The following is a 57,671-nucleotide window of genomic DNA, read 5'->3' as shown; positions in this document are numbered from 1 at the left end:
TGTTTCATCATCAGGTTCGATAGACTCAATCCCAAAAAACCAAAACCGATTCCGATTAAAATACCTGCTATGGGCTTTACTTCCTCACCATTAAAAAAGAGGCTTGCGATAATACAGCAGATACCTGTAATCAGCATTACAACATAAAATGATGTTTTTCTTTTCATTACTGTTCCTCCTCATAGATAAATAGTTCTTCAATTGACATATCAAAAAAGCGTGCGATTTTAAACGCTAGGATGATGGATGGATTATATCTCCCATTTTCAAGAGAGCCAATCGTTTGTCTGGATACCTCCAAAGCAGTAGCAAGTTCTTCCTGCTTAATACCATGCTGCTTCCGTATTTCTTCGAGTCGATTCTTCAAAATATCACCTCAGTACACAACACATGATCCGCGTATACTGCTCCTTCGATTATTTTTACCCTGTGTATGCGCTAATTTTTTCAGAATTTCGCTTGCATCTGCTTCTCCAGCACGGCTGGGGGGGAATATTTTCATTTATGCAATGGAAAGTACGCTTTACATAGGTAAAATATCATAAAAAGCACATCATGTCAAGCTGACTTTCCATGTCGGTTGGGCGAAATAGCCCTTACGGTATTTAAAAAGCGCTGCCTTGGTGACTGGTTCGCCAAGGCAGCGCTGATGTAACACTCTGCTCTATAGAAGGTAAGGAATTCTTTATGTTCGGACAAAAGGATGAATGATTTTGAAAAAGTTGAAAATATTTAGTTTATAGTTCATGGCATCTTGGTATGGTCTGTAGCATGGATTTCTCAATTGCATTATATCTTTTGACTTCAATAGCGTAAGCGGTGATTGAAATCGATAAGACTAGACAAGCCGTTATTAATGTGACGATGCACCGTTTTCTCCAAACAGATTTCCTCCTATTAGCTGTCTTTGGGGCAATTTCGTTTTTGTTCAGTTCGTGTTAGGTCGATATCCGATGCTACTTATATTTAAAATACCAATGAAATGTTAAATCGAACAATTTTTTTCATTCAAAAAATACTATTGTTTGATTTCATTTATTGCAAGCGTACACTGAACCACTCAGAGCTGCGTAAGAATTTCCCAGAATAGTCATTTCAAATCTTTTTTAGATTGCAGGAGGAATATTATGGTTGATAAAAAATATCATCATGGAGATTAAAAAAAGCGCTTATAGAAACTGGTATTGATCAGTACAGCACCTGCCAACATTGCAAATATCGTGGTTTTGGCAGCACCTTCGCTGGTCACGATATTATTCATTGTTACATTAAATACGTTAAAAATTGATGAAATGACATAAATGCTTGCATAAGTTACAGCATAAGGCATGATGCTCTCAGTTGCACCTAAAAGCTTCAGAATAGGATTTAGAAAAATGATAGTGCAGACAATAACCACCGGAATCTTCATTCAGGATAGTTATTTGCTAGAATTTGGGATGACCCGTTCCAATCAGGTCATGATTCAAATACTGGGCGTGACGGCGGCATTTGTCTGGAGCTTTGGCGTGTCATTTATTTTAATGACAATTATTAACAAGTTTTTTCCCATGCGGGTATCGCCAAGTCATAATGTCAGCAATACGATAAGAAAAACCGATTATTTTGGCCGCCATGGCGGCGAAGAATTTCTTGTTATTATGCCTAAAACTGATTTGGAGACCGCATATATCTTCGCAAATATGATCAGAGAAAAGATTGAAAAGATGATCTGGGATTTTAGTAAGGGTTATACCATTACGGTTAGCGGGGGCGTTGTTGAAAATGCCGGAGAGGATTTAAATAAAATGATTAGCCGGGCGGATTCTCTTCTCTATTGTGCAAAAGAAAAGGGCCGAAATAAAATTGTGAAGTAAATGATAGGGCTGATCGGCTTGCTGGTTTCAGTTGACTGCTGATAGGTTTCCTGGATAATCGAGTCCAACGGCAAAAGATAGTTAAAAAATGATAAAAAGGGATAGGAGACATGCAATCGTCATAAGTGCCGATTGAAGAAATAACATCTCAGATTGGGAACAAAAAGGAATGCGGCGGATGGTCCTCATACAGGACATATCCGCCATTCAAAAAATAGCGGGTAAACTAATCCCTGATCCACGAAAAGACATATTCCATATGCTTAGGCAAATCAATTTCCGGTTGAGCCGAGGTGATAAAATGCCCGTCAATTTTCTGTTCTTTCATGGCAAAATCGAAATGGGCGGCGGCAATGCCCAGATCGACCCGCTGGATATCATAAGAAAAGGCTTTACTGTAGCCCGGTTCCTTCGCCTCATAAAAATGACAGTTGCCATCGATTAAGATAACGCGCCAGGGTTGTTTATTGGATGCCGATGGTCCCAATCGCACCATTTCCAGGGCAAAGGCCAGGTCGCCAGCCACAGCGGCCGTCAGTGGCGACTGAAAATCATTGCTGAAAAACAATTGCGGCCACTCTTTCCGTTGATCAGCTTTGATCAGTTTGCGCATCGCTTTTTCTTTAAAATGCTTATGGTCGGCCGCATACCCAACGGGGGTGATGATTGGGAAAATTTCACCAGCTTCGATTTGCATCGCATTGGAAAAACTCTGCCGGTCAAAGGTGCCACCCAGCCAACACGTGCCGAGACCCAGATCGGCCAGATAGAGGACCAGGGCTTCAAATTCATAGCCCAACGCTTCCAGGGCCAGCGGTTCCGGGGTGATCGTCGTACCAATATAGTGACTGGCACCTTTGATGACCCCATAGGTACCAAGCTTTTGGGTGTTTGGACCGGTTTTGATATCAAGGGTATGAAACTTGATGTTTGGACCAAAGGGATTTTCCAATGAAGCAATGAAAACTTCAATGGCTTTTAGTTTATCGGATTCAATCGCCTGATCCTTATAGTTTCTGACGCTATATCGCTTTTTTACTGTTTCTTCAACGGGAAAATTTATCTTCATTGTGATTCTCCTTAGGATAACAATCCATGTAAATTTTAGACAATTATATTTTACACAATGCAATCGCAATTGTCAATGAAAAGATATCATTGCCCCCAAATAAACAGAACCAACAGAAATTTTTCTGTTGGTTCTGTTTGTTTGGGGGCCGTAGCGGCCAGGCGGGCTCGCGGATTATTTTGTTTTGCTTTCCAGGTTTTTTACTGCGGAAATAAAAAAGTCGGGATGCTCATAATGGATATCATGACCGGATTTGATGGTCATGGTTTCGCAATCGGAGAGGCAAGCCTGAACCTTGTGGGCATCTTCATCGCTGTTGGCAGCGTACAAAACTCCGTCCTGACCGTAATTCGTTTCGGCTTTGAGATAAATTGTCGGAGCCGAAATCATTTTTAGCATTGCTTCCTGATCGATCCCGTTCATCCATGAACCATCGTAAAAGGTCTCGCCAAAGGCCAAATCATAGTTATCAATGGTATTCATCAGTCGCAGCCAGGAATAGGGGATCCAGTAGATTCTGGGCCCCTGACCGGGATGTTCAGCGCGGAAGGTCGCAACGGCCGCTGCCACCGGCTCTTTTAGGCCACCAAAAAGGGAAACCATATAGCCATGCTTAAAATAGTAGACAACAAAATCTGTTTCATCCGTTTGATTTTGAAAGCTATGAATGGTCGTGAAGGTATCCTGCCAGGCAAAGCAGCCCGATCCTTCCTGCATTTCCTCAGGGGTCACGGAAAAGAGTGGGGGGTCTTCAAGTAGAACGCCGCTGACCAGCTCCGGTGCGTTGGCACCAAGCCAGGCAGCCAGGATCCCGCCGGAAGAATGACCAGAGACAAAGCATTGTTCACCGATAACACGCTCCATAAATGCGATCAGCGCCTGGCCGTTGGCCGCACAGGAATAAAGCGCGGGATCATGACTGGATTGACCGTGGCCAAAGCAGTCCACCGCAAAGACATGATAGTTTTTCGATAATTCGGGCAGAACGGCGGTATAATCCTCCCAGGAAACGCCCTGTCCGTGGATTAACAGCAGAGCGGGGCCGTTATCGGGCCCCTCGCCATAATTAATAACCGAACCATTATCCAGCGTGGCCGTTTGTTCAGTAAAGCCAGCGGCGATAGTCTGTTGGAGATAGCGATCATCAATCGGATGTAAGTTGCTGTAAAAAAAATAACCAAGGACACCGGTAATGCCGATTACCACAAAAACCAAAACAATCAGGACTACTTGCATTTTTTTAATCTTCACTTTCGTTATCCTTAGTGGTATGATCGGCATAGCCCAAACCTTGTTTAACAAATTCAAACTGACTGATAAATCGATTGGCGTCAATCAGCGCCAGCCCGCCCTGATTCTCATCACCGAGAATTATCAGACTGTCGCCGGGATTGATCTGGAAGACTTCCCGGGCTTTTTTGGGAATGACAATTTGCCCCCGCTCGCCAACAATCACCGTACCAAAAACGTGCTTGCCTTTTGGCGGTAGAGGTACTCCGGCTGTTTCGGTGCCATTGACGAGGGTATCAAGGGAAATGTTATAAAGCTGAGCCAGGGCAATGCATTTATTCATATCCGGTAAGCTTTCGCCGTTTTCCCATTTAGCAACGGACTGCCGGGAAACGGCGATCTTTTCGGCCACATCTTCCTGCGTGTACTGATGAGTTTTTCGTAGGGTCTGTAAATTCATACTAATCACATTTTTCATATTTTCACCACCTGTGCCTATTTTAGCAGGTTTTGGCAATGACATCCATCAATTGATGTTAACATAATGGCACAAAAAATGTCAGCATTAGTTGCGTTAAGGGGATTATGAGGTATCGCTTTTGCCGCTTTTAGGTTTTTGCAATCTTTTTCATGGCCTGATTGACTTCTTGAGCAACCGATGCTTGGTAGATGTCCGCGTATGTTTTTGAATCTTTGATTAGATCGTCACAGAAAGCCGCTACGTCACGGCCTGTCACTTCGAGCACGCCTTTCCCCAGAGCCACACCTTCTTCAAAAAGATCGACAATCCCCGAGAGCAACTCCGTTCCCTCGGTTAGCTCAACCGGACCGACCTTAAAGAGATATTTTTGAATCTCTTTATAAACAATCTGATAATCTTGCGGGAGCGCTTTGACCCGGGCCATGTGTGCCCGCCATTCTTTTTTACCTTCAATGATATCTTGAATTTTCATTTTAGCCTCCTACTTAGCTAATTTTTTAGCGATATTATCGTTAAGTTGCTCGCGCCACTTATCGCGATAAGCGTTGGCCCCTTCTTCGCCGACCAGGGCTGAACAGAAGCCTTTGATATCGTCACCTAAAACCTCCTGAACACGCTGACCGTCGGCCGCTGTTTCTTCCAGCAGGCCCAGCACCCCGTCAAGAATTGGCATCAGGTTGCGACCCGTGAAATCGGAGTGGGGCCAGAGATCGGCTTTAATTTTTTCCCAGGCCGCCTGATAATCTTTCGGCAGCTTTTGGGCTCGGGATTCAAAAGTCTGCAATTCTTTAGTCATGTCATTACCGGTAATTTTTTCCCAAAAAGTCATGGTTTGGTCTCCTTTAACTCGTTTATTTTTGATGATACGAACGCCCATTTTTCCCAGAATTGCTGCAGTTCTCTGCGCCCGGCGTCGTTTAGCACATAAAACTTGCGCGGTGGCCCCATATCGGACGGTTTTTTTTCGATATCGACGAGTTTGTTCTTCTCAAGCCGCACCAAAATGGTGTAGACTGTTCCATCGACAACATCGGTGAAGCCCAGCGCATTCAACCGCCGCGTGATTTTATAGCCATAGGTTTCGCCGCCACTAATAATCTCAAGAATACAGCCCTCAAGCAGGCCTTTGAACATCTCCGTTAAGTTTTCCAGGATAATCACCTCCACACTATTTAGTATTACTTACTACAGCTATATAGTAATACTAAATAGCTGGTTTGTAAAGAGCCGTTTTTTGATAATGGGAAAATATTACTGGATGGGTTATCTAATTTAATATTGCAATTTTGATAAATTTTTAAATATATCACGTTTTTATTGCTCACAAAATAGGTAAAATTAATGATTTTTAATACGTAAACTTGCTAATTACTCGATAAAACTCTTTTTGATATAGTTAACCCAAGCGAAACATGAAAAGGATTACACGATTAACAAATAAGATTGTGGTCGTGTGGCAAACGGACACCAACCATCTAAAAAGGATGTGGCGTTCGGACGTGTTTGAAATGTTGGGCTGCGACCCAAATTAAAAGGAGGATTTCATATGTCAACAGAAACAGGAAACAACGAAGTCGAAATCAGTAAAGAAGAAAAAGCCGGTGTTAAAGCGTCCAAGATGAAAAAAGGCCGAAAATCAATCGCCTATCTTCAGGAGAAGAAGGATAATGGCGAGAAGATTGTGCAGATGTGCCCAGCCGACCGCGACAAGTATTTTGTGATGGCCGCTGAAATGGCGGACTGCGACATCTGTCGCCTGACGACTCCCGGTGAGAACACCGAGATGCAGATTGCCAACGCCAGCTGGCGGATTCGCGACGTCCGCAGTGCGGCACAACTGATCCATCTTAACTTCTATATGCAGACCCCGACCTATTGCTCTAAAGAAGAGGCATTAAAAAACGGCTCCCTGTATATGGCCAACGGCGCTGATTCCCTACTCCCGATGGGTGTCAGTAACGAGACCCTGAAGTATATGGCCGATAACCATCTGGTTGTGTTCGGTCACGTCGGGGCGCTGTCGGGCTGGCAGACTAGTCGGCATGGTGGCTACAAGCGTCTGGGCAAAACCGCGGAAGACGCCATGGATGTCTTCCGGATGGCTTATGAGTATCAGGAAAATGGAATGATGGGGATGACCATTGAATTGACGCCCATCGAAGTTACCAACGCCATCGCCAAAAAGCTGAGTGTGCCGGTAGTGGCTATCTGTGCCGGTGGTGATGCTGACGGTTCCGAAATGGTTGACTTTGATACCTTCAATATGATGCCTTCAGCGGCTGCACATGCCAAGGCTTATGGCGACTTCTTTAAATGGGCCGCGACGGCATACGCTGGCTGGGCCAACGACGTTCGCACCGGTGTATATCCCGAAGATAAGCACGGTTTTCACATGGATGCGCAGGAACTTGACAAATTCCTGAACCAGTTGGAACAAAAGTACACGGTCCGATAGTCAGACGGTAATCCTCAGAAAGAGCAAGATGGGCAGATGAACTGAGTTGCGTGTAACCGGTTCATTCGCCGATTAAAACAAAAATGCAAATAATTTCAGGTGATAAGTTAGGGGAGACGATTTTATGAAAATGGATGCCAATACAATCTTAGCAATGGCTGAGAAAAGTACCCAGCAAATTCGTAGTCTACCGGAAGTGTTCGGCAAGGATCTGGCGGGTAAGGTGGCGATCGTAACCGGTGGCGCCACCGGGCTGGGTTATAACGTCGTAAACCGTTTAGCTGAGGCCGGCGTGCGGGTGGTCATTGCATCGCGAAAAGAAATGACCGGTATGAAGGCCGAGGCCGATTTTCGGGCCAGAGATTTTGAAGTAAGGTGGTTCCAGACCGATGTAGCCAAGGTGTCTGACTGTTATGCCGCAGTTGATTATGCAGTGGCACAATACGGCAGCGTTGATATTGTCGTGGCCAATGCGGCGGTATGGTCGATGTATTCGTTTCTGGATATGCCAGAAGCAGCGTTTGATGCGGTGATCAACACCGATTTAAAGGGTGAATATTTCATTGCTCAGGCAGCCGCCCGGGTGATGGTTGCGCAGAAGACCAAGGGCAAAATTGTGTTCATTTCTTCGGTTGCTCATAAAGGTTCTGACGCCGCTAAATTGGGTACGATGACCCACTATAATGCGGCCAAGGGGGCAATTGTCAGTATGACCAAAGGAATTGCCAAAGAACTGCGCCAATATGGCATCAGTGTCAACTGTGTCGCGCCTGGTGGGATGCTGACAGCCGGAGCCCTGACCAATGCTGCCGAAGCAGTTGGTCTGTATGGACCGGAGTTTGCCGAGGAACGCGGTAAATACGGCCGCGAGACGCCGATGGCCATGAATCCTGACGAGGTGGCGCTGGTGGTATTGGCGATGTGTACCGCCATGTCGGACTTCATCGTTGGTGAGACCATTGATGTGGATGGTGGTTCGTTGCTCAGTTATCAGGCGAAGCCATGGAGTTACACGGTTGCCGGCTGTGTCCCGGGACCGAAACAGGACTAACTAAAGGGGTCACTCCATAATTAAATAGATCGTGATTTGATCCCCCTGGCGTAGACGCTCATCCTAAAGGCGACTACGCCAGGGGGCTTTTATTTAGCGATAAATTGTTCTGCTTAAGCCAGCAACCGGACGAGCAGTTCCTGGAGGTTGGAAACATGCATCTTTTCATAGATATGAGCGATATGTTTATTGGTGGTGGACTGGGAGATATAAAGCGATTGACTGATGACCGCCGGTGAAATCCCCTGGCATAGCAGATTGGTGATCTCAATCTCCCGGGCGGTCAGGTTTGTGGTGTCCCAGGAAATCTGATCGACAGCTTGTCGGCTGGTCTGCTGTGTGAAAAAATTCTTATGCAGATTGTTTAATTGCGGAACCGCCAGGGACAGGGTCATAAACTCAGTCTCGGTGAAGTTTTCAGCTTTTGTTTTGTCCAGGGCAAATAAGGTCCGTGGTTTGCCGTTTAGATCAAACAGCGCAAAACCAAGGGAGTATTTAACACCTCGGGGATGAATATAATTAGAAACAAACTCGGTGGGCGGTTCTTTTTCCCAGGCCCGGATATTGATGGTTGGTTTAGCAGGATTTTCCCGTAAGTTTTTCACCAGGCTATAATAGCCTGTCTTACTTTTTGAGTAGTATTCAAGGTACATGGTACTCCATTGTTTGTCGATATTGTGGAGATACTGATTGCACACCTTGCCATTGCCATCCAAAAAATAGACAAGGGACTGATCGAAGTCGCACAGAGCCCCGAGGGCGGCCAGAATTTCAGCGGAAAAGGCTTTCAGGTCATGGACATTTCCGCAGGTCAGGGTAAACTCATAAATTTTTTGCCACGGGATATTTACATTGGTATTCATCTTCATTCCTTCCCTTTTTATTCCAGGTATTAACTTTCGTATAGGATCGCGAGGTCATGTATTCTACGCTTCATTTCGGTGCGGATATGTAACGGCTCTAAACACTCGCATTTATCCCCAAAACTGAAAAGAATAGTGTAATGGTATTCGTTCTCGATGAAAGGAAAACTAACAATGAAATGCTCCTCACCGTCTGGCGAAAAGTGTTCATAAGTGCAATAATCAAGGACCCGGTCCATGACCGATTGATGAATCCGAATTTTTATTTTTGTTTGCATCGTTGCCAAAATATCAGAAAAATCTAACTGCGGTTTTTGATAATCTCGTGGCGTAAAAAATTCCGCTTGTATCTGGAGGTTTGATGTGCGGGATAGTTTAAACAAGCGAAAATCATTTCTTTTATGGCAATAGCCTTGTAAGTACCAATGACTACTTTTTAATACCAGCTGATACGGCTCGGCTGTTCGGGTGGTTTTATTTCCGTAGCGATCGGCATATTCAAACGAAAGCAGCTTGCTTTCTTGTAAAGCTGTTTTGATCATTTCTAAATAGGGTTGGATGTTCCGGTTGCCCATCCACGGACTTAAATCGATAACGATTTGATTTGCTTTTAATTCGATGTCTTTGGCTCTGTCGGCGGGGATAAAACTCTTGACTTTCGCAAGAGCGTTGACCAGTTCATCACCTCTTATCATGTTGGAAAGACTGGAAAGCCCCATCAAGATCGCGGAAAGGTCGGCAGTCGAAAAAACTTTTCGATCAATCTTGTATTCCGGCATGATTTCAAAGCCGCCGCCCACTCCCGATGCCCCGCGAACAGGAATACCCGCCATGTTGATGGTGTCGATGTCGCGGTAGATTGTCCGGGGTGAAACTTCAAACAGATCGGCTAACTCCTGTGCGCCGATACGCTTTTTATCAAGAAGTATCATAATAATGCTAACAAGCCTGTCAACTTTCATCGGATCGCCGCCTTCCCAAATTTCTTGTTATCATTATAGATTGTTGCCATACTGCTGTCAACAATTGCAAGGTATAATAAAAAAGCAACCAAATCAATCGACCGATCAGGAGGAACCACGATGTTGATAAAAAAGAAGAACCGGGCTTTAGGGGATAATAATTCCGGTTGTGATTAGTTCGGGGGGTGCGATATAATATGAATTAATTCATAGATAAACGATGAAATCCAAACGGATAACATGATGAAAAAAGATTTGTTAGGGCAAGACATGAGGTGGGATCGAATGAAAAATAATAGCAAATATGCTGATTTAGAGGCGGCGCTGCGCATTGATTGTGAAAAATGCAGCGGTCTATGTTGCATCGCCTTATATTGTATGAAAACAGATGGGTTTCCCGATAATAAGCAAGCGGGGGTACCCTGCAAACATTTGAGGGCAGATTTTTGCTGTGATATCCATGGGCAGCTGGCAAATAAAAAAATGAGGGGCTGTCTGGCATATGATTGTTTTGGGGCCGGTCAAAAAGTGACTCAAAGCAGTTATGCCAATGAAAACTGGAAAACCAATCCGGAAAAGGCCAATGAAATCTTTCAGGTCTTTATGATTGTTTTTCAACTTCATCAGATGGCCTGGTATTTATTGGAGGCGTCGTCTTTGGTCACGGATAAACGGGTCAGCGCAGAGATTGAGGCTCTGATTGCCGAAAACAATCAAATGACCGCATTGGCTCCGGCTGAAATTCTACAGATTGATCTAACAAACTATCAAACCGGTGTTAATCAGGTGTTAAAAAAGGTAAGTAATCAACTGGCAGCCGATTCTTTTGACAAGTCAGAGCGCAAAGATTATTTTGGTAAAAATTTTAAACGGGTGAATCTTAATGGTCGAAATTTTAGTATGGCATTGATGATTGCGGCAAATCTGGAAGGCTGCAGCCTGACAGGAACTAATTTTCTGGGTGCCGATTTGCGGGACGCAAACATCAAAAACACCGATTTAAGGGGTAGTGTTTTTTTGACACAGATGCAGATCAATGCTGCCCGGGGCAATGCTAAAACCAAACTTCCGTCAAATTTATGCCGACCTGGCAGTTGGGATTGATCTCAGTCAGGCTGGTCTAATCTGTTGAAGGCGGGACAACGGGCGTAAAGGCCATTATCCCGGCATTGTTTGTTTTGGTTCGATGCGTTGCGGCAATTATTTGATGGCACAAAAAAATAATAAAAGAAAATCATGATAAGATGACGAAATTATAAGAGGAGAAAATTAAAATGATTAGAACGATATATCTTTATGTCTGTGATACCATGGCAGATTGGGAAGTTGGATATTTAACGGCGGAACTTAACACCGGCAGATTTTTTAAAAAGGGGATAACGCCATGCAAAATAGTAACCGTAGGCGTTGATGCGACACCAGTTACGACCATGGGCGGTTTGAAAATATTACCGGATATCAGTGTGGCAGAGTGCGATTTAAAAAGTGCAGATGCTCTGATTTTACCCGGCGGAGATACCTGGTTAGAGGCAATCCACGAACCGATCCTCAATAAAGCCGAGCAATGTATTAAAGAAGACAGGATTGTGGCCGCCATCTGTGGTGCGACAATGGGACTTGCCAAGAATGGGTTGCTGGATTCCAGATACCATACAAGCAATGATCTGGGATATCTCAAAATGGTCTGTCCGGATTATCAAGGTGAAACATATTACAAAAATGACCCAGCGGTTACGGATGGAAACTTAATCACAGCGACCGGAGTTGCGCCATTGGAATTTACGGTGGAAGTTCTGAAAGCTTTGGCGGTCTTTTCGCCAGAAACATTAGAGGCCTGGTATCCGCTTTATAAAACCCATGAATCGGAGTATTTTTTTGCGTTGATGAACTCGATACAATAGTGAAGGTCGTTTTGTTGGTAAGACTGGAATAAGGAACAACTGCGTGAAAAAATAAATAATATCATGTGTGTGAATATCGATCAATTATAAAAACGCATGTTGTCGCAAAAACAAAGGAATGAAGAAGCATCAAGATAGAAAAAGTTTGATAATTTCAAGGAGGTTTCATGATGAAAAAGGTAAAATGGGAATTACCCTCAGAACAGCGCGATGAGTTGCTCAGCCTTTTGAGCGCCCGCTTCGAGAAAAATATGAACCGTCATCAAGGTTTAACCTGGGCTGAGATTCAGGCAAAACTGGAAATTAAGCCAGAAAAACTATGGTCACTCAATGAAATGGAAAAAACCGGCGGTGAACCGGATGTAGTTGGCTATGATCAGAATGCGAAGGAATACATTTTTTATGATTGCTCGGCAGAAAGTCCCAAAGGCCGTAGAAATGTTTGTTACGACCGTGAAGGGTTGGATTCACGGAAAGAACATAAACCGGAGAATAGCGCCATTGATATGGCAACCGCCATGGACATTGAGCTATTAACTGAAGAACAATACCGGGAATTACAAAAATTGGGGAGTTTTGATACGAAAACGTCAAGCTGGGTGAAAACACCGGCTGAGATCAGAAAACTCGGCGGGGCGCTCTTTGGTGATCGCCGTTACGACCACGTCTTTATCTATCACAACAGCGCTCCTTCTTACTATGGGGTCAGAGGTTTTCGTGGCGCGTTGAGATTCTAAGTTTAAATGGAAAAGTGAATAGCGAATAAAATTAACGCTAAATTTTAATAACCAGATATGATAGAGGGTAAAATGATAAAACAAAAATTAACAATAGATGGCATTCCGGCGATTATTTGGGGCGAGAATTCCCCTAAAGTATTTATCGCCGTACACGGAAATATGTCAAACAAATCGGATGAGGTTATTGTGATCCTTGCTGAAAAAGCAAGCCAACTAGGGTATCAGGTACTTAGCTTTGATCTGCCTGAGCATGGTGAACGTAAGAATGATCCAACCCCATGCAAGGTCCAAAATTGCGTCAAAGATCTTGCTGCCATTATGGAATGTGCAAAAACAAAATGGGATGAGATCAGTTTGTTTGCCTGTAGCATGGGTGCGTATTTTAGTTTGCTTGCATACAAGGATGATGATTTGAGTCATTGCCTATTCCTTTCACCAGTTGTCGATATGGAGCGAATTATTAACAATATGATGTCGTGGTTTAGCATCAGCGCGGCGCAGTTACAAGCTGAAAAAGAAGTTGCAACGCCGATCGGACAGGTGTTATATTGGGATTATTATTGCTATGTCAAAGAACATCCGATAAATTCCTGGAATAAGCCAACTGCAATTCTTTATGGCTCAGATGATGATTTGTGTGAATTTGATACGGTTTCGAACTTTGCACAGCAATTTAATTGTGAGCTAACCGTAATGGAACATGGTGAACATTACTTTCATACAGAAGAACAATTGGCTTTTTTTAGCCGCTGGATAGAAAATCATATCAATGTTTAAATCAAATTCTGTTTTAAGGCGTAATAGGATGTCGTAGAAAAGGAGGGAGAATTGAAAGAAGAAATAAGAAAAATAGTTTTAGACCTGGGGGCTGATGTATGTGGTTTTGCAAATATTGATAGATTTATTGATGCTCCTGAGGGGTTTCACCCTTGTGATTGTTATCAAGATTGCAAATCTGTCGTAGTGATGGGTTTTGCCTTGCCAAAAGGTTTGTTTGAGGTTAAATCTGATTTGATATATGGGCATTTTAATTATTTGACAACTCCAGAAGTCGATAAGCTTACAATGACCGCAGCAAGAATAATCGAAGATCGCTATGATGGGGTAGCTGTTCCAATGCCGTGTGATGGCCCCTATGACTATTGGGACAGTGAAAAAATGGAAGGGCGTGGTTTAATCTCGATGAAACATGCTGCCGTAAATGCTGGGATTGGAAACTTAGGTAAAAACACCTTACTACTCAATGCAAAATTCGGGAATCGGTTAACCATCGGCGTAATCCTGACAAATCTCGAATTAGAATCAGATGACTATGTCGAATCCATTTGCATTGACGGTTGTAATTTATGTATAAAAAACTGTCCGATTCAAGCAATAAAAGAAGAATCTGTTATTCAAAAATTATGCCGGCACAACGCCTATGGAGAAACAGAACGAGGGTTTGACACCGTTCCATGCAATCAGTGCCGTACGGTATGCCCGATGCGATTTGGAAACTAAGGCGGTGTAAACACTGAAAAATAACCACATTCACGGGGTCAAAAAAGTCCCGGCATAAATTCTTTTGTAAACTTTAGCCCTAAGGTGGTGTCAAAAGCTTTGAAAAGGTGTATAATACAATGGAGAAATAAAACACGGAGGTAGTTATGAATTTGTCACAGTTGGAACGAATGAAAAATGACAATGGTTTTATTGCGGCCCTTGATCAAAGTGGGGGCAGTACACCAAAGGCGCTGGCAATTTATGGAATTCCCAAAGAAGCGTATGCCGATGAAGCTGAGATGTTCCAAAAGGTTCATGAAATGCGATCAAGAATTATGAAAAGTCCAGCTTTTACCAAAGAAAGAATTCTGGCAGCGATCCTGTTTGAAAAAACAATGGACTTAAAAGTTGATGGAAAATACAGTGCCGATTATCTTTGGGAAACGAAAGGTATTGTGCCAATTTTAAAAGTAGACAAAGGTCTATTGGATGTAGATAATGGTGTTCAATTAATGAAACCGATTTCGGATCTTGAGGCGTTACTCATTCGGGCAAAAGATCGACATATCTTCGGGACGAAGATGCGTTCGGTCATAAAAGAAGCTAACCCAACCGGGATTAAGGCGATTGTTGAACAACAATTTGAGCTGGGCAAAGTGATTGTAGCGGCCGGATTTATTCCAATCTTAGAGCCGGAAGTTGATATTCATACACCGAATAAGGCTGAAGCGGAAGCCATCCTCAAGCAAGAAATCCTTGAGTACCTAAAAACTGTGGATGCGAGCTGTCAGGTTATGTTTAAACTGACCATTCCCGAGGTTGATAATTTTTATCAGGAGATTATTGCGCATCCGAATGTTGTCAGAACGGTTGCCTTATCGGGTGGCTATTCCCGCGAAGAATCAAATAAAAAACTGGCTAAAAATCCGAAACTGATTGCCAGTTTCTCAAGAGCACTAACTGAAGGACTCAATGTAAACCAAAGTGATGAAGAATTTAACAAGATGTTAGATGAATCGATCGAATCGATTTACGAAGCCTCGATTAAATAAATTGAAAAGCTGGCAAATAAATCTTAGCATAACTGATTTATTTGCCAGCCTTTATTTTTTGAACGATTGTCAGGGCTCGACGACTCGGGAACAACATGATACAATAAACGAACAATCGGTGAAGTTGTTGATGGTGAGAAACCTCGAACTGAGCGGGGATTGATGTGGAAGAAAAGGCTAAAATGGGGGGATGACGATGAATGATCTGTTGCTGATAAGCGGATCCATGATTATTGTAGCTTATTTGATTATGTTATCAAGAACAACAAAAAATATCGAACGATCAATCAGATTGTCAAACGCCTTTGTCGCTTTGGCTTGTTTTTTGATCTGTTTTTCTCATTCGAGTTATATATATTTTATCACGTTGCCCTGGGAAATGATAAATATCAGTGCCATATTTTTCGATTTCGGGCTGGTCGCTTTCCTGGTCGGACTGTTTATCATGTTTGTCGAGCTGCTTAAAGATCCAATGTTTAAATATTCCCCATATGTTGTTATCATTGGAATGAGCTTATTGACGATGTATGCTAACCTTGCTGTACCAATCGGATGAGGGCTTATTTACGAAAAATTGAAAGAATGGACAAAAAGATGAAAAGGAACGAAGATGATGGATCCCTATTTAATAAAATTTATGGAGAAATATACTGATTTTAGTAAAGCGGAATTACCGGAAATCATTGCAGATATGGTGGTTGTGAGCTATCAAAAAGGAACAATCCTGCTGCGGCAAGGTGAGATTTCGAGTAAGTGTTATCTGGTCTTGAATGGCTGTATCAGACAATACCGCTATGGGGAGGATGGCAAAGAAGTAACCAATAATTTTTTTACCGAGGAACAATCTGTAACGATGTTTAAAAGCTATAAGCTAAGACGGCCTTCGGATTATTCGCTGTCCTGTGTCGAAGATACCACCGTGCTGATTGGCGATATGGCTTCGGAAGAAGAAATGTATAATAAATTTCCGGCGCTCCAAAATATTACAAGATCCATGTTGGAACTGAGTTTTGGCGAAACTCAGGATGCCAGTGCCAGGTTCATAGCGGAAACCCCAGAAGAGCGGTATCGCAGTTTAGCAGAACAAAGACCGGGATTGATCAATCGGGTGCCGCAACATCAACTGGCAAGCTATCTTGGAATAACGCCGGAATCGCTGAGTAGAATTAAGAAGCGGTTATCCCAGGACAGCAATTGCTAGGATTTAATTGCTTTTAGGGGCTGTCTTGCCACCTTTTATCAACAGCCAGAGTCCAAAACCCAATTCACCGGCGGTCATTGGTAGGCTTAAAATCGTTTCGATCAGCTGTGTTGCGGTTTCATATTGGGGCAGAAACAAATACATTGAGTGAATCAGAACATAACTTAAAGCGGCTATTAATAAAAGGATCCCCAGGAATTTGGGGATAAAGTCTGATTTTAAAATCAGATAAGCAATGATTAACAAATGGAGACCAAAAACAATTAATCCCAGCGACCAGACACAATCAAAGGCATTGAGATACAGCGTGACTTGAGCAGTCAATTGATTGGTTTGCGCAAATGCTGAATAAAGAGGGTCACTTAATAAAAGTGATACTAGAAGTAAATTTGATATGGCGACACCTAAAATCACGGAATAGCTTAATCGAAACCAGCCGCCGAGTAAAGCCAGATGTGTGTCAATTTGTTTCATAAAAATGGATATCGCCCAGGCAATAATAATATCGAAAACAAGAATCAGAAACCAACTGAAAATCTCAGCCCGAAAAAGAGGCAAATTTCCCAGAAGCTGACTCACGGTTGTTTCAGCATCCCCTACTATAACCAAGCTGGAGTGAGCAAATCCAAAGGCAAATCCGGCACATATTATAATCATCAGCATTGCCACCCCAACGATGACAGCAGCTTTTCTTGGCGATATTATTTCTGTTTTAAACACTTAACTCATTACCTCCTTGTTTGGATGGAAGCATCTTATCATAGCAGATATCGTATTTCATTGACTTAAGTTAAGAGTGGATAATATTTTCAAGTTAACAATTAAACGTTTCGGAGCTCGCGGTTTTTAACGATTGAGAAATTCTTCAGCTCGTTGCACCCATTCTTCGGGATGATAAGCGCTGATTTCGGAATGACGATAGCCCGGTAATTCAATTAATTGACAGTTCTTAACAGTAGTTTGGAATAGTGCTCCAGACGCTTTAATACACTTCATTTCCTTACTGCCATACCAGTAAATGATATCGCTCTGGCTGTTTTTCAAACTGTCTTTCAGTTCATATTTATAATAGGTTTCAAAAATCTGATTCATTGTTTCAACCTTAACGGCTGGAATATCTCGCAAGTATAATTCGGCAATGTCATCAGGTAAATGCATCTGTTTAGGAAGTATTGTCAGGGCCCACTGATTAAATCTTTTTGAAAACAGCCATTTGCCAAAATATTTATAGACAAAGCGACTGTATTTTAAAAGGGCTGGCTGGGGAATACACAGACCACTTTCGATAATTGCTTTTTTGGCAAGGTCGACTCGTCTTGATAAGAGTTCAATGGCGATCTGTCCACCCAAAGAAACCCCGCTGAGGGCGAAAAGATGGCCATTCGTGTTGTGGTCAATATAATCGAGCAGCTGATCAGCAATGTTTTCAGTAGAGGTATAAGGGACCTCGGCTTCTTCGCCGTGTCCGTCGATTACTGGTAAGATCACACGGTATTTATGCTGCAATAATCGGGCTTCTTGTAAATATAGCCAATAGGACCAACCGGCACCGTGAATAAGCATGATCGAGGGTGAATTTTTATCCCCATATTCATAAAATTTCATATTTGTTATTCCTTTCTTGGGTTGCTAAAATAATTCATCTAACATATTTTCGATCAGCTGAAGGATGATTTTCTCAATCCCGGTTTCTACCAAGATATCTTTGTTTTGGATGGTGAGATTCATGAGCTGAAGCCAGTTAATGACGGCATCAAGATCATATGGCTCTTTCTTTTCACGCACATGGCGTAAATTTGTTTCCATTGTCGTTTTTATATCGGTCATTTTATAAAGACAATCGCTGGGAAGCCGGGTGGATAAGTTCTGAAGATCTTCTCTGGTCAAAAAACGATAGACATTGTGCTCATCTTTCAAAAACATACAATTGTATAATTCCCGCAAATCATTTCGTTCAAGATATCCCTTTGTTTGAATGATTTCTTCAAGCTTATCTTTTATGCTTTGCTGGTATGAATCAGCAAGTGCATAAACCAGCATTTCTTTAGAGTTGAAAAAATTGTAAAAGGTACCCTGGGCAATCCCCACTCTTTTTGTAAGTTCGTGAATACTCATTTTTTTTATACCGTTCTGTCTGATCAGTTCCAAGCCAACCATCATGAGCTGATTTACTATTTCTTGTCGTTTTTCGATTGAATATATTTTTGGCATCGGTTCACCTCCTAATAATATGAATATAATTAATTTATATTCATATTATTAGTATAGACCAGGATTATTTCTTTGTCAACGCTGTGATTAGTATGTTAAAATTATCAATATCAACAGCGATCCCATTAAATTATCGTATTTGATCGATGCGTGTAGCGGTAATTAAATCAGTAGATTCTAAAAAAAGAGAGGTAATTTGTATGGAAGAAAATCTGATTGCCCCCTGCGGCATGAATTGTAGCTTATGTGTCGCCTATCAAATGAAAAAAGGTGATTTGAAGAAACAGGGATTTAATCGGAAATACTGTTCTGGCTGTATCCCCAGAGGTGAAAACTGTACTCATATGGGCGATCAGTGTGAGTTGCTTAAAAACGGCCGGGTGCGTTTTTGTTATGAATGCAGTGATTTTCCCTGCAAGCGCTTAAAAGGACTGGATAAGCGTTATCGGACCAAATATCATATGAGCATGATTGAAAACCTCAAGGCACTTCAGAAAAATGGGATGGCAGCCTTTCTCAAAAGCGAAAAGAAGCGGTGGGCATGCCCTAAATGTGGTGAACCAATTTGCTGTCATAACGGGCTTTGTCTGCAGTGTGATCTTGAGATTTTGCGAACAAACAAACGATACCGTTGGAATGAGGAGGAAATTTAAGTGAAGACAAAACTACGCAAATGGAAAATGGCAGATGCCCAGCAGCTTTCAGAGATATTGAACAACCAGAAAATTCTGGCTAACCTGCGAGACGGCCTGCCATTTCCCTATACCATTGATGATGCAAAAGAATATATTCAGGCCATGCTGGATGCGGATCAAGACCAAACCTTTGCATATGCCATCACCGATGAGGAGCGGGTCATTGGCAGTATTGGTGTGTTCCGCAAAGATAACATCCATTTTCAAACTGCTGAACTGGGTTATTACATTGCCGAACCCGATTGGGGACAGGGACATGGAACCCGGGCGGTAAAACAGATCGGCGAACTCATTTTTGAAACAACCGATATCATCCGGATTTTTGCCGAACCTTTTGCTCGAAACCTGGGGTCATGCCGGATTCTTGAAAAAGCGGGCTTCCAACTGGAAGGAATACTCAGGAAAAATGCCCTCAAAAATGGTCGAACAGAGGATATGAAACTATATGCATTAGTCAGAGAATAAGGACCGGGCGGAAAGTTGAAGAACGAATTGGTCTGCAAAGCCATCGAATATATTATCAAAAACCTGAGCGAGGAAATCACCATCGAAGACGTGGCAGATTATTGTCACCTTTCCAAGTATCATCTTTGCAGGGTTTTCAAAGCTGAAACCGGTGAAGGTGTTTACGCCTTTATCAAGCGTCAAAGAATGGAACAAAGTGCCATTGAAATGAAGCTTGGCAAGAATAAATCAATTACCAATATTGGGATCACCTATGGCTACAGTTCATCCAATTACAGTACCGCCTTTAAGAAGCACCATCACCTTTCTCCGGCGGAATTTCGCAAAGCGGTCAATGCCAGATCAGCCCCCCACCCGTATCTTCCCAATCAGCTGGCACGATTTCAGTCCGTTGAGGTATACGATCAGAAGATTGAGATCAAGGAACTGGCGGATTTTTGGGTGATCTATGAGCGGTATCTGGGGAATTACCGTGATCTTGGAGCGCAGTGGGAAGCCTTTACGGCGAAGTATCAAGCCTATCTTAGAACCGATACCCTTTTAATTGAACGTTTTTACGATGNCCCCGCCATTACCAGGGTCGGCCAATGTTTGTATGATCTTTGTATGACTGTCGAGGTGAATTGCCCGCTCGCGAATATCACCACCATTGAGGGTGGAAAATTTGCGATTTACCGCTTTGATGGCCGGATCAAGGATATCTATGAAACCCTTCAGGGCATCTTTAATATCTGGCTGCCAAACAGCGGTTATGAAATGGATGAACACTATGGGTTTAATATTTATCGCCAGATGGACAGAAAAAACAGCCAGGTGATCATGGATTTGTGCATCCCTGTTAAATAGCGCAAGAATTCAGAAGTAATGACACAGACTTTCTTTTATAATGATACTTATCACAAGGGATAATGATCGGTTTAAAAGAGGTCTGTTTTTAATTTTTGAAAATCTTTAAGTCGAAAAGTTACAGCAAACAATGATTTGAGCGGGTCATATAATAAAACAAAGACGGAGGATGTTAATATGTTTGATATCAGAAAAATTCAGGAACAGGTCATTTATCAGGCGGTCAAAGATAAAAGCAATGAGGACGTTGCCAAAGCAATCGTTTTTGGTTCGGATGAACCAGAAAAAAAAGAGGATAATCCGGCATGGGTCAAAGCGACGATGGAACGGCTGGAAAACCAGTTCGATCAGGACACCGTTGTGCAGATCAGGAGAAACTGTCAGTGCGGTTACGGCTTGGATGAAAAATTGGCGCTGCTAAAAGAGCTGGTTGTCGCATCAGCGAGTCTGGAAGAATTCGGAAACTTGGATAAGGCCAAGGCGGCGGGGCTTTTTTGTGACAATGGGGAACTTTATCTGCAGTTTTCTTTTTGCCCCTGTCCGATGCTGGAAGGGGTTGAACGCCTGGAGACTGCTACCTGGTGTCAATGCACCACCGGTTACAGTCAGGTGCTTTTCGAAAAAGCGTTCCAGTGTCAAGTTGCGGTGGAGCTCCTAAAAAGCGTCAAAATGGGCGATGATAAATGTCTGATGAAGATTATTCCCGGAAAAGATATCTGGAAATAAAGATCGAAGCATCATTTGAAGAAATCCCGAAGATTATAACCAGAATTTTGGCCAGAGCTGGTGCTGCAAGTAAAAATGTAGCATTGGCTCTTGTTTTTTTGAAGGGGGTGGCAGGTTTATGCAAAAGTCAAAGAAGATTGAGAAAAGGAATCGAATTGATTTGAAATGATTTTCAATCGTTAGATTGTGAGAATCCCGTTATTTGCGGAATAGTTCTTTCCATTGAGGCAAACCTCTGATAGAATATTCAGGAAAAGACAGGAATTTATTATGCAAAGGAGTAACGGGAAAGAATGAAAAGAAAGATTAAACTGGCATGTCTATTTTTAAGTGTGCTGATGTTGTTGACAGCCTGTTCGGCAGGCGAAAAAACAGCCCTGGATCCTAAAAATCCGGTTTCCATCACCTTGTGGCATTATTATGTTGGGGATAATAAGATTGCGCTGGAAACAGCGGTGGATACTTTTAACAAAAGTGTCGGTTCCGAAAAGGGCGTAGTGGTCAATGCCGTGGCTAAGGGCAGTGTTACTGAATTGGAAAAAGCAGTCACTGATGCTGCCAAAGGGGTTGTTAATGCAGAAGCCATGCCGGATCTGTTTTCCTGCTATCCCGATAAGGCGCTGGAAATTGACGAACTTGGCAAGCTGTGTGATTTAAACGATTACTTCAGCGAAGCAGAACAGGCTCTGTATGTGGAAGAATTTTTAAACGACGGCCAGTTTGATGGTGAGCGGCTGTTAATCCTGCCAATTGTAAAAAGCACGGAACTGCTTTATGTTAATGAAACCGCCTGGAATGAATTTGCTGCGGCTAATGGTCAGGATGCCACAAAACTTAGTACCTGGGAAGGGGTTTATGCGGCAGCGCAGGCCTATTACAAATGGACTGACGCCCAGACACCAGAAAGCAGCGGGGATGGGAAAAGCCTGATGGGCGTTGATTCGGTTGCCAATTATGTTATTATCGGCAATAAACAATTAGGGGTTGAAGTCATTGATGGCCAAAACCAGCAGGTGGTGTTAAACCGGGCCGTGATGAAAAAGATCTTTGACACTTACTATGGCGGTATGAGTCTGGGCTATTTCAATGCGGTGGGGAAATTCCGCTCAGACGATATTAAAGCTGGTGATCTGACTGCCTACGTGGGTTCGTCATCAGGGGCTGCCTATTTTCCAACCTGGATTGAAAAAGATAATACCCAGCTGCCGATCGACTTTTTGGCCTTATCCTACCCAGTCTTTGAAGGGGGCAGCCCTTATGCAATTCAGCAGGGTGCGGGTATGAGTGTCGCGAACTCCACTCCCGAAAAGCAGGAAGGAGCCGCTGTTTTTCTAAAATGGTTTACCTCAGAAGCTCAGAATATTGAGTTTGCGATGACCACCGGATATCTGCCGGTCCAATCTGGCGCTTATGAAAATGCTGAATTTAAAGCATCCCTGGAAGATCTTCGAGCTGGCGAAACCGCCGAAAAAAATGTTGCAGCTGTTTATGACATTGCCCTGAATCAGATCATGGAGCGGGATACTTACGCCTCTTTACCGTTTAAAGGAAGCTATGAGGTCCGGTCCACCCTGGAAAAATCGCTGACGACGATGGGCCAGTCAGGACGTCAAAATGCCACGGCATTAAAGGAACAGGGGCTGTCAGAAGCGGAAATATTAGCAGCATTGGATCTGAATGCCCGGTTTGAAGAGTGGCTGACAGCGATTCGCAGCCAACTTAATGAGTCCGGCATCCCTTATATTGAAAATTAAGACAGCGCAAAAATTTATTCTATTTCGATAAGGAAATTATCATGAAAAAAACCTGGACCCTCCGAAGACAGTTAAACATTCTATTGGCACTGATTGTGACCTTTCAAAGCATTGCCTTACTCTCTGCCCTATGGGTATCCCAGGTGTTTTTCATGCTGGATGCAGAAGCGGTGCGATTGCTGAACAATACCACCGAAACCCGGAGTAAAACATTTAACGCATCGATGGGCCAGACGATTGCCAATGTGGCCGATGAGACTGAACAACTAAATGCGGCATTGATTTTATTGGCCCGGCAACAGGACAGTACCCCGGAAAGTTTGTATCTAAGCGATTCGGCATATAATGAGACGGCTTTGCTGGCCAGCGACGCATTGGTATCAATCTTAAAAGAGAATCGTGTAACGGGGGCGTTTTTTGTTTTAAATGGATCCAATTCAAACAAGGGCGATCCATCCGCTCATTCGGCGGTATATATTCGCAACACCACCCCGGATAGTGGTGTAACATCAAACTATTTGCTGGAAATTGGTCCTATCGCTGTTTCCAAACAATACACCATGGCGACTAGTATTCGCTGGAATCTGGATATTCGTTCAGGTGGTGAAGCGGGGGATTTTGATTTTTATGAAAAACCAATCTGGGCCAGCACCCAGTTTAAAAATTCTGAAATGGAACGTTATGGCTATTGGACTACGCCCCGGGATCTATTAAAAGACAATCAGCAGGTTGTTTGCTATACCATGCCGGTTCTGGATGAAAACGGGAATGGTTATGGAGTGGTTGGAATCGAGATTGATATGCCCTATTTTTCCCAACACTATCTGCCGGATTCCGATCTCCTTTATCATAACAGCTTTTACGTGATTGCGGGAATGACCGATCAGACCTTAGATCTTGACTGGTTTATTCCCAGTGGGGTACTGGCAGAAACCTATTTAAAGAACGGGGAGCAACTGAAACTGAAAGCACTGGAAAATGAAGGTGTTTTTGAAACTGAACTGGGAGAGTTGGGAACAATGGTTGCTTCAGCCCGGGAGTTGAAGGTCTATAGCGACAATTCACCCTTTGCGGATCAGAACTGGACCCTGGCTTGTTTTGTGCCCAGCGATGTATTGCGAGAAAACTCGGCATCAGTAAGGGAAAAGCTGATTTATAGTATTGTGCTGACTACGATCCTGGCATTTTCAGCAGTTTTTGTGTTGGTCTACTTTTTTACCCGTAAGATTTCCCGTTTGTCAAAATATGTTCGGGAGCTTTCACCCCATGACGAAATTCACTTCAAGCCAACCGGGATGTTAGAGGTTGATGACCTGACCGCGGCCCTGCAATTATTGAATCAGCGATTGATGAATGTTTCCAAGACCACCTCTAAAATTTTGGAACTGAGTTTATTGCCCATTGGCGGTTATGAAGTTCTGGATAGCGGCAAGCAGGTGATTCTTACCGATTTTCTATATTGGCTGCTACACCTGGATCCCGGGAGTTTGATTTCTCAGGAGGAATGGAACGACTCCTATCAGAAGCTTACCCGACAACCGCTGGAAGATCAGGAAAATATTTACGAATATTATGATGATTATACCGAGAAACAGATGTGGCTACGGATTCTGGAGGCTAAATCACCCAACGGGGTGGTTGGGGTGATCCAGGATGTGACTGCGGACATTGAAGAAAAACGGCGATTAACGAATGAGCTGGATTACGATGCGTTGACGGGCCTGTTCAGCAACACCGCCTTAAAGCGCGAGTCAACACGACGAATTACCGAAAAACCGAAGGCAATCGGGGCGATGATTTTCATCGATCTGGATAATCTTAAATATATCAATGATACGTTTGGTCATGATGTCGGGGATCGTCTGATTATTCGGGCCAGTGAGATTTTTCGGTATTTTGAACAGTTTGGCGGTGTTGTCTCCCGGATATCCGGGGATGAGTTTGCCATATACTTGCATAACTGTGGCAATCAGAACGAAGTCCGACAGATTATCAAAAATCTCTATGTTCATGGCAAGTCAATTTTGCTGACCACACCGGATGGCAGTGACAACCAAATCCGTTTCTCAGCGGGAGTGGCCTGGTATCCCCAGGATGCAACTAACGTCATGGATCTGCTGAAACTATCGGATTTTGCCATGTATGAGGCCAAACATAAGGAAAAAGGCCGTTTGTTTGAATTCAATCGGGAGTATTATCAGCAGATGTCTTATCTGCTGGAAAATCGGGAGGCGATCAATCGCTTGTTGGATGAACAACTGATTCGTTTTGCCTTCCAACCCATCGTTGATTTGAAAACTGGTGAGATCTATGCCTATGAAGCACTGATGCGGCCACTAGTGAACAACTTCAAAAATCCCACTGAAATTCTGGCAGTTGCGGCGGCCCAGTCAAAACTGGCTCAGCTGGAACGGATGATTATTATGATGGCATTTCAGATCATTGATGAGCATTCTCAGCAGATTGGTGAGCGCAAAATATTTATCAATAGTATTCCCAGCCAGATGATGAATGAAGAAGATCATTTATTTATTGAAACCCGGTACAGTCAGCATTTTAACCGAGTTGTCATTGAGGTGACCGAGGAAGAGAGTCGGAACGCCGAGAGTCTTACTAAAAAAATCAGCTATATCCGAAATAAAGGGATGAAGATTGCTCTGGATGATTTTGGCAGCGGTTACTCCAACGAGATTCGCGTTTTATCGTTGTTGCCGGATATTATTAAGATTGACATGGAGATGATTCAGGGTATCCACAATAATGTGGACAAACAAAATCTGGTCGCCAATTTAGTGCATTTTTGTCATAATAAAGGGGTCAAGGTGGTGGCTGAAGGGATTGAAGTGCCATTGGATCTGGCCACCGTGATTGAGATGGGCGTTGACTATGCTCAGGGCTTTTATCTGGGGCGGCCGGCCTTTGAATTTTCAATAATCGATCCACAGTTGCGAAAAGAGATTCGAGATTTGCAAAAATGAATCAGCCTGGTGTTGATAGCTGGCGAATAAGGAAAACGATCAAAGGATGATCAGAAAGGGGACAAAAAATGAACACTGCAGTTATTTATTATTCACTGGAAGGAAATATGGATTTAGTTGCCCGAAAAATTGGCGAAAATGAGGCCGTCGATCTATTCCGTCTGATTCCTCAAAAGGAATACCCAACGGGAAAAATCAGTAAATATTTTTGGGGCGGGAAGAGCGTGACCTTTGGCGAACGGCCGAAACTGACAAACCCGACCATCGACCTGGATCACTATGAGGTTCTGGTCATTGGCACACCGATCTGGGCCGGAACATGGACACCCCCGCTTAATACCTTTCTTCACGATTACAGCATCACCGGGAAAAAGATAATTCTGACCGCAACCCACCTGGGCGGCGGAGCCGACAAATGCTTTGAAAAAATGAAGATAAGTCTCAATGGCAATACGATTATTGGCACGTTTCAGTTTAAAGAACCGCTCCAGCAGATGGATGAACACATCGATGAAAAAATAGAAACAATCAGAACCCTGATTGAAGCATAAAGAAAAACTTCCTTATCCGCAATAATTTGGATAAGGAAGTTTTTCTTTGCAAAAAAAGAGCCGGAAACAAAAATCAGGCTTCTCTGATTTTACTGAGTAGCGGTGTTTTGGTAACCGCCAGCCATAATCCACCGGAAAGCAGTCCCAGAATGATGTTGAGCCCGCCAATGACAGGAATCAGATGATCCATGTTGAAGGAAATAATAATCATCCCAAAGCTTCCCATGATGGTGGCAAAAGAGCCCATCAGCGAGGAGGCTGAACCGGCATCCTCGGCTTGCTGATCCAGCATCAGATAGGCACTGGGCGGCCGCGAACAGCTGCCGGCCAGGGTGGCCGGGAACAAGGCCAACGCAAAGGTGAAGGGATTGCTCTGGCCCAACAGAACAATGGCCAGCCCGCTTAAAATGGTGACGCCAAAACAAAGATTAATAATCGAAAAGCGTTTGAAATGGTTGGACAGTTTGATATAAATCAAGGGACCCAGCAGCATCGCCAGAGCGTTAAAGGCAAAAAAGTAACTGTAAATCTGGCTGCTCGTCCCAAAATCATTTTGATAAATGTAGGAGGATGATGAAATAAAGGCCAAGCCGGAAATGCTGGAAAGGGAAAAGATAATCAGCAGTGAAGTAAAGCCCGGGTTTTTCAGGACCACCCCCAGTCGTCCTAAAGTATGGAGAATATTTCCGGAACCCCGGTGGGCAATGGTTTCCTGGAAAATGATGGAACCCAAAAGGATGATCACGCCCAATATTCCCTGGATGATAAAAACGCCCCGCCAGGAGGTAAAGGTCAGCAGCAGTGCCCCAATTACCGGAGCAACCGCTGGAACGATAATGACCATCGATTGAACCAGGGCCAGGGTCTTTTCCCGCTTTCTTTCGTGATAGACATCTTTAACAATGGCGGTGGCCACCGCGCTGGCAGAACCGCCGCCGATGGCTTGCAGAACCCGAAAAAAAATAAGTTGATAAATGCTGCCTGAAACGGCACAGAGCAGGCTGGCGATGGCATAGCCGGTAATCCCGACCAGCAAAATCGGTCGGCGGCCATACTTGTCACTGAGCGGCCCCCAAATCAGAATACCGGCACTGAAAAAGATGAAAAATAAGATCAGGGTCAGATTTGTCAGATATTCAGGGACATTAAAATATGTGGTCATCGTGGGTAGGGCTGGTAGATAAAGATCGGTAGATAGTGGAGCAAAAGCGCTTAAAAAAACCAGGAAGATCAGTAGGCCCCGATCGCCCAGGTATTTTTGTCCACTGGAGCTTTTGTTAGAAGTGGTTGTTTCTTTTTTCATAGCTTCTCGCATTCCTATAAATTTTAAGTGGGGTATTATATATTAACCCTATTTAATATTATAATGCATAGAGATTATATTTCAAGTAATTATACCGATAGGTAGAGATAAAAAAGTCGGATTGGTTCCTGTTAAAATATTCAGGCTTGTTCTGTATCCAAGCGACAGTCATTCATGTGATGGAGGATTTTTGCCACGCCAAAGGTCAGGCCGGTGATGATCACATAGATGCCAACTAAACCAGAATTTAATTGATCATAGATCTGTCCGAAAAGGATTTGACCAATCGGCATAAAAGCAGTGGCTAAAGCCGTGGTCAGGGCCATCGTTTTGCCCATTAGGTTTTGGGGAACCTGGAGCTGAATAAAGGTCAGCGATTGGATATTAACATTGGCAACAAAAAACATCAGAATAAATCCAAAAAAGGTAAACCAGCTGTATGCGGTCAGATGAGTTGGGTCACTGTTCAATACCCACGGAGTCAGGCATAAACCCATCCCCAGAATACCAACGCCCATGAAGATAAAGAGCCGATGCAGTTTTTCAAAAGGATTATACTTGGCAACGGTGGTTGAGAAGATGGCCCCGACAATCATACCAATTCCCAGTATGCCCTCAGAGATGCCGTAAAGTTGGTCGGATACACCCAGAATAATCTTTTCAACATAGGGAACGCCCACCGTATAAAGTGGTGTCATAAAAAGATTGATGCCGGCGGCAATAAATAGGATATATAAAACAAAGGGTTTATCCCGAGACAGAAATCTTAGTGTGGCTTCAATATCTTTGGCATAAGTCACAATCGGAGAGGCGGCCATTTCGGCTTTTTCAAAAGGGATGGTTAAGAACAATTCCATCACACCGGAAACAAAAAAACTGATCAAATTGATAATCAGAATAACCTTAAGTCCGAAGACCCCATATAAAAAGCCGGCGGAGATAGGCCCCAGTAACATCGTTAAGGCACTGATCTGACTGATCATACTATTTCCGGCAGTATAATGCTCAGGGGCAATGACGCTGGGGATACTGGCCCGGACGGTTGGTTCATAAACACTGTTAATAATAGACAAAGTAAAGATCAAGATTCCAATCCATAGAACTTGCTGGTCATTGCCATAAATAAAAGCAGCGAACAAAGAAAGGATAATGGTGCAACAAAAATCAAGGATAACCATCATGCGTTTTTTGCTCATCCGGTCGGCAATCGCGCCACCAATCGGGGCCAGAAAAATGGCCGGAAGAATGGATAGCGAAATAATCAGCGAAAACACCGCGGCAGAGCCGGTGAGATCAAGGATGTAAAGTGAAAAGGCGAAGCGCTGCATTGAATTGCCAAACATGCTGATGAATTGTCCGATACCAATAATAACGAAATTTTTATTAAATAGTTTTTCTGCTTTCATGTCAACCTCCAAAAATGAACTATAGTTCACTTTTATAACAAGTATAGGTGCTTATAAAACAATTGTCAATAAAAAAATGAACGATAGTTCATTTTTAACAAGATCTTGCAAAATGACCGATTTCATACTATCCTTAAGAAAGAACGGAACATGTTAAAAGAATAGATGGGGTTAGAATAATGGAGAAAGAAAAGAAAATTCAAGAACGAACGATTGTGAATCGCAAAAAAATACTTGATTCCGCAAGACAATTGTTTAATGAGAAGGGCTATTACCATACGAATACCAAAGAAATTGCCAAAGAGGCTGATGTTGCAACCGGCAGTTTTTATAATTATTTTCCCGATAAACTGAGTATTTTTCAGGAGATTATGATTATGCACCTGGAAAGAAATTATGCGGATTTATGTGAATTGACAAAAAAGCTCAATGAACATCCACATCGTGCCAAAGCTACTATTGTTAACTATGTTCATACTGGCATGGATCATGCCTATGAAAATCGGGTTATGTTCCAGGACTTTGACAGTATTCTCCAGGCAAATCCTCAATTAGGCGAAATTATCGGAGTTTTCTATAACAAAATTATGACCGAAATTTATGACTTCTGCAAAGACAGTCCCCATGTAATAAAGCGAACCGCCAATCCCCTGGTAATGTCCCAGATGGCTTATTTTATAATTCAGGGAACATCGGAACTCATGTCAAAACTACTCGAGGATGTTGATAAAAGAGAATATGAAGAGCAATTGGCACAAATTGTTTATTGGTATCTATTCGGCAGTTAATAAAGAATCAAGAGGCCGCTGAAATAATGAATACCTAGAAAGGTAAAAGCTGTGCTTGTCAGTTCTTTGTACGGACGTATATTTCAGTTCATTGAAGAGTTGGGCAATAGGAGTAAATTGACGTTCTAGGATTTTCTTCTGTAACGACAACTCAGAATTTGATGATCTGGGCAGACTTCGGATCGTTGGCTGATCGCTTAACCTTGTTCTGTTATCACAATTGACAGGGATTTACTTTACATTAAATTCTTCAAGTGGTAAAATTTAATAATTTAGACTGGTGTTTACATTAGAAAAAATGCTTAAAAAGGAATGATCAGAAATGAGTGCGACCTACTTGATGCAAACCGAGCTCCTTGATGATGAATCCCTCTTCTGGGATCGCTATCATACCCAACCCTTGGCTCGTCAGAAAAAAATTGACCAACTTATTTTAAAAAAAGACAAAAAACTGAGCCTCGCCGCTGGGCTGGTTTTTCAGGCTGGACTTGCTGACTATGGTCTCGGGAAACAGCAAATAACTATTTCTTGTCACGAAGATGGGAAACCCTATATCTGCGAATATCCGGAGCTGTTTTTTAGCATTTCGCACTCTGAAAACTTGGCCATTTGTTCATTTTCTAGTCGGGAAATCGGCGTTGATGTGGAAAAGCGAGTACCGATTGATCTTGAAATCGCCAGACAGTTTTTTTATGGCGCTGAGTACCAGGATATTATAGCATCCGACGACCCGTTAAATACTTTTTTTGATTACTGGGTACTAAAAGAAAGCTATATGAAAGCTACCGGAATGGGGTTTAAACTGTCTCTGGATGCTTTTCGAATTGTATTGGAGGATGAAATTCGGGTTTATGTAGATAACATATTAATGCCCTATGGGTTTTATAACACAACGGTATTTGAAAACTACAAACTGGCTATTTGTACTAAAGGCGGACTACCAGAGCCGGAACTACACGTTCTTTAATCATATTTATTCCCTAAATTAGATACATCGCAAACTATTCAATACTCAATCTCATATTCAGGAAAGGAACGACTCTACATGAAAAACGTTAACATTAGCCAGTCCGATGCGACTGTAACCGAAACCAGTGACCAGCAAAACCTGATCAACCAGAGCCGTGATTATTTCACTGCTATTTTTGCTGGACTGGAAATTGATTCCCACCCGATTTATGACTTCCCCGAGCACCTCAGCCGGACGGCCGCCCCCGATGCCGCGATCAGCAGCGATTGGTCGCGACTCTTTGCCCCGGCGGCGATCACGGCCCTACTGAGTACCGCCCAAATCAGCCCGGAGGTGCTTTTTTTAGCGGCCTTCGCCTATACCCTGGCCAAGTTCAGCGGCCAGGACGAAAGTGTTTTGTGTTTCCAGCCAGCCCCCAACCCCGACGGAATCCTGCCGCTGCATCTTAAGATCGATGAAGAGCTCCCGCTGACCGCATACCTGGCGGCGGTCCAGAGTAACTATCAGGAGACCCTCGACCATCATCACTGGGCCTTTTTCCAGATGACCCGGGAGCTGGATCTCAGCGCCGATCTGCGCTTTGTATTTAATGAAACCCCGGCGGCCACTGATCTCGGTCACGCCCATCTGGCATTAGAGGTCAGACCCAAGGGCGACAGCTTTGCCCTGGCTCTACACTACCGCAGTGACTTATATAAGGAAGAAACCATCCTCAGTCTGGTCGATCTGATCGAGCGGAGCATCGGTGGTTTTCTGACGGCTCCCAAGCTTTCTGAGATCGCCCTGATTTCCGAGGCCGAGTGGCTCCGCTGTGAGACCTTTAACCGTACCGCGGTGGCCTACGATAGCAGCCTGACGATGGTCGATATGCTGCGCAACCAGGCCCGTCAGATCCCGGACAATATTGCCCTGGTCTATCAGGAGGTCCGGCTTACCTATGCGCAGCTTGATGACGTGACCGACCGGCTGGCCAAACATATCAAAAGCTTGGGCATTGGCCGGGAGGACATTGTCCCGATTCTGCTGGCCAAAAGTGAGCTGATGACGATCACTTCGATTGGGGTGCTCAAAGCCGGTGCCGCCTATCAGCCGCTCGATCCGTCCTATCCCAGCGAGCGGCTGAGCTTTATGATTAACGACACCCAGGCCCGGCTGATGATTGCCGATGCCGAACTGCTGGGGCTGGTGCCGGATTACGCCGGTCAGGTGATCCTGACTAAGGATATCAAGGCCCTGCCCGACAGCGATACGCTGCTCGAAGATCCCCGGCCCGAGGATCTGTTTATTATGCTCTACACCTCCGGCTCCACCGGAACCCCCAAAGGGGTGATGCTGGAACACCGTAACCTGGTCTGTTTTTGCCACTGGTACAACCGTTACTATGATCTCGATGAGCGCGCCCGAATAGCGGCCTACGCCAGCTTTGGTTTTGATGCCAGTATGATGGACACCTATCCGGTGCTGACCGTCGGCGGCACCCTGCATATCATTGCCGATGAGATCCGCCTCGATCTGCTGCGGCTCAATGACTATTTTGAGACGAACAAGATCTCCCATGCCTTTATGACCACCCAGGTGGGCCGCCAGTTTGCCGATACGATCACCAATTATTCGCTTAAGCACCTGTCCACCGGGGGCGAAAAACTGGCGACGATTCACCCACCCCGCTACCATTTCCACAACCTTTATGGCCCCACCGAAACGACCGTCATTGCCACCAGTTTTCTGGTCGACGGCGACTATGACAATATCCCCATCGGCAAGGCCTTGGATAATGTCAAGATCTATATCCTCGACCGTTATAAGCGGCAGGTGCCGATTGGCGTGCCCGGGGAACTGTGTATTGCCGGGATGCACGTCGCCCGGGGGTACCTCAACCGACCCGATGCCACCGCCGCGGCCTTTGGTCCCAACCCCTTTGATGATCAGGCCCCCTATGACCGGATCTATTATTCTGGCGATATCGTCCGCTATCGGCCTGACGGCAATATTGAATTTGTCGGCCGCCGGGATGCCCAGATCAAAATCCGCGGCTTCCGGGTCGAGCTGACCGAAATTGAAGCGGTGATCCGCCAGTTCCCGGGCATTAAAGACATCACCGTCGTCGCCTATGATGATCCCAGTGGCGTTAAATATATTGTCGCCTATGTGGTGGCTGATACCCCGGTTGACGTTGCCGCCCTCAACGCTTTTATTGAAGCTGAAAAGCCGCCTTATATGGTGCCGGCAGTGACGATGCAACTGGAGGCGATTCCGCTGAACCAGAACATGAAGGTCAATAAAAAGGCCCTGCCGCTGCCGGTCAAGCAGCAGATGGACCTGACCCCACCGCAAAACCCGACCCAGCAGCAGATCTTTGACTGTGTTGCCGCAATTCTCGGTCATGATCAGTTCGGCATCAATACTGATCTGCAGGAAGCCGGGTTAACCTCCATCGGCACCGTGTCCCTGAACGTGCGGTTGTCCCAGCTTTTTGAGGTGGTTGTCAAGAGCCGCGATTTAAAGGCCCACAATACCGTCGCCCAGCTGGAAGCCTTTCTGATGACCGCGGCGGCCGCCGCTCCGGCCACCGTCACGGCCAAACTGGATGCCTACCCGCTGACCCAAACCCAGATGGGCTTGTTTGTTGAATCGATGGCCAAACCGCAGGAACTGCTTTATCATATCCCGTTCTTGTTTAAACTTCATCCCGATGTTGCTCTGCCCCGGCTGAAAACTGCGGTTGAAGCGGCCATTGAGGCCCATGCCTATATTAAAACCCGCTTCTTTATGGACGATGACGGTGAAATTATGCAGCGGCGCCGGGATGACAGCCCCTTTACCCTGCGGATCCGCGATTATCTGGATAAGGACAAGCTGGTCACGCCCTTTAAACTGATTGATGGGCGGTTGTTCAATGCGTCCTTGTTCCAGACCCGGGACGGTAACTATTTCTTTATTGATATCCATCACAGCATCTGCGACGGCACCTCGCTGGTGATTCTGATCGAGGACATCAACCGGGCCTATGGTGGGGCCGCCCTGGAGCCGGAAAGCTACAGCAGTTTTGACGCCGCCCGGGACGAGCAACTGAGCCGGGCCGGGGCTGAATACCCCGAAGCCCAAGCCTATTACGCCGATCTTTTTTCGGGTTGTGACACCGATTTTTTACCCGGCCCGGACAAAAACGAGGCCGAAAAAACTCTGGGCATCGTCAGCCTGATCCCGGATCAGCTGGAGGTAGCCGCCGTGGCCAGCTATTGTGAAGCCCGGAAGCTCAGTCCCAACGCCTTTTTTGTCGGCCTGTTCGGATATCTGCTGGGCCGCTACAACCAAAAAAATCACAGCGTCTTTACCACCATCTACAACGGCCGCAGCGATTCCCGGACCGACCGCGCCATCGGGATGTTTGTTAAAACCCTGCCGGTTTACTGCCAACTGGGAGTTCCCTCCAGCGAACTGTTTACCACCACCAAAAACCAACTGATTGACAGCATGGATCACGATATCTACTCCTTTGCTGAAATCAGCCGGGCCTTTGGCATCAGCGCCGATATCATGTTTGTCTATCAGGGCGATAATTTTGAGTTTGACAGCCTCGCTGGTCGGCCCACCGAAGCCCTGGAAGTGATGAGCGAAGGGGTCATCGCAGCGATTTCCGTAGAGGTCTCAATCCGCGAAGGCCGCTACCATTTCCGGGCCACCTTCGAGAGTAATCGTTATGAAGACAGCTCCATCGACGCCCTGCTTGAGAATCTCGCCCTGGCCGCCGAACAGGCTCTGGTTACCGACGATTTGGATCAGATTAAACTGCTCTTTGATGAAGACCGGGAGATGGTCGATGATCCCCGCTTTTACGGCCACACCTTTGTCGATCTGTTCACAACCGCCGCGGCCCAATACCCGGATCGCCCGGCGGTTCAGGATCGTAAGGGTAGCATCAGCTATGCCCAGCTCGATGCCGCCTCGGATGCCCTGGCCGTCCAGCTGCTGGCCGCCGGCGTTAAGAAAGAAGACTTTATCGGGGTACTGTCCGGTCGGACCCGGGAGTTTATCATCGGCGTCATCGCTGCGATGAAGGCTGGTGCCGCCTATGTGCCGCTGGACCCCGAATACCCGGAAGACCGGATCCGCTATATGCTGGAGGATTCCGCCGCCGACATTCTGCTTTATGTCGATGAATTTCAGGCGATGACCCGCTTTTTCCCGAACCAGACCATTAATCTGGGTGCCATTTCTGCGGTCTCCCACCAGCCGGATAAAAGCTGGCAGGCCAGCAAACCCGAGGGCGAAGATCTGGCCTATATGATTTATACCTCCGGCTCCACCGGCAAACCCAAGGGTGTGATGATCAGCCATGATAATCTCAGCAACCTGATTTTTAATGAAACAATCAACCAAAAGGTCACCGACGCAACCCGCTGCGCCCAGTATTCGAGCTTCTGCTTTGATGCCTCGGTGGTGGGAATCTTCCCCTATCTGGCCAACGGCGCGCTACTCTACCTGTTTGCCGAAGCCGACCGCAAGGATGCCGTCAAGGTTTGCCAGATCCTGAAGGATGAAGCCATCAACGTGGCTGTCTTTCCGACCCAGATGGGCGAAATCATTATCGACAATATGACCGGTGACTCCAGCTTGACCCATATCGTCGTCGGCGGCGAAAAACTGAAGCATTATTACGATCGTCCCTATACCGTCGTCAATGCCTACGGCCCCACCGAAAGCACGGTCGAAACGACGATTTTCAACGTCGACCGGGAATACCGCAATATCCCGATCGGCAAATCATTGATCAATGTCCGTTCCTATGTGGTTGATGAACAGCTCCATCCGGTGCCGGTGGGACGACCCGGCGAGCTTTGTCATGCCGGTCGCCAGATTGGCCGCGGCTATCACAACCTGCCCGAAAAAACCGCTGCCGCTTTTGTGCCCAACCCCTTTGCCAGTGGACCTGACGATCAGGTACTGTACCACACCGGGGATATGGTCCGCCGGCGCGGCGATGGCCTGATTGAATACATCGGCCGGATTGATTCCCAGGTCAAGATCCGCGGTTATCGGATTGAGCTCAGCGAAATTGAAGGGGCGATGCTGGCCCACCCGGGGATCAAAGAAACTGCCGTGACGGTGCTGGAACAGGGTGGCAACCAATATATCGTTGGCTACTACACCGGGCCCGCAGAAGCCATTGATCCCAAGGTCTGGCACCATCTGCTGCTATCTCAGCTGCCCGAATATATGATTCCGACCTTCTATGTGCTGCTCGAAACGATGCCCCTGACCCCTGGCGGCAAGGTCGATAAAAAAGCCCTGCCCCAGCCCGAAACCGGCATCAAGACGGCCGACTATCTGGCTCCGGAAACCGTGCTGGAAAAACAACTGGCGGAAATTTTCGCGTCAACACTGGGCCTCGACACCGTCTCGGTGCTGGACGATTTCTTTGCCATCGGTGGCACCTCGATTTCGGCCACAAAGGTCGCGATGAAATGTTTGAGTCAGCAGATTCCGTTGGCCTATGCCGATCTGTTTGAGTACAAAACGATTCAGAAGCTGGCGGCCTTGATTGAAAAACACGTCGCCGCCACCGTTGACCCGACCGACGTGATCAAAAACTTTGACTACCAGAAGCTGACCCCAGTGCTGGCCGCCAACGATGCAGCCAATCTGGCCAGCCTGGCGACCAGCCCGCTGGGCGATATCATCTTAACCGGTGCCACCGGATTTTTGGGGACTCATATTCTCAAAGAATTCCTCGATCATTATGACGGCAAGGTGACCTGCTTTATCCGCAAGGGCAAGGCCCGGTCGCTGGAACAGCGGATCAAAACGATGCTGGTCTACTATTTCAACCGCGATTACGATGAGCTGTTCGGCAGCCGGATCTTCTGTGTCGAAGGCGATATCACCAATCCCGACAGCCTCACCGCGCTGGAGGCGGTGGCCGCTGATACCGTTATTAATTGCGCCGCCTGCGTCAAGCATTTCGTCGCCGATGATACCCTCGAAAAGATCAATGTCCGCGGGGTTGAAAACCTGATTGCGCTGTGTCTCAAAACCGGCCAGCAACTGATTCAGGTCTCCACCGTCAGCATCGCCGGCGAAGGCATCAACGGCGCCCCACCCCAGGACAAACGGATTCGCGAAAACGAGCTGTACTTTGACCAGAGTCTCGAAAACGCCTATGTTCATTCCAAGTTTCTGGCCGAACGGGCGGTGCTGGCCGCTGTCGCCGAGGCCGGCTTAGCCGCCAAGATCATGCGGGTTGGTAACCTGATGAGCCGCAACAGCGATGGCGAGTTCCAGATCAACTTCCTCCATAATGGCTTTATGCGGGGCCTCAAAGGCTATAAGATTCTCGGCCAGTTCCCCGTCAGCGCGCTCAGTCAGGCGGTCGAGTTTTCGCCGATTGATACCACCGCCCACGCCATTTTGAAGCTGTCCCAGACCAACCGTGAGCTGACGGTGTTCCACCCCTACAACAACCATACCGTCTATATGGCCGACGTGCTGGCCGAAATGAACGCCTACGGCTTTAACATTGCGGTGGTCTCTGACGCCGATTTCGGCGCCGCCCTTCAGGCCGGCATGGCCGATGCCGAGGTGGCCCCGGCCATTTCCGGGCTGATTGTCTACCTGACCAGCGACACTGTCAACAACGTTTACCCGATTGATCCCGAAAATCGCTTCACCACCGAAGTGCTGTACCGGATCGAGCACAGTTGGCCGATTACCAACGAAACCTACATGCACAAATCGATTGCGGCCCTGGATGGGCTGGGGTTCTTTGATGTTGACGAGAATTAAGCAAAGAGATCGTGCTATTTTACTTATCGATTATCTATGAAATGGACTGCTGCAGAAAATAGTTGTAACTGGGGAAAAGCCGAATCCACGGCTTTTCTTTGCAGCATACCGATAGCTTTCTAAAAATAAATCTTGACAGATAGCAAGATTTATTTTACTATCTAACTGTCGACCGATGGTCGGCAAAACAGGAGGTGCTCAATGAAGACGGTCAAAGAAGGCGAAGTCCGCCGACAGGAAATCCTGATGGTAGCGCGGGAACTCTTTGTCACCAAGGGTTATGAACAGACCACGGTGAATGATATTTTGAAAATTGTGGACATTGCTAAAGGTACTTTTTATTATTATTTCAATTCCAAAGAAGAGGTGTTGGCAGCCATCATTCTGGATATTGTCGAAGAAGGCGCTAAACGGGCCGAGCAGATTCTGAAGGACAAATCGGTACCGTTGATCAACCGGATCATGATGGCAATTATGGCCCAGTCCCCGGAGTTTGAAGGATCAGAGGAGATCAGGGACGAAATGCACAAGGTCGACAATGCCAAACTCGAACAATTATACACCAAAACCATGCTTAAGCGGATGACCCCGCTACTGGAAGTTGCGGTGGCCGAAGGCGTAGCAGCCGATCTTTTTCATCTGGATTATCCCCGGGAAACGATTGAGTCGATTTTACTGCTGGGCCATATGTTGTTTGACTGCAATATTATGGACTGGGGGATGACCGAGTATCCGGCAAAGATCCAGGGCTTTCTGGCCAATATGGAAAGAATGCTGGGAACCGGAGCAGGAGAGCTAAAGGACTTTTTACAAATGTTTGCCTAACTAAAACTGGGCGACATTTGTAAAATTTTTTTGCCCATATACCGACCGACAGTCGATTGGCGATGGTTGATGAATGAAGAAACAAATAAAGAAAATTGGAGGAACCACAATGAAACAACAACGGACAATTAAGGGCGTCGCAAAGCAGAACACCGCCATGAATAAATTTATAATCCTAGTGGTTGGTGCCTTTATCTCCAGCATCGGTAGTGGCTTGACTGATTTTGGGCTGGCGATCTATATTTTAAAGCTGACCGGATCGGTGGGCGCCACCGGGGTTTTTGCCATCTGCGCTTTTCTGCCAGCGATATTGCTGGCACCGGTGGGCGGGGTGTTGGCTGATCGTTATGATCGACGGCTGATGATGATTCTGGGTGAGTTGTTTTCGGGATTGTCACTGCTGATCTGTCTGGTAGCGGTGATGAATCCGAACCCACCGCTGGTGGTGATCTGTATGGGTGTTGGACTCAGCTCGGTGTTCTCAGCTCTCACAGAACCGGCTTTCAAGGCCACCATTACTGATCTTCTGCCCGCAAAAGACTTTGCCCGGGCCGGCGGCATGGTTCAGCTCGCGGGCAGTGCCAAGCTGCTGATTTCCCCGGCAATTGCCGGCCTGATGTTGCAGGTGACAACGGTTGGCACCCTGATTATGCTGGATATGCTGACTTTTTTTACCACGGTACTAATTATCGTATTTGTCAGAAAAGGATTGGTCAGCAAAAAAAGCGCAGTGATCAGTTCGGGGTTTCGCTGTGAAATCAGCGATGGCATCACCGCCATCCGGGGAAAAAAGGGCATCATGACGATGATTATCATCATGACGGTTGCCACCTTCTGTCTGGGGTTTGTGCAGATGTTAAGCAAGCCGCTGGTTCTGGCCATTGCTGGTGAACGGGAGCTGGGAATTCTGACTACGGTTATTGCCATGGGGATGATGGTCGGAAGTATCGGCATCAGCATGGTCAAGCAGCCAAAATCCTATGTAGGGATGTTATCGATCGGATTATTTGGCTGCGGGGTTTTCTTTGCCCTGATTGGGATCAGTGAAAATCTGGTTCTGATCGCCGGCTTTGGATTTATGATGTTTGTTTTTATGCCAGCCATCCAGGTTGGCGCCGAGGTGCTGATTCGCACCAATCTGGACAATCGCGTTCAGGGCCGGGCCTTTGGTTTGATCAGTTTGATTACCCAGATGGGGTACATCCTGGCATTTATTGCTGCCGGCATTTTAGCAGATCTGGTCTTTGAACCCCTAATGCAGGGAAATACCGCGTTGGCGACAGGCATTGGTGCAGTAATCGGTTATGGGGCTGGCCGAGGCAATGCTCTGCTGATCATTATCACCGGAATCGGATTGGCCTTCGTTGGGATCGTGGTAGCCCGGTTAAGAAGTGTCAGAACCCTGGAAGCGACGGCTGTAGCAGATGAGCGGATGATGGAATCTAGGTAGCAAGGATTTTATGATGAGGTTAGAATAAAAAAACAACTAAGCAGAAGATGACTTAACAGTTGATTTCCGGAATGAAATCGACTATTCTTGAGCAAGGGAGGTGACACACGGTGACTGAAAAAATAAAACTCAGACGATTTGAAGATAGTGACTTGCCTGTATTTAAGGAGTGGTTTAAAAAAGACCATGTCAAAAAATGGTATACCGAGCCGGAAGACTGGATGGAGGAAGTGACATTGCGAGACAGTACCTTTTCATGGATCACCCACTTCATTGTCGAGTGGGAAGAAAAGCCCATCGGATTCGGCCAGTTTTACCAATGTCTCGATGCCAAAGAAGAATGGTATGCCCATATCCCGCAGACCGGCACCTACAGCATTGACTATCTCATTGGCGAAAGGGAATTTTTAGGCAAAGGGTATGGCAAAAAGACCGTTCAATTACTGACTGAAATGATTTTCAGGCTTTCAGACTCAAAACGGATTGTTGTTCAGCCGGAACCCGAGAACCGGGGATCCTGCAACGCTTTGTTAGCCAATGGCTATCTTTTTGATGAAGCCAATGGGGTATATCAAAAGGAAAAATAAGCAGAAATAAAAGAGTAGCTTGATTTGATTTTAAATGGGGTTGTCAAGGAAGGCGTATCGGTATGAAAAAATCAGCTTGATGAAGGCGATGCAGATATCCTGATCAAAATAAATTTTCGAAACATAACTTGACAAGCTAGCGTTCACTAGCTATAATAAAGCTAATGAACGCTAGCTTTTAGTTATTTGTAAGAAATTTAAGGAGAACCAATGACAAAACGCAATACCAGGGAAATAATCTTAGAGGAAGCATTGAATCTGTTTTCGGTAAAAGGTTATCAGAGTGTGACCGTTAAAGAAATTGCCCAGGCGGTGGGCATCAAGGACAGCTCACTTTATAAACATTTTGACAGTAAGCAGGCCATTTATGATACCTTGCTTACGTGGATGAATCAGAAGTTTGAAGAAACCGTGACGTTTTACCGGTTGCCCCAGGGCGAGATGGAAAGTGTCGCCCGGGAATATGGCCGTCATGATCTGATCTGGCTTAAGAAAGCCTGCGAGGCCGTTTTTCTGTTTTTCCTGAAAGATCCGCAGGCATCGAAGTTCCGCCGGATGTTGACCATCGAACAGTATAAAAGTGATGATGCCGCCAAGACCTTGTACAACTGGTTTTTTAACGACGCGATTTTATTTCAGACCGACTTATTTAGTGAGATGATCAGGCAGGGAAGCTTCAGAGCAGGCCCGCCGCAGATCATCGCTTTGCAGTTTTACGGTCCCTTCTACACCCTTTTATGTCAATATGACAAGCTGCCGGAAAAAGAAGATGAAGCGATGGCCCTGCTGCTGGCGCATATCGAACAGTTTGCGTCAATTTATCAAATAAGAAATGAGGAAAGCTGATGAATTTAAATAAAATGATGGATCAGGGCATTGCCCAAATTATGACAACCGCCGGCCGATTCTATCTCAACAATAGCAAAGGCCGGGCCTTTTTAATGAGTGTTTTACCGGAGCTGGCCAAAAGCAGTGCCCGCCGAAAGCAGCAGGAAAAAGAAGGCCTGCACGTACCGCCATTTCTGATTGCCAGTATCGCCTCCCAATGTAATCTCCACTGTGCCGGATGTTATGCCCGGGCTGGTGGCGGCTGTGGCCCTACCAGCGGCAAAACGGATATGGATGCCGGTCAATGGGGGAATGTTTTCGATCAGGCGGCAAGACTTGGTGTTGCCTTTATGCTGCTGGCCGGCGGTGAGCCCTTTTTACGCCGGGATATTATGGAGCTGGCCGGAGAGTATCCAAATGTGATCTTTCCAATTTTTACCAATGGCACAATGCTGGATCAGGAGACCATTGAATTTCTCGACAACCATCGCAATCTGATCCCCATTCTCAGCATAGAAGGCAATGCAAAAGAAACTGATGCCCGCCGCGGGGCGGGTACCCATGTGCAGATTGAAGCCGCCATGGCCGCTTTAAAAAAGCGCAAAATCCTGTTCGGGGCAGCCATTACCGTTACCAGGGAAAACATGGCGCTGGTGACCAGAAATGACTTTCTTGAAGCACTGGAGGATAAAGGTTGTGGCGTGAACCTGTATGTGGAATATGTTCCGGCGGAACCAGGAACCGACTATCTGGTCATTACGCAAAGCGAAATCAAGCAACTTCAGGCGATTTGTCTTAAACTGCGAAAATCCTTTCGGCGCATGGTGATCTTGTCCTTCCCCGGCGACGAGGAGGAAATGGGCGGCTGTCTGGCTTCCGGGCGGGGATTTTTTCATATCAATCCCTATGGTGATGCCGAACCCTGTCCCTTTTCACCCCATGCCAAACAGAACCTGACCAGTGATTCGGTGGAAGCCGTGCTCCGGTCCCAATATTTTGCTGATCTCCGGGAAATTGCCGTAAAGGCCGGAAACCATGGCGGGTGTACCTTGTTTGAGGTAAACGATCAGGTCGAGAAATTGTTAGCATAACCTTTTTTACAGACGATTAAAGACGTCAAAATAAGCCAGCCCGGTGTGTTTGCCGAAAACACATCGGGCTGGCTTGCAGTCTAGAAAAAACAGTAAAAAAATCGTTAATCAGGATCAGATGCGGTTCATATCAATGGTTGTGTTGATACAATCCATAGGTTCTATTCACGCCGATGGTGAAGATTATGCCATTTCCCGGCTTGTCCATTTCGGTAGCATCCTGGATGGCATTGACAACTGCTTCGGTTTTAGCGCTTTCCAGGATCATCATCACCACTTCTTTTTCCGGCTCAATATCCATGGCAAAGAGTTTTGCGTATTCATGAACACCCGAGCCCCGGGCATTAATAATGGTTCCGCCATTGGCACCGGCGGCTTCAGCTGCACCGACAACCGTTTCCGCATTGCCGCGATCGACAATCACAAATATCGCCTCATACATTGTTTTATTGACTCCTTTTTCTTCATGAGTTTTATCATAGGCACAATTCCGAACCCCTAAAAAATTATTTAACGTAGCCGTAAAGGCAATCCCATGATGGGCCTTGGCAAATTTGAATTTACGGCTGATTTCCTCGGCAGCTGATTCTATTTTTCCGGTCTGGGCAATCATCAGAACCACTTCGACCCGTTCATCACAAATGTCCAGAAAATCAGTGACCAGACAATGTTGGGTGCCCTTTCCTAAAAAGATCGTCCCACCGGAAATTCCGCATTTTTTTCCCAGTTGCAGAATTTTGGAACCAACACCGAAATTGACAATGACAGCTAATATTTCATAGCTCTTTTTTTCTGTTACATTTTCATGAGTATCCATTTTCGGAGATTCCCCCTTTAACAGTTTTGATTTTAAAGATCAGGCCCAGAATTTGCAGGGCAATAATCGGCATCAGGGCAACCATGGCAATCAGTCCAAAACCATCGACCAGCACATTTGCGCCTTCGATGGATTCGGCTGCACCCTGGGCAAAAGCAAGAATAAAAGTCGCCGTCATCGGGCCGGAAGAGACCCCGCCGGAATCAAAAGACATCCCCACAAATAACTTTGGCACTAGATAGCTTAAAACAATGGCAAGGATATAACCGGGCAGCAGATAATGCCAGAGTTTGATTTCCGGAACGATGATCCGCAGCATCGATAAGCCCACAGCCAGAGATACCCCCAGTGATAAGGCAACCAAAACGACCTTTCGTTTTAAGTAGCCGCTGGTGACATCTTCAATTTGCTTGGTCAACACATAAACCGCTGGCTCAGCCAGAATAACCACCAGACCTAATAGCGCCCCAATGGCGATCAGCACCGCTTTATTGTCGATACTGGCAATATTATAACCTACCAGGGTTCCAACGTCCATAAATCCGGCATTAACTCCGGTTAAAAAAAGAACCAGACCAATCAGGGTATAAAGGAGGCCCTTGATAATTCGTTTTAGCGGTTTCTTTTTTAATTTAAAGGAGATCATCTGAAAAACAACAAAGATGACGACAATCGGCAACAGGGCCAGAACGACCTCATAAAGTATCGTGGGCAGTTTATTAATAAAAGGCAGGATCACAGCGGTTGATTCGGACAGACCACTGTCAAGACTGCCGCTGATTTCTTTGGTACCCTTTAAAACACTCATAATCATCACTGCCAGGATGGCACCAGTAGAGGCAATGCCAACCAGACCAAAACTGTCATCTTCCGATGATTTTCCCTTTTTTAACGAAGAAATCCCCATCGACAAAGCCAGAATAAAAGGAACCGTCAGCGCTCCAGTAGTGGCTCCAGAGGCATCAAAAGAAATGGCCAGAAATTCCTGGGAAGTAAACAGGGATATAATCAGAATGATGCCATAGATGATCGTCAGAAGCAGGTTGAGGGACTTGTTATAGATAACACGTAAAAAACCAACCGTCAGCAGCAGGGCGATACCGACGGAAACGCAGAGTATAATTTCGGTTTTGGCGATGACATTGGCTGAAACAAGGGCTACCTGGCCGGCCAGGATATGAAGATCCGGCTCAGCCACCGAGATGAAAAAACCAAGGACTAAGCCGGAAACGATAACGATCCAGACCTTGTTGCTTTTGGTAATATGGGTCCCCATCAGATTACCGATGGGGGCTATGCCCAGATCGACTCCGAAGAGGAAAATAGTCAGTCCGACCACAATCAGCAACGCCCCCAGCAGAAAGCGCATCATGATATAGCTTTCAATGGGAACAAGGGTCAGGCTTAAAATGACAACCAGTAGTGTAATCGGTAATACCGAGATCAGAACTTCTTTGAACTTTTCAAAAAGAATGTTCAAAATAAATCCCCCTTTCTTTATTTTATGGTTGATTAACAGCGTTTAAAGGTCAACAACCGGTTTAACAAAGCATTGGCAATCTATGACATAGAAATATGCTACGACTAACAACTCCATCCATTATACCCGAAAAAGCCGATCAAAACAATGGTCGTCTCGTATTTAACAAATGGCCGCAATTATGGTATAATTTACCACATCGTCAATTTAGACAACGTTTTTTGACATAAAATCAAACGGACTTTGGGTTTGTCAATTTCAGAAGAGCAGAGGAGGGATACTAATGCATCAGTTGCTAAACATCAATAATGAACTGCATGAAAAATGGCGAAAAATTATGTTTCGCACCTGTGTAATAATCGGTATCATCATTTTTATTGCTGAAATTTTCATCTTTATTTTTAATAAACACAGCCAGACCTTTTCGCCAGCCATCATCCGCTATCTCTTGCTCTATCTGGTACTGCCATCGGTGTTGAACCTAATTTTTATTTTAGGGGCGTATTTTATGCTAAAAACAGAAAAAACCAGTGAAAAAACCAAAAATCATACGGTTGCGATCCTGTTTTTTCTGATTTGCGCCTGTGTTCAATGCTTTCATCACACCTTTCCGCCGATCTTGTGTGTGCCCTGTATTGCGGTGTTTATGACGATTATCTTTGCTGACTTAAAACTGACGCGTCTTGTCTTCGGGTTGAGCTATATCTCTGTGATTCTGGCTTTCCAGATTGCCAGTTTTGAAGGCGATCGCGATGTAAAAGCGATCTTTTTGGATTGTATCGTGGCTGGGATTATGATCTTTTGCTCCTATCTGGGGGCCAAGGTACTGACCCGTTATACCAATGAACAGGCACAGAGCATCCACAACAGCTACTTAAAACAAATGGAGCTAATCCAGGAAGCCAAAACAGAACCGCTGACCGGACTTTTAAATCGCCGGGCGATGGTCGATATTCTGGGGCAGGCGGTTTATCAGGAGGGGGTGACCAGAACCCCGTTGATTCTGGCCGTTATTGATCTGGACGATTTTAAGCTGATTAATGATAGCTATGGTCATAGTAAAGGTGACGAAGTATTAGTAACATTGGCGGACATCTTATCTCAGAATACACCGGGTAATGAAAATGTCTTTCGCTATGGTGGGGAAGAATTTGTTTTGTTGTTTAGCGGTCATCCCATCGCAGCTGTTGTCGAAATGATTGATAAAATGCACCAGGAATTCAGGGAGCACCATTTTGATTTTCTTAAGGGATCTCAGATAACCTTCAGCTGTGGGATTGCGGAATATGCCAATTCCGGCTGGTCAACCAGTGAGTTTTTTGAAAAGGCCGATCAGGCTCTTTATCTGGCCAAAAGCGAAGGGAAAAATCAGAACCAGATATATGAAAAACGGCTGGAGGAGCACAAGCTTACTCAGTGCTATGCGTCCGGTTGACGGGAATCAATCGGGCGTTTTTAGTATAAAATTGTTGACTTAACAAATCTTTAACATCATCAGGATATGATATCATGCAGTAGAATCCAGCAGGGGAGGAAAGATAATGATCAATATTTTAGTAATTGAAGACGACGAGAAACTGAACTATATTGTCTGCTCATTTTTAAATAATAAGGGCTACCGGGCGATACGCTGTAAAAATGGCAGTGAAGCCTTTGACCGGATCCTGGAAGAACCGGTGAATCTGATCATCTCGGATATTATGATGCCGGAGATGGACGGATTTGAACTGGCCGCAGAGATCCGCCGCCAGGATAAGAGCATCCCGATTCTGTTCATGACGGCCCGGGATGACATGTCTGCCAAACAAAAAGGCTACAGCCTGGGCATTGACGATTATATGGTAAAACCGATCGAGATGGATGAACTGCTCTTACGGGTGTCGGCCTTATTACGACGGGCCAATATCCGCAATGAGCGAAAACTGGAAGCGGGTTCGCTGATCTTAAATGAAGAGGAAACTACCGCGTATCTCAATGGAGAGGAAGTTTCGCTGACGGTAAGGGAATTTAATATTCTATTTAAGCTGTTATCCTATCCTAAACGCACCTTTACTCGGGCTCAGCTGATGGATGAGTTTTGGGGATATGATACCGAAAGCACGCCCCGAACTGTGGATGTTTCGATCACCAAACTGCGTGACAAACTTTCAGACTGTGACGATGTGGAAATTGTGACAGTCCGGGGCCTGGGATACAAGGCGGTGATTAAAGGATGAAGTTTCGCTATGAAAATCTGGAAGATAAGCGGATCAATGCCAAGCGCCCTTTCTGGAAAGAGTTTTTAATTGTCTTTGGGGTGGTATTAATCTGCAGTGCCGGAGAAGTGCTAATTTTCAATCAGCAGATGCTGGATCAGACCAATCCCTGGATCATGGCACTGGTGGGCATGTCCTATGCGCTGTTTATGGGACTGATTGTCAGTCTTGGGACCCGCTTTATTATGTATACCGGATTTCAAAGGCCATTGACGGAAATCGGTCAGGCAGCCCGAAAAGTGGCCGCTGGCGATTTCACTGTTCACGTGCACTCCCAACGAAAAGACCATAAAAAGGATGACCTGGAGGTGCTAATCGATGATTTTAACAAGATGGTCGAGGAACTGGCCACCATTGAAACCTTAAAAAGCGATTTCATCGCCAATGTGTCCCACGAGATGAAAACACCGCTGGCGATTATCCAAAGTTATGCCTCAGCACTCAGAAAAGAAGAGCTGCCCCAGGATGAGAAAAAGGAATATATTGACACTATTGTCGAAGCATCAAAAAAACTGTCTACCTTAGTGACCAACATTCTGAAATTAAACAAGCTGGAAAATCAGGAAATCATCCAGACCGAGACCTATTCGCTGGATGAACAGCTGCGCTGTTGTATGCTGGCGTTGGAAGAAAAATTTGACGAAAAAAACATCGAATTTGACGCCGACCTGGACGAAGTGACCATTACCAGCGATGAAAGTCTGATGGAAATTGTCTGGAATAATCTGTTGACCAACGCCATCAAGTTTACCCCAAAAGACGGGTTGGTAAAAATTAAGCTCAGAAAAGATGGCAGTCAGGCCATTGTCAAGGTCAGCGATAGCGGCTGCGGCATGAGTGACGAAACCTGCCGTCGCATCTTTGACCGCTTTTATCAGGGCGATACCTCCCACTCAGAAGAAGGCAACGGATTGGGACTGGCCCTGGTTAAACGGGTAGTGGATCTGGTGGATGGAACCATAACGGCTGAAAGTGAGCTGGGTCAGGGTACCACGTTTACCGTAATTTTGAAATTATAGAGAATGAAGAACTTATATAAATCTCTCGTATCAACGATGCGAGGGATTTTTTTATTTAAAGATAATGAATTAAAGTTTAGAGGCTCATTAAAAATGTGTTTAACAAAAGTTTAACCGAACATTAACTTTGGGGAACATTTGCAGCGTAATATGGTGGTATCAACAGAAACGAACAAGAAACGGTTAAAGGAGAAGTGTGATGAGCGAAATGAGAACAAATGAAAACAAACTGGTGATGAACGAGTATTTGGAAGTCAGTGTCAAATCTGATCTGGTGCAGCTTTGCAGCGACTGTTACCATACACTGGGGTGGACAATCATCAATTCCAGTTCCGGGCTTGATGCGGTCAAATTGAAATTGCAGCGGGATCGGAAAATCAAAAATCGGGTGGCACTTTGCGATCTCCAACGAAAGTGTGAAGACGCCTTTATCAACATTGAAAAGCTGGAACGATCCAAAAATACCAATGCAATGGCGTTAGCCCTGGGGGCGGGGATTGTCGGGACAGTTTTTATGGCCGGAGCAACCTTTGCTTATCTGGCCGCCATGATTCCACTGTGTGTTGTCCTGGCCATCCCGGGATTTATCGGCTGGGGCTTGCCTTATTTTCTTTATAAAAAAAATGTCAAGAAAAGTGCAGACCGTGTGAACCCGCTGATTGAAAGTAATTACGATATGATTTATGAAGCCTGTGAAAAGGCCAGCCAGTTATTGGCATAAGGACTATTAATATAAAATTCTGCAATCAACTTTACAAAAGTCCAGACGTTGGATATAATAATCGTGTATATACACTGAAAAAGGTGATCACATGAAAATAGAAGAACAAAATAGAAAATCGTCAGTCTGCAATTGCCTCAATTTGCGGCGGGCTTCCCTGGCGATAACCGAAATCTACGACCATTACCTGGCGCCCAGCCAGCTCAGTGTCAGTCAATTTTCAATTTTAAAGCATATTTTTGCCATGGAACCGGTGAGTGTCAGCGAGTTGGCCGCTGAAATCCGGCTGGATCGGACCACCTTGGTTCGTAATTTAAAGCCCCTTGAACAGCAGGGATTGATACATGATATTGCCCAGTCGGGAACGCGAAACCGGCAGCTTTGTTTAACGGCAGCGGGCCGAGAAAGAATCGAACAAGCCAATGCTTACTGGGAACTGGCCCAGAAGCGGATTGAAGCGCAGTTGGGTCTGGAAGATACGAAAACTCTCCAAGCCCTGTTATTAAAAATTGAGGTCTTAGCGCCTTAATTTTTTTAGCGTTATCGTGTAGCTACACTAAAAGAAAGAGAGAAAAAGCATAATATGAAAGAGATGATTAGAACAAGAGGTTTGATATGTCGGAGAAAATTCGTGTGGCAATTGCAGTCAAAAGGTGAACAGCGATGAATAAACAAACGGAAATCGAAAAGGAGTTGGCTCAACTGCCGATTCTGGAATATGTATTTTTTAAACCTGAGGAGATTATTTTTTCCAAAGAAGTTCGGGATCTCTGTCAAGGCAATAGCTGCGGCATGTATAATACCACCTGGGCCTGTCCCCCGGCAGTGGGTAGTGTCGAGAGCTGTATAGAAAAATGTCAGGCCTATGATAAAGCGATGCTTTTTACCACCGCCACTGAGGTAGCCAGCAGTTTTGATATGAAAGGATGGATGCGCGCCCGGGTCGAGCACGAGGCATTAACCGATCAGGTCGCCGATGTTTTCCGGCGCTTTGACGAGAATGCCTTAATTCTATCCACTGAAGGATGTACAGTTTGCAAAAAGTGCACCTACCCCGATGCGCCCTGCCGGTTCCCCGATCGGATGTATCCGGCCACCGAAGGGTATGGGATTATGGTGATGCAGATGGCACCGGCTTTAAATATCAGCTACAATAATGGCGCCAATACCGTCACCTATTTCAGCATGGTACTGTTTAATGAATAAGCGATACTCGATGACCAGCTCATATGATGTTATTTACGAAGCGCTGTTGCCCAAATTGGCTGAGTGTAACCTGGCGGAAAGTGCCGCTCGTTTTGGCCTGAATATTAATCCAAATGGAGATATTATCATCAATTTTTTAAAACGGGATTATCGTATTACCAATACCGGGGTGATGCCACTTGATGGGAAACCGGTGAATATCAATAATCGCTCCATTTTGATCCATTATGTGTTGTCCCAGGGCACCGGTGATCCGGTTTATTTGTTTAAGCCCCTTTTTCGGATGACGACGGTCTTTTCAAGCGGCGACACCGGCAAAGCCAGCATGATGGATGCACCGCTGATTAAAGCTTTTGGAGATGATATCAAGAAATTGGCGGAGACGATTATAAAATTAGGCGGAAAATCAGAGCTTTCCAAAGAACCGAATAGCCAATGCTGGTTATTGGAAGTGTTACCCAAAATACCGGTTAAGATTATCTATCGGGAAGCTGATGAGGATTTCCCAGTTGAGATTCAAACTCAATTTGATGAAAGCGCTCCGAAATTTCTGGAGTTTGAATGTCTGGCTTTCTTATGTGGCTGCCTTGTCAGAGCACTGATAAAAACGGCGGAATATGGAACTGTAGATGGATGGGAATAACAACTCGCCGTTCATTTAACTTAACACCGAATTTTCGGTGTTTTTTTTGCAAAAAAATTTAGAAATAGTCACTTTAACACGAACTTAACAAAATATTAATGTTAAGGAATAATTGCAGCGTATTATATGCTTATCAAAAGAAATCAACAACAGCATTGATACAAAAAAATATTTGTTAAGATTAAGAAGGAGAACATGATGAAAGTATTAGGGAAAAATATTATCGTAACCGGTGGTGGAAATGGTATCGGCAGAGAGCTGGTGTTGCAGTTGCTCAACAAAGGCGCCATGGTCGTAGCCGTCGATATTAATCCAGAAGCATTGGAAGAAACCGTAACAATTGCCGGAAAAAATCCCAAACTGTTTACCGAAGTGGTCGATATTTCAAATAAAGAAGCGGTCTTTGCCTTTGCCAGGAACGCCATTGAAAAGTATGGGAGGATTGATGGCATTATCAACAATGCCGGCATCATCCAGCCTTTTGCACCTCTGAATGAATTGGAAATGGATCGGATTGAACGGGTAATGGATATCAATTTCTATGGTACGCTTTATATGGTCAAAGCATTTTTGCCGCATTTACTGAATCGGCCAGAAGCCCATATTGTCAATGTTTCCAGTATGGGGGGCTTTTTACCGGTACCGGGCCAAAGTGTTTATGGGGCTTCCAAAGCAGCCGTTAAACTGTTGACTGAAGGATTGTCATCAGAATTAAAAGACACCAATGTCAATGTATCAGTCGTTATTCCCGGTGGTATTGCGACCGATATCAAGAAGAATTCCAATATTTCCCACCAGACAGCTAGCGATAGTAATAAAGCGAACAAAGTGTTAACGCCTGAAAAAGCAGCGGAATTGATTATCAAGACCATGGAGAAGAAAAAGCTGCGATCCTATATCGGCAAAGACTGTAACTTGATGAATGTATTTTATAAGATCAGCTCGGGTTTGGCAATGGGGATGATTAATCGCGTGATGGCGGCAAATGTTCATTAAATACCATCACACTAATCACGGGAATGATTTGATGATCAGGGAGCCCTAACGCTTTTGTAAAGATTGCCGATATTTATAGCAGCAGATTATATTAAAATAATGGTGTTTATTGATTTTTGATGATAAACTGAGGTGGTAAAAATAGCGAAGGATTTACAGGAGAAAAAATGGATCAGAACAAAAGTCTTTTTAAAAAGAAACTTGCAATCATCATTTCAATAGCAGTATCCCTTTTTCTCCTGACGGTTTTTTTGCTGATCATTGGTATGTTTATGAATAACCTGAAACAGCAGGAGATGTTAAAAACCACCGATAAATTCATAAATTTTAAAAGTCAGGTAGAACATTTAGTTTTCACAAACAAAACCCTAGTTCAGGGATTTGAGGCTTATGTCCTGATGAATCCCGCGCTGGATGAATCAGAAGCCTACTCTTATCTAAATAATCTCTTATCTAAAAATGAAAATCAAATCAGGAACATTGGCGTCTGTCAGGATACAACCATCATCTGGAATTATCCCAAAGAAGGAAATACCGAGGCAATCGGAGTTGACCTGGCGAAGGTTGACAGTCAGAAAGAGCTGGTGCTTAAGGTTAAGAATGAACAGGTGCCAATCTTCCAGGGGCCGGTAGAGCTGGTTCAGGGCGGGACCGGTTTTATTATCCGTCTTCCCATCGTCAGAAAGGATACTGGTTATTGGGGACAGATCAGCATTGTTCTTAAAGGGGATAATATTATTGAAGAGATTAATGCCTATGCTGAAGCCGCCGGATTAAATGTCGCCATCTTCAATGATCAGAACAAAACGGTTCCTTTTTTTGGTTCCATGAGTGTAGTTGGCGAATCACCATTAACTTTTGATGTCGATCCGGACTTTATTGACTGGAAGGTGGCAGTATCTCCCAAAGAAGGGTGCGAAAATAATCAGTTTATTTTTTGGGGTGCCACTATTTTAGCCGTTTTAATTGCCGCCGGAGCGGGTCTGTTAACATTCAGAGCCCTGAAAACAAATTATCAATTACGGATTATGTCCAGTCACGATTCCCTAACGGGCCTTTTTAACCGCCATTATTTAAATGAATACCAGAACATGGTTCTGGCCTCAGCCAAAAGAAATAATCGGCAGGTCGGGTTTATGAGTATGGACTTGAATCATTTCAAGAATATCAATGACACCTATGGACATAACGTTGGGGATTTGGTCCTTGCTGAAACAGGCCGGGTTTTATTTGAAAGTACCAGGATCGGCGAGGCGGTATTTCGACTGGGCGGCGATGAATTTTTGATCATCATGCCGGATATAGAAGACCGAATTGCGCTTTTGGAGGCCCGGGAACGGCTTGCAGACAGTTTTAAAAGTGAATTTCATCTGGCCGACTATCCCGCTAAAATTGCGGTGAGTATTGGTACAGCATTGTTTCCGGAAGATGGCAATAATATTGATGCCTTGCTACAGATTGCTGACGAAGAAATGTACGCGGATAAAAGGAAACAGAAAATGAAGCAAACAGAAAATCGATCGGAGCAGCCATCGGGATGACTTGTCAACGGGGAAGTATTATGATAATATGAATAGCTCGTACTTCAGTAAAAACCAATTATGAATGGAGAATAATAAAATGGAACAATTGCCTAATTGCCCGAAATGCAATTCAGAATATACCTATGAAGACGGAGAACTGCTGATCTGCCCAGAATGCGCTCATGAGTGGACCGTTGATGCAACAAACGAAAACGGCGGCGATGAGAAGATTGTCAAAGATTCAAACGGAAATGTTTTGGCTAGTGGTGATACGGTTATTTTAATCAAAGACCTGAAAGTTAAAGGCAGTTCTCAGGATCTGAAAAAGGGAACCAAAGTCAAAAATATCCGTCTGGTTGATGGCGATCATAACATTGACTGTAAAATTGATGGTTTTGGAGCGATGTCCTTAAAATCGGAGTTTGTTAAAAAGGCGTAGTGGCCTGAATTTATTAGCGGTAGAAAACGGACTGATTCGCTAAGAACATAGAAAACTCAATCATAAATAAACGAATACCCCACTGATTTTCATAGCAGAAAACCAGTGGGCTGTTTTTTAAAAAATAACGATCATTAAGAAAACTCGAAAAATCTTGACTTGGAGTGCACTCCATATGTTAAAGTGGATAGAACCAGTAAATGATGAATAAAATCACAGCGAAAGAAAATATTAAGTTAACCGAGGTGAAATTCCATGACCATTACCGAAGTCAGTAAAAAATATGATATTTCACAGGATACCCTGCGTTATTATGAGCGGATCGGCTTAATCCCGGCAGTCAATCGAACCAAGGGCGGGATGCGCGACTATAGCGAAGAATCCTGCGGTTGGATTGAGCTGGCAAAATGCATGCGTTCGGCCGGGATTCCCATCGAAGCCTTGATTGAATACTGTGCTCTGGCCCAGCAGGGGGATCAGACCATCACCGCCAGAAAAGAGCTGCTGGTTGAGGAACGGACAAAACTTCTGGAAAAAATGGAAGACATGAAAAAGACCCTCGACAAGCTCAACTATAAAATCGACATCTATGAAAAGGCTGAAGTTTCCGGGGTTTTATCCTGGGAAAAACCGAATGCTTGACTAAGTAAATGAGCAGTTTAAAATCTCCGTACCTTAAATGGGCGGAGATTTTTTTGAAAAATTAAATAAAAGTATTGACTTGGAGTCAAGTCCAGATGGTAGTATAGTAAGAGTAGATAAATAATCCATTATAAATTAATTTGACTAAACAGTCGGTCACCGATTGTTTAAATTTAAAATTAGGGAGACTAAAGATGTTGTATCGAAAATTCGGAAAAACAAATGAAGAGGTTTCGGTTCTGGGGTTTGGTTGCATGCGCTTGCCAGTTATCGACGGGGTTCAAAACAATATCGATGATGAGAAAGCTATTGAGATGTTACGATATGCCATTGACCATGGGGTGAATTATATCGATACCGCCTATCCTTATCATGGCACCGGTTTTGATAAAGGTGGCGAGAGCGAACTTTTCGTGGCCCGGGCCTTAAAAGGTGGCTATCGCGAGAAAGTTAAAATCGCGACCAAGCTTCCGTCATGGCTGATTCAGTCACGAGCAGATATGGAGCGATTATTGGATGAACAGTTGAAACGGCTGGAAACCGATACGATCGATTTTTACCTGCTGCATGGACTTAACCGAGGTTTCTGGCAAAATCTGAAAAATCTGGGAGCGCTTGAATTTCTGGATCAGGCGATCAAAGACGGTAAAATCAAACATGCCGGTTTTTCGTTTCATGATGACTTTGATTTATTTGTCGAAATTGTCGATGCTTATGATTGGTCTTTTTGTCAAATCCAATACAATTATCTGGACGAAAACTATCAGGCCGGTAAAAAAGGTCTGGAATATGCGGCCGCCAAAGGAATGGGAATCACCATTATGGAACCCATCAGAGGCGGGTCTCTGGTTGATAAGTTACCCCAGGAAGTTTTAGCCGCTTGGGAGAATGCACCAATCAAAAGAACCCCGGCACAATGGGCACTGCGATGGGTTATGAATCATCCTGAGGTTTCCGTGGTGCTTAGTGGCATGACGACGATGGAGCAGGTGGTCGATAATATCAATACCGCCAATGCAGGGGCCGCCAATTCATTAACCAATGAAGAACTGGCGTTAGTGGATTTTGCCAAGAAAACAATAACCGCTAAGATGAAGGTCAACTGTACAAACTGCCGGTATTGTATGCCATGTCCATCCGGGGTTGATATCCCCGGACATTTTGCTCTTTATAATAATGCTTTTTTATTCGATGCACTACCAAGAGCCAAAGGTCTATATGTGACGATGTTTCCGCAAGATGCCAAAGCCTCCAATTGCGTTGAATGTGGAAAATGTGAAGAACATTGTCCGCAGAATATTGCCATTATCGAGGAATTGAAAAATGTCAGAGCTGCCTTGGAATAAAGTTGACGCTATAAAATCTCCGTACCTTAAAGGTGCGGAGATTTTTTTAAGAAAAGAATAAAGGGGATTGACTTGGAGTGAACTCCAGATGATACAGTTAGTAATATCAATGCGATACACGCGTAAAACCAGAGGTGAAAATGGAAACACAGGAAATATTAAAAAAAGTAAAAACGGGAGAGATCTCTGTGGAGGAAGCAGAGCTTTTTTTTCGTCGGCAGCCTTTTGAAGAAATGGGCTATGCCAAACTGGATACTCATCGAAAGATGCGATCCGGTTTTGCCGAGGTGATCTTCTGTAGCGGCAAGGCAGATGCCCATTTGCTGAATATATTTGGAAAGCTTTATGAACAAGATGGAGAGGTGATGGGAACTCGGGCCTCACACCATCAATATGAAATGATCAAAGCAGCCTATCCGGAAGTTGTTTACGACGAGATTTCCCGGATTATCAAAATCGAAAAACCGGGCAAACAACGGGTCGGAAAAATTGCCGTCTGTTCGGCCGGAACTGCCGATATCCCGGTGGCCGAAGAGGCTGCCCAGACGGCTGAGTATTTTGGCTCTCATGTGGAACGACTTTACGATGTCGGTGTTGCCGGGATTCACCGGATTCTTTCCCAATTGGATGTGATCCAGAGTGCCAATTGCGTGATTGCGGTGGCCGGGATGGAAGGTGCTCTGGCCAGCGTTATTGGCGGGCTGGTGGACAAGCCGGTAATCGGGGTGCCCACCTCTGTTGGCTATGGTGCCAGCCTGGGTGGTATTTCGGCGCTACTGACAATGATCAACTCCTGTGCCAATGGGATCTCGGTGGTTAACATCGACAATGGCTATGGCGCTGGTTATACCGCCACCCAGATTAACCGCTTGGGGGTGCGATCATGAGCCGGACCTTATACCTGGAATGTTATTCCGGCATCAGTGGTGATATGACGGTGGCGGCGCTGCTCGATCTGGGCGCTGATCAGCAAGTGCTGGAAAGTGCTCTTAAAAGCCTACCCATTAGTGGCTTTGATATTGCTATCAGCCGGGTGAAAAAGGCTGGGCTGGATGTCTGTGATTTTCAGGTTATTCTGGATCACGACAACCATGATCACGATATGGCCTATCTGCATGGTGAGCATCACCTTCCTCACAGCGATGGACATGGTCACGCCCATGATTCGAAGACGGTACATCATCATCCACATCAAGTTAAAAAGACTCATGCCCATGATCATCGGTGTCTGCCCGATATTGTCGGAATCATCAACCAGGCTCAGATCACCAATCATGCCAAGGCATTGGCCATCCAGATCTTTTCGATTATTGCCGATGCCGAAGCCAAAGCCCATGGGGTGGACCGGGAGCGGGTTGATTTTCACGAGGTGGGCGCGGTGGATTCGATTGTCGATATTGTAGCGGTGGCCGTTTGTCTGGACAATCTGGACATCCGGGAGGTGATTGTGCCGGAAGTTTATGAAGGCCGGGGCTTTGTCCGCTGTCAACATGGAACCATCCCCATTCCCGTGCCGGCCGTGACCCATATCGCTGCCAGTCACCAGTTGAATCTGCATATTATCAGCGCCGAAGGGGAGTTGATTACCCCAACCGGGGCGGCCATTGTGGCAGCTATCAAAACTAGTGACCAGTTGCCCAAGCAGTTTACCATTGAAAAAACCGGTATCGGCGCCGGCAAACGAACCTACGACCAGCCCAGCTTGCTGCGGGCGATGCTGATCACCGATAAAACCCAAAAACAGGACTGCATTTATAAACTGGAAACCAACATTGATGACTGTGGCGGTGAAATTCTGGGTTTTGTCATGGAGCGGCTGTTTGAGGCCGGTGCCCGAGATGTCCATTATAGCCCGGTTTATATGAAAAAGAATCGGCCCGCCTATTTGCTCAATGTAATCTGCACCAAAGCGGATATCACAACAATAGAACAGATTATATTCGAGGAAACCACCACCATCGGGATCAGGCGGATTCAGATGGAA

Annotated in this window: 57 protein-coding genes and 1 pseudogene (2 of these 58 running past the window's edge); 40 read left to right on the top strand and 18 right to left on the bottom strand. The window is 45.1% G+C overall.

All coding sequences use genetic code 11. The annotated features are described in order from the left end of the window. The 3 genes and pseudogenes from A3KS_RS0103710 to A3KS_RS23060 form a co-directional block, all read right to left on the bottom strand. On the bottom strand, window positions 1-167 hold the 5' end (the start) of the coding sequence (locus A3KS_RS0103710; RefSeq protein WP_026393775.1) for a hypothetical protein. 250 nt of this gene lie to the left of the window's left edge; the window shows 167 of its 417 coding nt (coding positions 1-167); it begins with the start codon at window positions 165-167; the stop codon falls past the left edge of the window. After that, entirely contained in the window at window positions 167-367 is a 201-nt protein-coding gene (locus A3KS_RS0103705) for a helix-turn-helix transcriptional regulator (protein ID WP_026393774.1), read from the bottom strand. The genes A3KS_RS0103710 and A3KS_RS0103705 overlap by 1 nt, the downstream gene beginning before the upstream one ends. Window positions 368-1,189: 822 nt before the next feature. Further along, window positions 1,190-1,384, bottom strand: a pseudogene (locus A3KS_RS23060) (MATE family efflux transporter); the annotation flags it as partial. Here A3KS_RS23060 and A3KS_RS22285 point away from each other — a divergent pair. Further along, on the top strand, window positions 1,329-1,856 hold the full coding sequence (locus tag A3KS_RS22285) for a diguanylate cyclase (protein ID WP_084504874.1): 528 nt from the start codon (window positions 1,329-1,331) through the stop codon (window positions 1,854-1,856). The pseudogene A3KS_RS23060 and the gene A3KS_RS22285 overlap by 56 nt on opposite strands. 226 nt (window positions 1,857-2,082) lie before the next feature. Here A3KS_RS22285 and A3KS_RS0103690 read toward each other — a convergent pair whose 3' ends face one another. The 6 genes from A3KS_RS0103690 to A3KS_RS0103665 all read right to left on the bottom strand — a co-directional run bounded on the left by A3KS_RS0103690 (window position 2,083) and on the right by A3KS_RS0103665 (window position 5,770). After that, window positions 2,083-2,925 (bottom strand): nitroreductase family protein, encoded by an 843-nt coding sequence (locus A3KS_RS0103690; RefSeq protein ID WP_026393772.1) that lies wholly within the window; start codon window positions 2,923-2,925, stop codon window positions 2,083-2,085. 174 nt (window positions 2,926-3,099) lie between these two features. Continuing rightward, window positions 3,100-4,176, bottom strand: coding sequence for an alpha/beta fold hydrolase (locus tag A3KS_RS0103685; protein WP_242834732.1), 1,077 nt, complete (start codon window positions 4,174-4,176; stop codon window positions 3,100-3,102). After that, on the bottom strand, window positions 4,166-4,633 hold the full coding sequence (locus A3KS_RS0103680; protein ID WP_026393770.1) for a helix-turn-helix domain-containing protein: 468 nt from the start codon (window positions 4,631-4,633) through the stop codon (window positions 4,166-4,168). The genes A3KS_RS0103685 and A3KS_RS0103680 overlap by 11 nt, the downstream gene beginning before the upstream one ends. A gap of 130 nt (window positions 4,634-4,763) precedes the next feature. Beyond that, complete coding sequence (locus A3KS_RS0103675; RefSeq protein WP_026393769.1) at window positions 4,764-5,108, bottom strand: DUF1048 domain-containing protein; 345 nt, start codon at window positions 5,106-5,108, stop codon at window positions 4,764-4,766. A 9-nt stretch (window positions 5,109-5,117) separates the two neighbouring features. Further along, on the bottom strand, window positions 5,118-5,465 hold the full coding sequence (locus A3KS_RS0103670) for a DUF1048 domain-containing protein (RefSeq protein WP_026393768.1): 348 nt from the start codon (window positions 5,463-5,465) through the stop codon (window positions 5,118-5,120). Beyond that, entirely contained in the window at window positions 5,462-5,770 is a 309-nt protein-coding gene (locus A3KS_RS0103665) for a PadR family transcriptional regulator (RefSeq protein WP_278247292.1), read from the bottom strand. Before A3KS_RS0103665 ends, A3KS_RS0103670 begins: the two co-directional genes overlap by 4 nt. A 412-nt stretch (window positions 5,771-6,182) precedes the next feature. Between A3KS_RS0103665 and A3KS_RS0103660 the strand changes: the two genes are divergently transcribed. Further along, window positions 6,183-7,091 carry a 3-methyl-2-oxobutanoate hydroxymethyltransferase gene (locus A3KS_RS0103660; protein ID WP_026393766.1) on the top strand — a complete coding sequence of 303 codons (909 nt, stop codon included), beginning with the start codon at window positions 6,183-6,185 and terminating at the stop codon, window positions 7,089-7,091. A 124-nt stretch (window positions 7,092-7,215) separates the two neighbouring features. Next, window positions 7,216-8,142, top strand: coding sequence for an SDR family NAD(P)-dependent oxidoreductase (locus A3KS_RS19910; protein WP_051355632.1), 927 nt, complete (start codon window positions 7,216-7,218; stop codon window positions 8,140-8,142). A 113-nt stretch (window positions 8,143-8,255) separates the two neighbouring features. On the opposite strand, the gene A3KS_RS0103650 is transcribed toward A3KS_RS19910, so the two are convergent. Beyond that, entirely contained in the window at window positions 8,256-9,005 is a 750-nt protein-coding gene (locus A3KS_RS0103650) for a response regulator transcription factor (RefSeq protein WP_026393765.1), read from the bottom strand. Between the two features lie 29 nt (window positions 9,006-9,034). After that, window positions 9,035-9,967 carry a helix-turn-helix transcriptional regulator gene (locus A3KS_RS0103645; protein ID WP_026393764.1) on the bottom strand — a complete coding sequence of 311 codons (933 nt, stop codon included), beginning with the start codon at window positions 9,965-9,967 and terminating at the stop codon, window positions 9,035-9,037. 285 nt (window positions 9,968-10,252) lie between these two features. Here A3KS_RS0103645 and A3KS_RS0103640 point away from each other — a divergent pair, with 285 nt between their 5' ends. The 8 genes from A3KS_RS0103640 to A3KS_RS0103605 all read left to right on the top strand — a co-directional run bounded on the left by A3KS_RS0103640 (window position 10,253) and on the right by A3KS_RS0103605 (window position 16,343). Then, window positions 10,253-11,071, top strand: coding sequence for a pentapeptide repeat-containing protein (locus tag A3KS_RS0103640; protein WP_035355104.1), 819 nt, complete (start codon window positions 10,253-10,255; stop codon window positions 11,069-11,071). Between the two features lie 170 nt (window positions 11,072-11,241). Continuing rightward, entirely contained in the window at window positions 11,242-11,868 is a 627-nt protein-coding gene (locus A3KS_RS0103635) for a type 1 glutamine amidotransferase family protein (RefSeq protein ID WP_026393762.1), read from the top strand. 170 nt (window positions 11,869-12,038) lie between these two features. After that, a complete protein-coding gene (locus A3KS_RS0103630; RefSeq protein ID WP_207637741.1) occupies window positions 12,039-12,605 on the top strand; it encodes a DUF4256 domain-containing protein in 567 nt (188 codons plus the stop codon). 72 nt (window positions 12,606-12,677) lie between these two features. Then, window positions 12,678-13,385: an alpha/beta hydrolase gene (locus tag A3KS_RS0103625; protein WP_026393760.1), complete on the top strand. Its 708-nt coding sequence runs from the start codon at window positions 12,678-12,680 to the stop codon at window positions 13,383-13,385. Between the two features lie 51 nt (window positions 13,386-13,436). Further along, a complete protein-coding gene (locus A3KS_RS0103620; RefSeq protein ID WP_026393759.1) occupies window positions 13,437-14,108 on the top strand; it encodes an epoxyqueuosine reductase in 672 nt (223 codons plus the stop codon). Window positions 14,109-14,254: 146 nt separating this feature from the next. Continuing rightward, window positions 14,255-15,142 carry a fructose bisphosphate aldolase gene (locus A3KS_RS0103615; protein WP_026393758.1) on the top strand — a complete coding sequence of 296 codons (888 nt, stop codon included), beginning with the start codon at window positions 14,255-14,257 and terminating at the stop codon, window positions 15,140-15,142. 196 nt (window positions 15,143-15,338) lie between these two features. Next, window positions 15,339-15,698, top strand: a complete 360-nt coding sequence (locus tag A3KS_RS0103610) for a hypothetical protein (RefSeq protein WP_026393757.1) — start codon at window positions 15,339-15,341, stop codon at window positions 15,696-15,698. A gap of 54 nt (window positions 15,699-15,752) precedes the next feature. Next, complete coding sequence (locus tag A3KS_RS0103605; protein WP_207637740.1) at window positions 15,753-16,343, top strand: Crp/Fnr family transcriptional regulator; 591 nt, start codon at window positions 15,753-15,755, stop codon at window positions 16,341-16,343. A 3-nt stretch (window positions 16,344-16,346) separates the two neighbouring features. Here the strand turns inward: A3KS_RS0103605 and A3KS_RS0103600 are convergent, their stop codons facing one another. The 3 genes from A3KS_RS0103600 to A3KS_RS0103590 form a co-directional block, all read right to left on the bottom strand. Further along, window positions 16,347-17,063, bottom strand: a complete 717-nt coding sequence (locus tag A3KS_RS0103600) for a DUF4386 domain-containing protein (protein ID WP_051355631.1) — start codon at window positions 17,061-17,063, stop codon at window positions 16,347-16,349. Between the two features lie 126 nt (window positions 17,064-17,189). Continuing rightward, window positions 17,190-17,948 carry an alpha/beta fold hydrolase gene (locus A3KS_RS0103595; RefSeq protein ID WP_026393754.1) on the bottom strand — a complete coding sequence of 253 codons (759 nt, stop codon included), beginning with the start codon at window positions 17,946-17,948 and terminating at the stop codon, window positions 17,190-17,192. 24 nt (window positions 17,949-17,972) lie between these two features. Next, window positions 17,973-18,554 carry a TetR/AcrR family transcriptional regulator gene (locus tag A3KS_RS0103590; protein WP_026393753.1) on the bottom strand — a complete coding sequence of 194 codons (582 nt, stop codon included), beginning with the start codon at window positions 18,552-18,554 and terminating at the stop codon, window positions 17,973-17,975. A 200-nt stretch (window positions 18,555-18,754) separates the two neighbouring features. Here A3KS_RS0103590 and A3KS_RS0103585 point away from each other — a divergent pair, with 200 nt between their 5' ends. From A3KS_RS0103585 to A3KS_RS0103550, 7 genes are all read left to right on the top strand, one after another. Further along, entirely contained in the window at window positions 18,755-19,207 is a 453-nt protein-coding gene (locus A3KS_RS0103585) for a DUF3795 domain-containing protein (RefSeq protein WP_026393752.1), read from the top strand. Then, entirely contained in the window at window positions 19,208-19,714 is a 507-nt protein-coding gene (locus A3KS_RS0103580) for a GNAT family N-acetyltransferase (protein ID WP_026393751.1), read from the top strand. Between the two features lie 15 nt (window positions 19,715-19,729). Then, a complete protein-coding gene (locus tag A3KS_RS0103575) occupies window positions 19,730-20,560 on the top strand; it encodes an AraC family transcriptional regulator (protein WP_035355100.1) in 831 nt (276 codons plus the stop codon). A 177-nt stretch (window positions 20,561-20,737) separates the two neighbouring features. Beyond that, the gene (locus A3KS_RS0103570) at window positions 20,738-21,286 is read left to right on the top strand and encodes a DUF6144 family protein (protein ID WP_026393749.1); all 549 of its coding nucleotides are present in this window, start codon (window positions 20,738-20,740) and stop codon (window positions 21,284-21,286) included. Between the two features lie 293 nt (window positions 21,287-21,579). Next, a complete protein-coding gene (locus A3KS_RS0103560) occupies window positions 21,580-23,040 on the top strand; it encodes an extracellular solute-binding protein (RefSeq protein ID WP_026393747.1) in 1,461 nt (486 codons plus the stop codon). Between the two features lie 41 nt (window positions 23,041-23,081). Further along, window positions 23,082-26,018, top strand: a complete 2,937-nt coding sequence (locus A3KS_RS0103555; protein WP_026393746.1) for a bifunctional diguanylate cyclase/phosphodiesterase — start codon at window positions 23,082-23,084, stop codon at window positions 26,016-26,018. 68 nt (window positions 26,019-26,086) lie between these two features. Beyond that, the gene (locus tag A3KS_RS0103550) at window positions 26,087-26,569 is read left to right on the top strand and encodes a flavodoxin (RefSeq protein WP_026393745.1); all 483 of its coding nucleotides are present in this window, start codon (window positions 26,087-26,089) and stop codon (window positions 26,567-26,569) included. A 73-nt stretch (window positions 26,570-26,642) separates the two neighbouring features. Here A3KS_RS0103550 and A3KS_RS0103545 read toward each other — a convergent pair whose 3' ends face one another. After that, a complete protein-coding gene (locus A3KS_RS0103545; RefSeq protein ID WP_035355096.1) occupies window positions 26,643-27,872 on the bottom strand; it encodes a multidrug effflux MFS transporter in 1,230 nt (409 codons plus the stop codon). Between the two features lie 140 nt (window positions 27,873-28,012). Continuing rightward, window positions 28,013-29,278, bottom strand: a complete 1,266-nt coding sequence (locus A3KS_RS0103540) for an MFS transporter (RefSeq protein ID WP_026393743.1) — start codon at window positions 29,276-29,278, stop codon at window positions 28,013-28,015. Window positions 29,279-29,457: 179 nt separating this feature from the next. Between A3KS_RS0103540 and A3KS_RS22280 the strand changes: the two genes are divergently transcribed. From A3KS_RS22280 to A3KS_RS0103500, 8 genes are all read left to right on the top strand, one after another. Beyond that, window positions 29,458-30,066, top strand: coding sequence for a TetR/AcrR family transcriptional regulator (locus A3KS_RS22280; RefSeq protein WP_026393742.1), 609 nt, complete (start codon window positions 29,458-29,460; stop codon window positions 30,064-30,066). 322 nt (window positions 30,067-30,388) lie between these two features. Continuing rightward, on the top strand, window positions 30,389-31,033 hold the full coding sequence (locus A3KS_RS0103530) for a 4'-phosphopantetheinyl transferase family protein (RefSeq protein ID WP_026393741.1): 645 nt from the start codon (window positions 30,389-30,391) through the stop codon (window positions 31,031-31,033). 78 nt (window positions 31,034-31,111) lie between these two features. Next, the gene (locus tag A3KS_RS0103525) at window positions 31,112-37,819 is read left to right on the top strand and encodes a non-ribosomal peptide synthetase (RefSeq protein ID WP_026393740.1); all 6,708 of its coding nucleotides are present in this window, start codon (window positions 31,112-31,114) and stop codon (window positions 37,817-37,819) included. Between the two features lie 201 nt (window positions 37,820-38,020). Next, window positions 38,021-38,644 (top strand): TetR/AcrR family transcriptional regulator, encoded by a 624-nt coding sequence (locus A3KS_RS0103520; protein ID WP_026393739.1) that lies wholly within the window; start codon window positions 38,021-38,023, stop codon window positions 38,642-38,644. A 109-nt stretch (window positions 38,645-38,753) separates the two neighbouring features. Then, on the top strand, window positions 38,754-40,094 hold the full coding sequence (locus A3KS_RS19900; RefSeq protein WP_051355630.1) for an MFS transporter: 1,341 nt from the start codon (window positions 38,754-38,756) through the stop codon (window positions 40,092-40,094). Window positions 40,095-40,204: 110 nt separating this feature from the next. Continuing rightward, window positions 40,205-40,681 (top strand): GNAT family N-acetyltransferase, encoded by a 477-nt coding sequence (locus A3KS_RS0103510; protein WP_051355629.1) that lies wholly within the window; start codon window positions 40,205-40,207, stop codon window positions 40,679-40,681. 210 nt (window positions 40,682-40,891) lie between these two features. Further along, window positions 40,892-41,527 carry a TetR/AcrR family transcriptional regulator gene (locus tag A3KS_RS0103505; RefSeq protein ID WP_026393737.1) on the top strand — a complete coding sequence of 212 codons (636 nt, stop codon included), beginning with the start codon at window positions 40,892-40,894 and terminating at the stop codon, window positions 41,525-41,527. Next, entirely contained in the window at window positions 41,527-42,600 is a 1,074-nt protein-coding gene (locus A3KS_RS0103500) for a radical SAM protein (protein ID WP_026393736.1), read from the top strand. Before A3KS_RS0103505 ends, A3KS_RS0103500 begins: the two co-directional genes overlap by 1 nt. Before the next feature lie 130 nt (window positions 42,601-42,730). Here A3KS_RS0103500 and A3KS_RS0103495 read toward each other — a convergent pair whose 3' ends face one another. Both A3KS_RS0103495 and A3KS_RS0103490 read right to left on the bottom strand, forming a co-directional pair. Next, the gene (locus A3KS_RS0103495; protein ID WP_035355092.1) at window positions 42,731-43,417 is read right to left on the bottom strand and encodes a P-II family nitrogen regulator; all 687 of its coding nucleotides are present in this window, start codon (window positions 43,415-43,417) and stop codon (window positions 42,731-42,733) included. Next, complete coding sequence (locus A3KS_RS0103490; protein ID WP_026393734.1) at window positions 43,404-44,897, bottom strand: DUF1538 domain-containing protein; 1,494 nt, start codon at window positions 44,895-44,897, stop codon at window positions 43,404-43,406. The genes A3KS_RS0103495 and A3KS_RS0103490 overlap by 14 nt, the downstream gene beginning before the upstream one ends. Window positions 44,898-45,180: 283 nt before the next feature. Between A3KS_RS0103490 and A3KS_RS22275 the strand changes: the two genes are divergently transcribed. The 14 genes from A3KS_RS22275 to larC form a co-directional block, all read left to right on the top strand. Continuing rightward, window positions 45,181-46,332, top strand: coding sequence for a GGDEF domain-containing protein (locus A3KS_RS22275; protein WP_026393733.1), 1,152 nt, complete (start codon window positions 45,181-45,183; stop codon window positions 46,330-46,332). A gap of 106 nt (window positions 46,333-46,438) precedes the next feature. Next, window positions 46,439-47,113, top strand: coding sequence for a response regulator transcription factor (locus A3KS_RS0103480; protein WP_026393732.1), 675 nt, complete (start codon window positions 46,439-46,441; stop codon window positions 47,111-47,113). Then, complete coding sequence (locus A3KS_RS0103475) at window positions 47,110-48,171, top strand: HAMP domain-containing sensor histidine kinase (RefSeq protein ID WP_026393731.1); 1,062 nt, start codon at window positions 47,110-47,112, stop codon at window positions 48,169-48,171. The genes A3KS_RS0103480 and A3KS_RS0103475 overlap by 4 nt, the downstream gene beginning before the upstream one ends. 199 nt (window positions 48,172-48,370) lie before the next feature. Further along, the gene (locus tag A3KS_RS0103470; RefSeq protein ID WP_026393730.1) at window positions 48,371-48,892 is read left to right on the top strand and encodes a hypothetical protein; all 522 of its coding nucleotides are present in this window, start codon (window positions 48,371-48,373) and stop codon (window positions 48,890-48,892) included. Between the two features lie 91 nt (window positions 48,893-48,983). Then, a complete protein-coding gene (locus tag A3KS_RS0103465) occupies window positions 48,984-49,421 on the top strand; it encodes a MarR family winged helix-turn-helix transcriptional regulator (RefSeq protein ID WP_026393729.1) in 438 nt (145 codons plus the stop codon). Between the two features lie 134 nt (window positions 49,422-49,555). Then, on the top strand, window positions 49,556-50,098 hold the full coding sequence (locus tag A3KS_RS0103460) for a DUF2284 domain-containing protein (RefSeq protein WP_026393728.1): 543 nt from the start codon (window positions 49,556-49,558) through the stop codon (window positions 50,096-50,098). Further along, window positions 50,091-50,741 (top strand): DUF3786 domain-containing protein, encoded by a 651-nt coding sequence (locus A3KS_RS0103455; RefSeq protein ID WP_169727689.1) that lies wholly within the window; start codon window positions 50,091-50,093, stop codon window positions 50,739-50,741. The genes A3KS_RS0103460 and A3KS_RS0103455 overlap by 8 nt, the downstream gene beginning before the upstream one ends. A 195-nt stretch (window positions 50,742-50,936) precedes the next feature. Continuing rightward, window positions 50,937-51,737, top strand: a complete 801-nt coding sequence (locus tag A3KS_RS0103450; protein ID WP_242834731.1) for an SDR family NAD(P)-dependent oxidoreductase — start codon at window positions 50,937-50,939, stop codon at window positions 51,735-51,737. 167 nt (window positions 51,738-51,904) lie between these two features. Beyond that, on the top strand, window positions 51,905-53,278 hold the full coding sequence (locus A3KS_RS0103445) for a diguanylate cyclase domain-containing protein (RefSeq protein WP_026393725.1): 1,374 nt from the start codon (window positions 51,905-51,907) through the stop codon (window positions 53,276-53,278). 79 nt (window positions 53,279-53,357) lie between these two features. Continuing rightward, the gene (locus A3KS_RS0103440; RefSeq protein WP_026393724.1) at window positions 53,358-53,699 is read left to right on the top strand and encodes a zinc ribbon domain-containing protein YjdM; all 342 of its coding nucleotides are present in this window, start codon (window positions 53,358-53,360) and stop codon (window positions 53,697-53,699) included. Between the two features lie 255 nt (window positions 53,700-53,954). Further along, window positions 53,955-54,341, top strand: coding sequence for a MerR family transcriptional regulator (locus A3KS_RS0103435; protein WP_026393723.1), 387 nt, complete (start codon window positions 53,955-53,957; stop codon window positions 54,339-54,341). A 194-nt stretch (window positions 54,342-54,535) separates the two neighbouring features. Continuing rightward, window positions 54,536-55,687 (top strand): aldo/keto reductase, encoded by a 1,152-nt coding sequence (locus tag A3KS_RS0103430; RefSeq protein ID WP_026393722.1) that lies wholly within the window; start codon window positions 54,536-54,538, stop codon window positions 55,685-55,687. A 140-nt stretch (window positions 55,688-55,827) separates the two neighbouring features. Further along, the gene (gene larB / locus A3KS_RS0103425) at window positions 55,828-56,574 is read left to right on the top strand and encodes a nickel pincer cofactor biosynthesis protein LarB (protein ID WP_026393721.1); all 747 of its coding nucleotides are present in this window, start codon (window positions 55,828-55,830) and stop codon (window positions 56,572-56,574) included. Beyond that, window positions 56,571-57,671: the 5' portion of a nickel pincer cofactor biosynthesis protein LarC gene (gene larC, locus A3KS_RS0103420; RefSeq protein WP_026393720.1), read on the top strand. 252 nt of this gene lie beyond the right edge of the window; only the first 1,101 of its 1,353 coding nucleotides appear in the window; its start codon is at window positions 56,571-56,573; its stop codon lies off the right edge, out of view. Before larB ends, larC begins: the two co-directional genes overlap by 4 nt.

Origin of the sequence: Acetobacterium malicum subsp. dehalogenans DSM 11527, from assembly GCF_000472665.1 — a bacterium.
Classification (GTDB): Bacteria; Bacillota; Clostridia; order Eubacteriales; family Eubacteriaceae; genus Acetobacterium; species Acetobacterium malicum.
This window is presented reverse-complemented; position numbering and strand designations above follow the sequence as displayed.

Coding starts and splice junctions, on each gene's coding strand:
- A3KS_RS22285 (WP_084504874.1), top strand. CDS start 1,329: ATGATGCTCTCAGTTGCACCTAAAAGCTTCAGAATAGGATTTAGAAAA.
- A3KS_RS0103690 (WP_026393772.1), bottom strand. CDS start 2,925: ATGAAGATAAATTTTCCCGTTGAAGAAACAGTAAAAAAGCGATATAGC.
- A3KS_RS0103680 (WP_026393770.1), bottom strand. CDS start 4,633: ATGAAAAATGTGATTAGTATGAATTTACAGACCCTACGAAAAACTCAT.
- A3KS_RS0103675 (WP_026393769.1), bottom strand. CDS start 5,108: ATGAAAATTCAAGATATCATTGAAGGTAAAAAAGAATGGCGGGCACAC.
- A3KS_RS0103670 (WP_026393768.1), bottom strand. CDS start 5,465: ATGACTTTTTGGGAAAAAATTACCGGTAATGACATGACTAAAGAATTG.
- A3KS_RS0103665 (WP_278247292.1), bottom strand. CDS start 5,770: ATGTTCAAAGGCCTGCTTGAGGGCTGTATTCTTGAGATTATTAGTGGC.
- A3KS_RS0103660 (WP_026393766.1), top strand. CDS start 6,183: ATGTCAACAGAAACAGGAAACAACGAAGTCGAAATCAGTAAAGAAGAA.
- A3KS_RS19910 (WP_051355632.1), top strand. CDS start 7,216: ATGAAAATGGATGCCAATACAATCTTAGCAATGGCTGAGAAAAGTACC.
- A3KS_RS0103650 (WP_026393765.1), bottom strand. CDS start 9,005: ATGAATACCAATGTAAATATCCCGTGGCAAAAAATTTATGAGTTTACC.
- A3KS_RS0103645 (WP_026393764.1), bottom strand. CDS start 9,967: ATGAAAGTTGACAGGCTTGTTAGCATTATTATGATACTTCTTGATAAA.
- A3KS_RS0103640 (WP_035355104.1), top strand. CDS start 10,253: ATGAAAAATAATAGCAAATATGCTGATTTAGAGGCGGCGCTGCGCATT.
- A3KS_RS0103635 (WP_026393762.1), top strand. CDS start 11,242: ATGATTAGAACGATATATCTTTATGTCTGTGATACCATGGCAGATTGG.
- A3KS_RS0103630 (WP_207637741.1), top strand. CDS start 12,039: ATGAAAAAGGTAAAATGGGAATTACCCTCAGAACAGCGCGATGAGTTG.
- A3KS_RS0103625 (WP_026393760.1), top strand. CDS start 12,678: ATGATAAAACAAAAATTAACAATAGATGGCATTCCGGCGATTATTTGG.
- A3KS_RS0103615 (WP_026393758.1), top strand. CDS start 14,255: ATGAATTTGTCACAGTTGGAACGAATGAAAAATGACAATGGTTTTATT.
- A3KS_RS0103610 (WP_026393757.1), top strand. CDS start 15,339: ATGAATGATCTGTTGCTGATAAGCGGATCCATGATTATTGTAGCTTAT.
- A3KS_RS0103605 (WP_207637740.1), top strand. CDS start 15,753: ATGATGGATCCCTATTTAATAAAATTTATGGAGAAATATACTGATTTT.
- A3KS_RS0103595 (WP_026393754.1), bottom strand. CDS start 17,948: ATGAAATTTTATGAATATGGGGATAAAAATTCACCCTCGATCATGCTT.
- A3KS_RS0103590 (WP_026393753.1), bottom strand. CDS start 18,554: ATGCCAAAAATATATTCAATCGAAAAACGACAAGAAATAGTAAATCAG.
- A3KS_RS0103585 (WP_026393752.1), top strand. CDS start 18,755: ATGGAAGAAAATCTGATTGCCCCCTGCGGCATGAATTGTAGCTTATGT.
- A3KS_RS0103570 (WP_026393749.1), top strand. CDS start 20,738: ATGTTTGATATCAGAAAAATTCAGGAACAGGTCATTTATCAGGCGGTC.
- A3KS_RS0103560 (WP_026393747.1), top strand. CDS start 21,580: ATGAAAAGAAAGATTAAACTGGCATGTCTATTTTTAAGTGTGCTGATG.
- A3KS_RS0103555 (WP_026393746.1), top strand. CDS start 23,082: ATGAAAAAAACCTGGACCCTCCGAAGACAGTTAAACATTCTATTGGCA.
- A3KS_RS0103550 (WP_026393745.1), top strand. CDS start 26,087: ATGAACACTGCAGTTATTTATTATTCACTGGAAGGAAATATGGATTTA.
- A3KS_RS0103545 (WP_035355096.1), bottom strand. CDS start 27,872: ATGAAAAAAGAAACAACCACTTCTAACAAAAGCTCCAGTGGACAAAAA.
- A3KS_RS0103540 (WP_026393743.1), bottom strand. CDS start 29,278: ATGAAAGCAGAAAAACTATTTAATAAAAATTTCGTTATTATTGGTATC.
- A3KS_RS22280 (WP_026393742.1), top strand. CDS start 29,458: ATGGAGAAAGAAAAGAAAATTCAAGAACGAACGATTGTGAATCGCAAA.
- A3KS_RS0103530 (WP_026393741.1), top strand. CDS start 30,389: ATGAGTGCGACCTACTTGATGCAAACCGAGCTCCTTGATGATGAATCC.
- A3KS_RS0103525 (WP_026393740.1), top strand. CDS start 31,112: ATGAAAAACGTTAACATTAGCCAGTCCGATGCGACTGTAACCGAAACC.
- A3KS_RS0103520 (WP_026393739.1), top strand. CDS start 38,021: ATGAAGACGGTCAAAGAAGGCGAAGTCCGCCGACAGGAAATCCTGATG.
- A3KS_RS19900 (WP_051355630.1), top strand. CDS start 38,754: ATGAAACAACAACGGACAATTAAGGGCGTCGCAAAGCAGAACACCGCC.
- A3KS_RS0103505 (WP_026393737.1), top strand. CDS start 40,892: ATGACAAAACGCAATACCAGGGAAATAATCTTAGAGGAAGCATTGAAT.
- A3KS_RS0103500 (WP_026393736.1), top strand. CDS start 41,527: ATGAATTTAAATAAAATGATGGATCAGGGCATTGCCCAAATTATGACA.
- A3KS_RS0103495 (WP_035355092.1), bottom strand. CDS start 43,417: ATGGATACTCATGAAAATGTAACAGAAAAAAAGAGCTATGAAATATTA.
- A3KS_RS22275 (WP_026393733.1), top strand. CDS start 45,181: ATGCATCAGTTGCTAAACATCAATAATGAACTGCATGAAAAATGGCGA.
- A3KS_RS0103480 (WP_026393732.1), top strand. CDS start 46,439: ATGATCAATATTTTAGTAATTGAAGACGACGAGAAACTGAACTATATT.
- A3KS_RS0103475 (WP_026393731.1), top strand. CDS start 47,110: ATGAAGTTTCGCTATGAAAATCTGGAAGATAAGCGGATCAATGCCAAG.
- A3KS_RS0103470 (WP_026393730.1), top strand. CDS start 48,371: ATGAGCGAAATGAGAACAAATGAAAACAAACTGGTGATGAACGAGTAT.
- A3KS_RS0103465 (WP_026393729.1), top strand. CDS start 48,984: ATGAAAATAGAAGAACAAAATAGAAAATCGTCAGTCTGCAATTGCCTC.
- A3KS_RS0103460 (WP_026393728.1), top strand. CDS start 49,556: ATGAATAAACAAACGGAAATCGAAAAGGAGTTGGCTCAACTGCCGATT.
- A3KS_RS0103455 (WP_169727689.1), top strand. CDS start 50,091: ATGAATAAGCGATACTCGATGACCAGCTCATATGATGTTATTTACGAA.
- A3KS_RS0103450 (WP_242834731.1), top strand. CDS start 50,937: ATGATGAAAGTATTAGGGAAAAATATTATCGTAACCGGTGGTGGAAAT.
- A3KS_RS0103445 (WP_026393725.1), top strand. CDS start 51,905: ATGGATCAGAACAAAAGTCTTTTTAAAAAGAAACTTGCAATCATCATT.
- A3KS_RS0103440 (WP_026393724.1), top strand. CDS start 53,358: ATGGAACAATTGCCTAATTGCCCGAAATGCAATTCAGAATATACCTAT.
- A3KS_RS0103435 (WP_026393723.1), top strand. CDS start 53,955: ATGACCATTACCGAAGTCAGTAAAAAATATGATATTTCACAGGATACC.
- A3KS_RS0103430 (WP_026393722.1), top strand. CDS start 54,536: ATGTTGTATCGAAAATTCGGAAAAACAAATGAAGAGGTTTCGGTTCTG.
- larB (WP_026393721.1), top strand. CDS start 55,828: ATGGAAACACAGGAAATATTAAAAAAAGTAAAAACGGGAGAGATCTCT.